Below are 57,671 nucleotides of genomic sequence, written 5' to 3' on the forward strand. Positions count from 1 at the left end.
GAGCAGTTAAAAGTGCGATTGGAGGCACTGACGGATGAAGTCGTGGCATCGATTACGGGACGGCAATCTATCTTGGATGCTCTATCTGTCGCCAGAATTTAGAGAATTGGTATAACCTTACTGGATGAGCTAGCCGCAGGAAGGCGATAGTTTTTTCCCTCAGTAAGCTAGAAGAAAGGTCAAGATTGATCTTCCAAGCAACTAAAAGTCCCTGCGATCGCTTTTTTCAAGGGCTGAGAAAAAGCGATCGTTTTCTTATAAAGAACTATTCTGCAATCACTTCTAAACTAACTTTGACTTGATGCTGGCAAGTTTTATTAAAAGCTTCTTCAATCTTGGGTAACCAGCGTTGATTTACCCGAAATAAGGCACTAGAGCTAATACCAATTCTGGCTTGATGACCATCAAAAGATAAGAGGCGGCTCTGCTGACGTAGCAAAGATTGAGTACTAGGAGGCCGTAACTGGCCTAGAACTTTTTGCCAGAGTTGATTTAAATCTAAAGGTAGTTCTGCTGATGAGTGGGGAGGTAACACAGGAATCTGAGGCTCCTGTTGTTGGGCTTTTAGCTCTTGAATCGCTGTTTCTAAACTGGTTAGTTGTTCCCAAGATAGAGGACATTGCCACGAACCAATTTGGATGGAGAGTGAAGAATTAGCGGATTCCGAGGTGTAATCCAATTGAGCTTTGGAAGAGTTGAACTGTAAAGATTGGGCTTGAATAAACTCGATAAAACTGCGTAGTCCCCCACTATACAGCAGGTCTTCTAAACCCAAAACTGCTTGTCCATCTTGTAATTGGATCATTCCAGTTGGCAGGAAACCCGCTAAAAACAAATGGTATTCGGGTTGGGCTTCGTTCACTTCTTCCCGAATCCAAATGCAAACCACCACAGAGTTTTTTTCAACTTCGGCTTTACTAACCACCCACTGAATTTTGTTGGCTTTGGTGTGGCAAGCTTTGACCTGAATACTAATTGCTGGATTGGCGGCTAAACGCAAATATCCAATGGGGAATAAATCCCCCGTCAAATAACGGCTGAGATATTGATAACTGCGAATATAGGTAATAAATAGCTTCCATTGCCGAGCATCAAAAGCCTCACTCGTATCATTACCTGTGATATCGCGATAGCTACCTTTCGCAACTAAATTACTCAACTGTCTTTTAATGACAGATTCACCCAGCTTTCCTGTTAAATGCTTAATAAAAACATCATGTACCGGAGCTGTATTTTTATAACGCTCAGCCAACAGCCAGGAGGCATCTCGGAGTTGCTTAAGCTTTTGACTACTGACAAACGCTAATTCACTAAACTGATTTTCGACCTCGCAAAATAGCAGATTTTCTGTCCCAGACTTGAACCGCTTAATAAAGTCAGCCTGTTGGGATCTCAGCAATGTTTTCCAATCCATGCTCAGGGGTCTCAGCGATCGCAAATCTAGACTGAAAACTAGAGAGTAGCTAGCGCATATCGTAACCGAACAAGTTCGGATTCACCTCTCCCAATTGCAAATTTGCGAGACCATATTCTGCCCAACGGCGATCGACCATGGCTGCGGTATCTGGGTCAGACTCCAAAGCTGCACCCCATTCATGGTTGGTTTCGGGTGGGATCTTGGTTGTGGCATCAATGCCCATACGGCCCCCAAGCCCAATCTTTTCGCTAGCAAAATCGAGCGTATCGAAAGGCGTTTCCGGCAGAATAAACACATCCCGCACCGGATCAACTTTAGAAGTAATCGCCCACACTACTTGGCGCGGATCACGAATATTGATGCTCTTATCCACCACAATCACAAATTTGGTGTAGGTGAACTGAGGCAGCGCACTCCAAAATGCCAACGCTGCCCGCCGCGCCTGACCTGGATAAGCTTTGTCAATGGAAATGATGGCCGCTTTGTAGCTCAGAGCTTCCATCGGCAAAAAGAAATCGACAATCTCGGAAACTTGTTGCCGCAGAATTGGGGTGTAAATGCGGTTAAGTGCGATCGCCATCATCGCTTCTTCTTTGGGGGGGCGACCGCTAAACGTGGTTAGGTAGATCGGGTCTTTGCGCTGGGTGACGCAGTGGAAGCGAACTAGTGGCGAATCTTCTACTCCGCCGTAATACCCCATGTGATCCCCAAACGGCCCATCGGGTAGCATTTCTCCGGGGGTGATCGTGCCTTCTAAGACAAATTCGGAATCGGCTGGAACTTCAAGATCAACGGTTTTACACTTCGCCAAATTCACCCCAGAACCGCCATACAGCCCTGCAAACAGCCATTCTGACAGGTCTACTGGGATTGGCGTAGCTGCTGCCATGATGATCAGTGGATCGACACCTAGGGCGATCGCCACTTCTAGCTTTTTGCCTCGCTCTGCCGCTTTGCGTAAGTGCCGCGCCCCACCCCGCACAGAAAGCCAATGCACCGTCATCGTTTTGTTCGATTGCAATTGCAGCCGATAGACGCCGACATTGGGAGTCCCTGTTTCGCAGTCTTTGGTAATCACCAAGCCCAGCGTGATGATCTTGCCTGCATCCCCACAATAGGGGCGAATCATCGGGATTTGGTTGAGGTCTAGTTCATCTTCGTGGAGCACCACTTGCTGACAAGGCGGAAACAAGTCTCGCCCTGGTTTGGCCCGCAACACATCAAACAGAACTTTGCCAAACTCCACCGCTTGAGCAATCTTCTTAGGTGGCTTGGGTTGTTGCAACATACTGAGCTTTTTACCCAAAGCCTCTAGTTCTTCGGGTTGCTCCATGTTCATGGCCCAGCAGATGCGCTCCACCGTCCCCATTGTGTTGACAGCGACCGAATAAGGAGAACCTTTGACGTTCTCAAACAGTAGGGCTGGCCCGCCTTGCTGCAACATTCGGTTAGAAATTTCAGCAATTTCTAGGTCTGGGTCAACCAGGGCAGAAATGCGTTTGAGTTGCCCTCGCTGCTCTAACTGTTTTAAGAATCCCCGCAGGTCTCGCGCCATGATTAAGATGTGTAAACCGTCCTCTCTCATTATGCGGTGAAACCTGGCTACTATTCAGCAGGGATTAGGATTCAAGCTCTTCAGTAGCCAAAGTTAAGGTCAGACTGTTACGAAAGTCAGAACTTGAGGAATTCTGAGTCGTAAGATCCGCACTGCTAGATCAGCGTATTGGACGAGCAGGCCAGTGTAGCAGTATTGATAAACCAGTATTTCGTGGAGGACGAAATTGACTCACGCCAAGTTGACTTCTGGAGAAAGAGTGATTCCGGTAGCTGAGATTAGTGGCTTGGTCTATCAATATCTCGCTCGGATTCACCAACAACAGCCTGAGTTATTTCTAGAAAAATACCGTTCTCTACCTTGGCGTAGCGATCGCCATCAAGTAGCACTAGTTCCGCGATTAGAAGCAGAACTAGCCAAAGTTAATCAGATAGCTGAGGTTTGGCCAAAAATTCAACAGATCTTGCAGTTTTTCTTGGGTGCGAATCTCTTAGAAAGCTCTAGCTTTATCCAACTAAAGTTAGAGATTTCACAACTTTTACCTCTAGTAGAGCTACCTCAGGAATTTGAGTGGCAAAGCAGTAATGGGACTAAATCTCAATCTGCAAATGCCGCAAAAGTTGATTCAGGCTCAAATACATCACCTGCGATCGCCATTTTGTTGCTAGATGCTGAAAATCTACAAATTGATGTTAAAACCGAACAATTCCTAGCCCAAAACTGCGCTTATCCCATCCAGATTAAAATTGCTTTTGCCAACTGGCGAAATATGGGAAAACAGGATGTGGAATTGCATAAGCGGGGTTATGAATTAATTCACGTTCCAGCGGGCAAAGATAGTGCTGATGTCAAAATGGCAACAGTGGGCTCATCCATTTTTGTACACTATCCAACTGCCAAGGAAGTCCTAGTTTGTTCTTCCGACAGAGTAATGACGCATCTCTGTACCACCTTAAAAACACACGGACTGACAGTATATTTAGTCCACAAGCAGGAGAAACTCATTCAGGTTTGGAATCCCAGAACAGGCAAAACCGAAATCTTCAATCCTGAGAAATCTGTAGAGATCCACTCTCTAAACGATTGTATTGGTCATCTGAAGCGAATCATGCAGGATGAGCAACAAAACACTGGAAACCAGTGGGTTGAACTAGTAAAGGTTTCTAAGAAATTTCAGCAGGAAAATGGTTTTACTATTAGCCAAGTAACGTCAAAACATCTTCCTGGAAAGAAGGCAAGAGAACTATTTTCTAGCCATCCAGAACACTTCGTCATCCACCAACTACCTAATCAAACTGGTCTATATGTAGCTTTATTCCAGTCTGAAGAGCTAGGTAGAGGAAAGCAGGAAAGCTTAAATTCAAGAGAAGTCGAGACTACTCATCAACAAACAACTTTTAAGGTCAGCTCCTCTTCTGATTTAGAAAAAGCTTTACTTAATCTGTTTCATGAAATGGCAGCTCAATCTAAACAGCCTTCTATCCCTTTAACCCTGCTTGGTGATGGATTCAGAAAACAACATGGCCAAGCTGTAAACACAGTTCTTAAAGAGAAATTGAAGTTAACTGGTAACTTGACTAAGTTCTTACAAAATTCAGATGCTTTCAAACTAGAGCTGAGTGACAAAGGATGGCAGGTGGCGATCGCTGCAAAAACTCAAAAGTAGCTATTTCTAGTTTCCAGCGCTTAAATGATAAATTATGTCTCTCTAATGCCGTGCCAGACTGCGTGATGGGTAGCATAGTGCCAGATTCGTGCGCCTGATTGAGCGCTTTAGGTTCCCCTCTGGCAAGTGCGACGTTCGTTATGACCATTCAAAAACTTCCGCTCGAAGCCGTACAGAAAGTCAGGCAGTACATCAAAAGTAACCTGGCACTTCCAGAATCAGAGAACTACCCCAAGCCTCAAACTTTGTTTGATACCAGCGAGGAACCGCCAGAGCCAGAGTCTCTAGACGCGCTGGGCGATTTGTTTAAGTTTGCCAGTCTTCCCGAAGAAGAAACTCCTTCACCCAATACAGAAGGGCATTGGTTTGTGAGCGCTGTCAATCCAGGCTCAACCTTGCTAAAGCTGCCAGGATTAAAGCTAAAACCAAACTTTCGCTTAGCTGGCTATCTGTATCGAGTCCCAGAAGGGGGAGCCGGATCGATTTGGGCTTTACCAGAAGAATTTAGTACGACCGCCCAACTAGAACAAGCTTTGGCCGCTAGTGGCGATCGCGCTCAGCCACCTCAACCTAGCGGTGCTCTAGTTGATTTTATGGAGGCCGTGGAGGGCGATCGCTCGCCTTCGTCCTATTTAGTAGCTTCCATCCTCAGACGAGAACTCCAAGAGTTTGGCGTCCTGGGAAAATACTGTGAATGGAGCCATCACCATCTGATCAATACGATTCCGCCTCAGATCAAATGGCAGTGGCGTAAGGCAGCTCCCAAAGATCTAATACCTAAAGTGGCAAGCTTCTCAGATGGTCGGGTCGCCGTTGAGTTCTTTACCTGTCGAGTTGTGCCTCCGGTGGCTATCTTCCGACATCTTGATCAATACGTAGCGGGTACCTACAAAGCTACCTGTGCCAATCAAGCCTTAGCGATCAAGGTTTGAGCTCACCTTAAAGCCGTGTCGGTTCAGCTAGAGAACTGGGCGTAACCGTTACCTGCTTGACTTCACCCACTTTGCCCAATGGCTGAGCGGGGCCGCGATTCATTGTCAGGACCACTCCCCCAGCATTTCCCGCTAGCAAGGTGAATTGTTTTTGAGCAGTCCAAGTTTTCTGAGTTCCTTGGGGTAAAGTGCCCTCGAAGGCTATTTTGCCATCCACAGTCACTTCCACCCAAGATTCTTGGGTTAGGTTCACAGCCGCTTCAATGGGTGCAGCAGTGCGAGGAGTTGTGGGTGACTTAGCCGCTGTTGCAGGCTGAATTGCTTTTTTGGCTGACTGTGATGCTGCTGGCTTTTGCTCCGGTTTTTGCCCTAGCTTTTGACTTTGGACTTGTCCTGGTTTCTGCGCTGGCAGATTGGGTGTCGCGGGTTTGGGTCGGTTCAACAGCGAGATTGCACCCAGGATTAGCACTGCGATCGCTAACCCCGCACTTCCTGCCAAAACTGTGGAGCGGGGCAGCTTCTCCAGCCTAGAGAGCACAGACTGTCCAGATAGTTTTGTCTGAGGCTCTGGTTCTGAAACTTCTGGTGGCGGTGGGGGAGCGGCTTCTAAAGGGAAAGTCTGAGCTAAAGCGGTACCATCTAAACCGACTAGATCGCCATAACGACGAATAAATCCTTGAATGAACACAGGTTCGGGCAACAGATCCGTCTCACCTGCATCTAATGCCCGTAGCAGCCGCAAAGGGATATAAGTTTTAGCCGCCACTTGTTCTAGGGTAATGCCCTGAGCTTCACGCGCTTGGCACAACTGGGTGCTAATGGCTTGCAGCTTTTCAACCTGATTTGGATCTAAAGGATTCACCGGATTTTCCTACCCAGGACTACACACAGCTGGTAATCGAGAACTCTAGCGACTCATCACTGACCTTATCTCCAGCAGGATACCAGTCTGAGGGATTAAAGGAAACACAACTGCTAAGGCCTCACTGGATTTGACTGTATTTGGCCCAAACCAGTATTTAGCCGAAACAACAAACAGAATTATTTCTTGAGAGAGAACGCTGATTTCTGTAAACAAAGGGAGAATTTACAGGCAAGCTTGGGCACTGGGATTTCAGGTTTATGAAAATCGATCATGTCCATTTTTATGTGGAAGATGCTACAGCCTCACGGGATTGGTTTGAACAAACTTTAGGATTTCAATCTGTAGCTGCGATCGCTCAGTCAGACACCCTTACAGAAGTGGTACAGCACGGTTCGATCTACTTTGTGCTGTCTTCTCCCCTGAGTGACACTAGCCCTGTAGCTCAATTTTTACAGCAGCATCCTCCTGGTGTCGTGGATGTCGCCTTTCTGGTTCAGGACTTGGCGGAGGTCATGTCACGGGCGATCGCCCAGGGTGCTCAAGTGCTAGAACCTATGCAACAGCAGCAACAAACACAAGGTTGTCTTCAGTGGAGTCAAATTGCGGCTTGGGGCAGTCTGAAACACACCTTGTTGCAGCGATCCGGTTTAACATCGCTGTTGCCGCTAGGAAATGAATCGGGAAACTGTGAGTCAGTCGCTTTAACTTTCACCCAAATTGATCACGCTGTTTTGAACGTTGGCATGGGTGAGCTAGAACCCGCGATCGCCTGGTATGAAAGAGTTTTAGGATTCCAGCCCCAACAGCAATTTGCTATCCAAACCGAGTATTCCGGGTTACGCAGCCAAGTATTGGTGCATCCAGAGGGGGGAGCCCAACTGCCGATTAACGAACCCACGGCTGCCAGTTCACAAATTCAAGAGTTTCTCGACCTGAATCGTGGCCCTGGCATCCAACACATTGCCTTGCAAACGGATGATATTGTGGCCGCGATCGCCCAACTGCGACAAAGGGAGCTATCCCTGCTGTCAGTGCCCAAAACTTACTATACCCAGCTTCAGCAGCGTCCCGGATTTGATCTAGCTGCCACGGATTGGCAAGCGATTACTAAGCAGCAAATTCTGGTGGATTGGCAATCGGAAGTCTCTCCGGCTCTACTGCTACAAACTTTTACCCAACCGATTTTTAGGCAACCCACTTTCTTTTTTGAGCTAATTGAGCGACAAATTTACAGCCGCAACGGCCAAGTACAACAAGCTCAGGGTTTTGGCGAAGGCAATTTTCGTGCCTTATTTGAAGCGGTAGAGCGAGAACAGCTGAAACGCCTCTCTTAGCCTTAAATCGTTCCTTGGGGAGACATCCTTAGGCAGCCGTAGGCAGGTGATTAGGTTTGCAGTACTGTATACAAAAAGTTAATAGAATCTTTTCGCGCTGCCAATGCTAAGGCTCATTACCGACTTCGACGGTCCGATCATGGATGTTTCCGATCGGTACTACCTCGTTTATCAATATTGCTTAAATCAGGCAAAACGCTCTCGGCAAAGAGTTCAGACACTTTCCAAAGCAGAATTTTGGCGGCTCAAGCGATCGCGCGTCCCCGAACCACAAATTGGTTTACGCTCCGGGTTAGACGCAGCCCAATCCGTCGAGTTTGCTAGGTTGCGTCGTACCACCATTCACACCTTGCCCTACTTAGCTTATGACAGCTTGATCCCCGGTTCTGTCGCCGCCTTGGAGCGCATCCAACAAGCAGGCGCTGACCTTGCCATCATGACCATGCGCCGCACTTGGGAGCTGAAGTATGTCTTTCAGCGCTATGACTTAGAGCGATTCTTTCCTGCTGATCGCTGCTACTGCCTCAGCGACAACTACATCAAGAACAGCGATGTCAAAGAAAAGCCACTACTCATGGCCCAAGCGATCCAGGAGTTACCCCCCGCTAGCGAAACCTGGATGGTCGGCGATACTGAAGCAGATATTGTGGCGGCTCAGACCTATGGAGTCAAGGTAATTGCTGTCCTGAGTGGCATCCGCGATCGCGCCCAGCTTGAGCTATATCAGCCCACCTTGATTGTCAACAACCTGAGTGAAGCTGTAGAAGTGATGCTTGATCAGTTTTGGCAACAAACGGGGCAAATGAACATTGCCTAACGCAAAAAGCTACTAATCAGCCAGAGCAGCAACAAAGTAACCCAAGACGCAAAAGCATTGCTATCAATGCTGAGTGCAGCCAGTGGCGCTGCCAGGAAAGGAAATAGCTGTAGACCTATAACAATCCCTAGAGTAGAACCAACCAACGTCAGCAAGAAGACCCGAAAAAACTTGTGCTCCTTGCGGTTCAGAAAGTACAAACTTACCCCAACACCTAGAGCTAAGGCCAAACCAGAAGCGTACAAACTTAAAGCGCCTAAACCCGCAAACAAAGTGGCAGGCCAGAGCACATCCGAGCGGCTAGGAGTATCTAAAACTAGAAGATTCTGTAACCAAGCTGGCGCTTTGGAAGCAGGTGCAGGCGCTACCGCTGGGGGAGCAGGCGTAATCTTCTCAGGAAACCGAATCCGATCGGGTACCTTGATCCGACCCTCTTGGCGCATCCGTAGGCGATCCATCAAAATCGCATCATAGGATGCCTCAATCATTTCTACTCGCTTGCGATCGCTAGCATGCTCTTCTACCAAGCGATTACGAGCATCTTGGATTTCATCAAACGAAGCGCTCTCATTCAACCCAAGCGTTTCGTAGGGATTGTGATCACTCATCTCAAACCTCCGAGACCCCCACTATACTCAATTATGATCGGCAACAGGAAAAATAAAATTAGCGAGCAGCCAGTGCAAGCCTCGATCGCCCCCGTCGGAACTTCTAGAAACAAGTGTAACCGCCAATCCCTATTCTCTGGCTAGAGTCTCGCAGCGGCCACTGACAATTCATCACTTTAACTTCATTAATCGGGCATTAATCGGGCCAAAGTAACGCGCAGACTTAATCAATTAGCAGAAAAATCTCCAAAAAATGTCACAAATTAAAACATGAACCCCAGAAGGCAAAAAGATCAGTTAATTTGAGGTGTCCCACGACTGCTGATTTCGCCCAAACGATTGGCAGTCAGCCATTCCCTGTAGATAATTGTCTAAAATGCTAGTTGCATCATCCTAGTGCGACTTTATTGTCAATCTAAAGTCCCGAGTAGTGCCCCACTTCCTATCCTAATTGTTCCAGTAATTTGTTCTCTGTAGATCTACAGTTTTAGTGCAAAGTTATGGCCATGGCCCCCGCCAATAAAATTCTGGTTGTTGATGATGATCCTGCGGTTCGTAATTTGATTCACCGCTTCTTAGCCAAACAGAACTACCAAATGGAGTCGGCAGAAGATGGTAAGACTGCCCTCACTCTCTTTGAACAGTTCGACCCTGACTTAGTGATTCTGGATGTCAATCTGCCCGATGCAAACGGCTACAACCTTTGCCAGGAAATGCAGGGCCGCACGAATGTGTTTGTCTTGATGCTGACAAGTCGCACAGATGAGGCCGATAAAATTAGAGGCTTTTCTCAAGGGGCCGATGACTATATCACCAAGCCTTTTAGCTTGGGTGAGCTAGGTGTACGAGTCGAGGCACTTTTACGACGAATTCGAGAGCGCACCCCCGCAGAGCAACAATGTCTAGTATTCGACAAACTGGTGATTGACCCCGTACGGCGCGAAGTCACCCTCAACAGCGATATTGTGCCGCTCACGGCTCTGGAATTTGACTTGCTACATTTTCTAGCCGCTCATCCCGGTCGGGTTTGGCGACGGGCAGAACTGATTCAAGAAGTTTGGGACTACGAATATGTGGGAGATCAGCGAGTCGTTGATGTCCATATTGGTCAGATCCGCAAAAAAATCGAGGTAGATACCAGCCAACCTAATTTGATTCAGACAGTGCGGGGCGTGGGCTACAAGTTTGAAGCACCGCTGGCCGAGAAGCAAGCTGGAAGTGCTTAAGCGCCACCCACTATCAGCCGAGTATCAGAGGAGCACGCATCACCAACTTGCGACTCACCTAACTTTTGAGCCTTGGCTCATTGCACTTTAAAGGGCGGGGATCAGGGTGTACTCCTCCTAACTCCTATTGCTAACTCTTATTGCCTGACTCCATCTCTGGCCCCGAAGCTAGCGCTTGAGGCAATTTTTCTGGTAGGCAAAGCGTGAAGCAGCTGCCCTTGCCGACTTCGGATTGTAGCGTCAAATCTCCATCGTGTAATTGCGCCAATTTTCTGGATAGGGCCAGACCGAGACCTGTGCCTTCGTATTTACGATCTAACCCTGCGTCTAATTGTTGGAAGGGTTGAAAGAGTAAAGCTTGGTCTGCGGCGGAAATACCGATTCCGGTATCGATCACAGAAAACTGGAGCATAGCGCGATCGCCTGCTTCCGTTTTCATTAGTTGCTTCTGGACCTGCAAGGTAATGGAGCCAGTTTCAGTAAACTTGACGGCATTGGAGAGCAGATTAAATAAGATTTGCTTTAGGCGACGATGGTCAGCCACACAAGTGCTGACATCTGGAGCGATCGCCAAAATTAGTTGGAGTTGACGATTGTGCGCTCGTTCTTGAATCAGAGACAGACAAGCTTGACAAACATCCTCAACCACCATGGTTTCTAAGGCTAATTCTTCTTTGCCCGCTTCAATTTTGGAGAGATCCAGCAAATCGTTAATCAGCTCTAACAAATGTTCGCCGCAGGAGGCAATCCCCACAACGTACTGTTGTTGCTTCTCGTTTAAAGGGCCAAAAATTTGTTTGATTAAGAGATTGGAGAATCCTAAAATTCCGGTTAAAGGCGTGCGAAGTTCGTGGCTCATGGTCGCGAGGAACTCACTTTTCGCGTGGTTAGCTACCTCCGAAATTATTTTTTCTTCCTTTAGCTCTCGGGTCCGTACTTGCACCAGTTGCTCCAAGTTTTCATAGCTCTGGGCGTTATAGAGGGCGATCGCGGCTTGATCCGCAATTCGTTCAACCAAGCGGATTTCGTCGTCTGTAAAGGTGCGGTAGCAGGTCGTGGTTTGTAGGACTAAGCCTCCAAATAACTGGTCGCGAATAAAGATTGGCACTCGCAAAACCGAAAGCGTTTGGCTTGGCTCCACTTGATCTCGATAAGTAGACGGTTTAACGGTATCGGCAAAGCGAGGCGCATGTAAAACTCTGCCCCAGAACACATCCGAGTTTGGATCTAAGCGATCGGCCCAAGTAGATAGAGGAGCCTTGAAATCTAGCATAGAAACGATTTGTTCATGCGCTCGCCATTCATTCAGCACATAAACATAGTCTGGATCTAAGGCAAAAATGGTGACGCGATCAACCCCAAAGCACTCCCCGGTGCATTCCACAATCTCCTGCAAAATGTAGTTTGGATCGAGGCTGGAGTTGAGGTCACGGCTGATTTGATTCAACAACTGTTCGCGCTGGGCTTGCTGCTGAATTTGTTGGAAGAGTTGCGCTTGATGAATGGCGATCGCACATTGATCTGCAACCGCTCGCACCAAAGACACTTCATTGACAGTCCAAGATCGTTCGCGATCGCACTGGTGTAGAGAAATAGCGCCCAAGCATTCCTCTTGGTAAAGCAGTGGCATCATCAACAGCGATTGGATGCCAAACTGTTGCGCTAAAGTGCGAGGCTCAGGCCGTGAGATTTGACCTATACAATCGACTTGCAGCGTTTGTCCCTGGTCGATAGACTCCCGATAAGACGTGGAGATAGGACAGGTATAGCCTAGGATTTCTTCTCGATGAACCGTAGCAGCGCTGACATATTGGGCGGTCATGGCACCGTCAGCCTTGGGTTGCACAATTACGCAACGATCGGCCTTGAGAGCGGTGTGCAATTGATCTGCTGTCGTTTGCAGCACCTCTTCTAGTACGAGCGTCCCCCGCATCGCCTGCACAATGCGATTAATCATGGCTTCCTGCTGAGCTTGCTGCTGGATCTGGGCCATTGCAGCTTGCTGCTGTCGCCGGAGGGCAAATTCTTGCAGCGATCGCATCAGCACAGTTGGCAAGCGAAACAAACGCTCCTTCAACACATAATCCGTCATGCCTGACTTAATGCAGGCCACCGCAGCTTCTTCACCCAAGCTACCTGTGACCAAAATAAACGGGATTTCTGGCTGAACTTGTTGCCATATCGGCAGCACCTGATAAGCCGTGAAACCGGGCATGCGATAGTCGGAGAGCAGGGCGTCAAAGGGTTGAGTATTCAGCAGCTGCTGACAAACCTCAAGAGTGTCAGCGGCCTCGTAAGTAAAGATAATTCCTGCCGATTTCAAAGTACGGACGATCAGCTGCAGATCTGCCCTCTCATCCTCCATAATTAACAAACACAGGGGAGAGGGCTGAGGTGAATCGGGCTGAGGTGAATCGGTTTGAGGCATCGCTTGAGCACAGTCGAGCATACAGCCGCAGAAACGTAAAATCGCAACGAAGTTAAACTGCCATCAGTTTAGTCAAGGCGCTGGACTCACTGAGGCATTCAAGCACTCTCCCAAATCGTAGCAAGCATTGTCTACGGTTGGAGGTGCGCCCAGCAAGTAGCCACAACTTGAGTTAGGATACTTGTACTATTGATGCTTAGTTGTTTTTCTATGTCCAGTTCTAACTAAGGCCCATCAGCGCTTCATTGAAACTGTTGCAGTTAGCAATAAAAATTTAGTTTAAGTAGAAAGGCACAGGTGCATGTGCCTCCTACGTCATAGTGAGTTGCCATAGCGACTGGCGGCGGCAGAAATGAGTTTCGGAACTCATGCAGCAAATAATTGAGATTTGAGTCATATCTTGCAAGCCTTAGTTTGGGCGACCTATCGCGATCGCGGCTTAAGCTTGGCCCTCTGGATTGCGATTCCGCATCTGCCATGCTAGCTCTAGCATTTGGTACCAGCGCTTTTGCACTTGCTTGAGCGTACACTTGAGCGATTGGGCGATCGCTTGATCATTGGCTTGGTTGCGCTTAAGTTGCAGAATTTGCTGTTGCTCAGCTGAGAGTTGCGCCGTAAACGCTTCCCACTGTTGCGAGGACAAACCCAAGTTGGCATCCAGGTCAGCACCTAACCACTGATGCACCAGTTGCCAGTTGTTGGAGCGAGAGAACTTTTCCAGATGATACTTGAAGCGCTGTTGCAGATAATCACGTTGACGCGGAGTCAGGCCTAGCACCTCATCAATTTCGGGCACTGACATATCTTGCAGTTTCAGTACTAGGTAATCCACACAATCCGATTGACCTTGAGCATCCAAATACTCCACCAGCTCAGCAATCACGCGATCGCGCAATACCGCTTCTGAGGGGTCTACGGTATCTGCCACCATTTGCTCGCGCACCTGCTGCATCGCTGCCGAACGGCTGTAGGCTTCTGCTTCTTCACCCTTGGCTGACTCCACCGCCATCTCAATGTCCAGAGCCGTTTCAGGGGGTTGCCGCTTCGCAAAGCCTTGAGCCCGCAACACAATCAATTGCTGATTCCGCCGTCCGGGAAGCGTGATCCGCCGCTTGGCATACTGCTCACTAAACGCCATATATTCAGCTAGTTCTAGCTGGGTGCGGGGAGTGTAGTCTGCTGGCAACTCGTTTTCCCGCCGAAACGCTTTGAGCGATTCGATATAAAACTGTTGGAGAAAATCTTCAATCAAGTTGTAGCGGGCTTGAAAGCCTAGCTGAGTTCTAGCTGCCGCCACATGGCGATATACCATCGCGCTCAGCGTTCCATGTAACTCCACCCGACCCTGCCGAGAGCCTAAACGATAGTAAGAAAGGCACTTACGCAGACGATGTTGAGCCAGTGCCACTTGCCAAGACTGCACTCGACCGGATGTTTGGATGCGATCGCTCTTTTGGCAAATGCGTTCTGCCTCGCGCACAATCCGATCCACTACCGCTTGGGCTGTAGTACTAGCCGTCTTGATTTCAGGCCGCAGTTCTTTCAGCAGCAAGTGAGACAAGCTTTGAGTATCCATCTCACCCAAAGCATCAGACTCGGCCTGTAAGCCGTTAGAGTCGGCATGGAGATGAGAGTTAGTAAATTTCTCTGAAGCGTAATAAGTTCTGGAGGCAGGTTGGCTGAAGGGGCTGAAGGAATTTGTAGATTCGGCGTTCATGGATTTGACCCTGGTGATGCACAGCAGCGAAATGTAGCCCAACTCTAAGAGCAACTGGGGATAGCTTCTAGGTAGCTTGTGTCCCAATCGCGTCTCAACGTTGTCTACACCTTGACTTTAAGAAGTCACAGTGAGCCGTAGATAGATGAATGTGTCACTCTTTCAAGTAACTGCTTGCTGTCTTGCACCCTGATATAGCAGCGGTCGTTTAGTCCATGCGTGCGAGCCCTTATTCCATCAGCAATAGAGGGATTTTGAGCTGTGGCGATCGCCTTGGATGCTGGAGAGTGTCATCTACTGCATCCGGTGGACAATTCGTTAACTGGTTCGCCGAAGCTGAAGGAAAACTCTAACTAACTTCCGCTGCCCAAGCAGTTACCGCTTCCCATCCCAGACCTTTACGCACTAGGATTGGTTCCTCTGATGTCAAATCCAAAATGCTGGAAACCTGGTACCCTGGTTCCGACCCATCATCGACAATGACATCGACCAACTTGTCGAGTTGATCAAATAGCTCAAACCGCGAAATCCCTGGGTTAGTCTTGGTTTTAGGCTGACCGTCCGTTTCCTCATCAACCAAGTGAGCAGAGGTAGAAATAATCGGGTTGCCCAACGCCTTGAGCATCGCAGAACAAACCGGATGGTCGGGCACTCGAATTCCTGTAGTCTTGCGCTTAGGATTCATGACTAGTCGGGGCACCAACTTGGTCGCCGGAAGCAAGAAGGTGTAAGGCCCAGGAATCAAATGCCGCATGATGCGGTAAGCCGGATCACTCACATACGCATAGTCAGCAATATTGGAGAGAGAAGAACACAAAAAGGTCAAAGGCTTATCGTTGGATAACTGCTTGATGCGTCTTACTCGTTCCACTGCCGATTTTGCGTTCAAATCACAGCCAATTGCATAGACTGTGTCGGTAGGGTACAGCACTACTGCCCCTCGTTGTAACGCCTCCCTAATTTCTTCTATTCGCCTCACTTGAGGTGTATCCGGATGGACGTTGTAGATTGTGGCCATAAAAATTTTTCTCCCTCAAACCCCACACTCAACACAGCTTGATGCTGAATCAAGACTGAGTTTTAATAATTTTGCTAATTTGGCTGGACTTAACCGATGAAACTTGGATTGGTGTATGAGTAAGCTGGCTTACCTGGAATGCCCGACCGGAATTGCGGGGGATATGTGCTTAGGAGCGCTGATCCACGCAGGCGTGCCCTTGGAGTACTTGATCGAGCAACTTAACCGTTTAGGAATTTCAGATGAATATCGGTTGCGGGCAGAGTCAGTGCAACGAAATGGACAGCAAGCAACCAAAGTTCATGTCGATTTGAAGCCCAACTCCAGTTCAGAGTTTGTTTCTGAACCAGTTGACCAACCGTACACTACGTTCGTCCATTCCCATTCTGCTACAGAACCTGCTCAAGCTGCCACGCATCATCACGCTGATTCTGGCTATGCTCACGCTGACCAAGTTCACACTCATCATGGTCACTCTGAGCATCCTCATCCTCACCCCAACTCGCAACCCAGCCAGCCTGACGGTGACGAACCTCAAACAAAAAACCACCACAGGCATGCTCGCCATTTACCAGAGATCGAACACCTAATTAAAGCCGCTCAGTTGCCTACGAGGGCCGAAGCTTGGAGTTTAGCCGTGTTTCAGTGCTTGGCCGCAGCGGAGGGGGCGGTACATGGAATTGCTCCCGAGCAAGTGCATTTTCACGAAGTGGGCGCGACTGATGCCATTGTGGACATTGTTGGCACTTGTCTGGGCCTAGATTGGCTCAACATTGACCACCTTTACTGCTCACCCATGCCGACGGGTGGGGGCATTATTCGCGCGGCTCATGGTCGCTTGCCTGTGCCCACTCCAGCCGTACTGAAGTTGTGGGAAATGCGCCAAGTGCCCATTTACAGTAATGGCATCGATCGCGAACTGGTCACTCCCACGGGAGCCGCGATCGCCGTGACTCTGGCTACAAAGTTTGGACCACCGCCGACGATGACACTTCAAAAAGTGGGCTTAGGCGCTGGTTCTCGTGATTTATCCATTCCTAATATGGTGCGTCTGTGGCTAGGAGAAGGAGAAGCAAGTTCTACAGAAGCACAGCAGCACTGGCATTCTGGCGATCGCCCCAACCATCCACAGCAGGAACCCAAACTCCATGCAACCCAAACCTCACCCCGCTTACGGCACCCCTCTCCCACGGGAGAGGGGCTGGGGGAGAGGTCAGGGCCTCCGCTAGAAACTGTGGAAGTGCTAGAAACTCAGATTGATGACCTGAATCCCCAGGCGATCGGTTATGTCTTTAATGCTTTATTGGCAGCAGGTGCCTTGGATGTGTTTACTCAGGCGATCGCGATGAAGAAATCACGGCCCGGAGTGCTACTAACCGCAATTTGCCACCCAGAGCAAGTGGCTGATTGTGAAGCAATAATGTTTCGAGAAACCAGCACCTTGGGCATTCGCCGCTCCACCCAGCAACGCCGGATTTTGGCTCGCGAAATTCAGCAAATTGAAACGGATTATGGATCAGTTCGAGTCAAAGTTGCGTGGGCAGGACCAGGGAAGGAAGGGGCGATCGCCAATGTCCAACCTGAATACGAAGACTGTGCCCAGATTGCTCAACAGCAGAACCTGCCCTGGCGAGAAGTTCACCGAGTCGCGCTGCAAGCTTGGTATCTCCAACAAAAGAAGGCCGCATCAGGTGGCACAATCCATACCTCACCTGACCGACCTTATCGCTGAATTGAAGAATGAAAAGTAGCTAGAGGAAATTAAACCCTATTGTGACTACTATCAGCACTAGCTAGCCTTATCGATCGCCCGCTGAGTATTACGAGCTGCTTCGCTAGCTTTGTCTTGAACGTAGCTAGAAGTCTTGTTTACTGCTTGCTTCGCGTTACCAACTAGATCCTGATCTGCGACTTTGCTCAGGCCTTTGCTAGCACTCTTGGCATCATCACGGATATTATCTGCTTGGTCTTTCACATTGCTGGTGACCCGGTCAGCTTTCTTGTCAAAAGATTTGCTGTCTCGCTTGAGGTTGTCACCTAGCTGTTCTAAGTTCTCGCCTTTTTTGTCAAGAATCCGCTTGCTATTGGTGCCAATATCATCCGTTTGGTCAATCACATTGCGCTCAGCATTATCTACCAAACCTTTGGCTTGAGTAGAAGTTCTGGATTGCACACCCTTGTTGTAGCGAGCATCCGTATCACTGTAGCCGTTCATGCCACCTTGGTAGTTTTGCTGGCGATGTCCAGGGATGCCTTGAGCAGGGCTGTTGCTGTCTCGGCCTTGAGTACCGCTGCTCTCTCTAGCTTGGGCACCACCTGAGCAAGCGGCAGTAGAAATCATTAGAACCCCTGCCAGAAACACAGCTAAAATTTGGCTCAGGCGAATCTTTTTAAGTGCAGAAACCAATCTTTTCATATGAAGTACTCCGTTGTATTTTCTTGAGTGAATTGACACTAAATTTCAAGGACTCCAACTAGCAACTCAACGATTTTTTAGGTGCACTTAAAGTCACGTTTCAGCACAACTTGGGCAACTTTATTGATACGAAAGCATTGTCTTTTTTTAAGGAAAAATTATGCTTCCTGCAATTAGTTCTGCACTGCTATCGCGTTGAAGTTGAAGTCCTAAAAGAAGAATTAATAGCGTCGCTTGGCAGGGTCAGGGGCCAATTCTGGCTTCTCTAGAGCAGAATCACCCGTTTCTTTCACGAAAGCAGAAGCGTCTTTGAACTGTTCGCCAATTCTTTCCATAATTTTTTCGCCCGGATCACTGCGATCGATCACAGGTTGGCGCTCTTTAGGAAACTGTTTGACTTGCGCTTGCAGTTCTTTTTGTGCTCTAGTTCCGATCGCGGGATTGTTAGTACTGCCAGCATTAGCGCTAGGGTAAAGCACATCGTCCGAATTGCTCTGAATATCACCGATATTGCTAGCAGCGATCAATTGAGGAGCAACGAGTTGTAGATCCGCCCGATCACCGCGAACTGCTTTAGCATCAGTAGAGGCTTTGTAGTTGGTATAGCCGTCTCCACCACTCTTGTGCGGGTTGTTGTTACCACCCATTTGCACAGGAGGATTTTGAGGACGAGCGCCATTCACATCTCCACTGTTACAAGCAGTACTGATTACCAGTAGCACGCCTGCTATAAAGACAGTTAAAATTTGACGTATTCGTACTTTTTCGAGAAAAGCGATTAAATTCTTCACAGAAGACTCCTTATTAGCTCAGTGCATAAGGGCTCATGCTTAATTAAAAGTGGCCCTCTTACAGAGAAATGACAGCTCAAAATTCCTACGGGCTGTTGCTGTAGGATCATCACAGGGGCAGTAGGAGTTGAGCTAGAAACTTTTTCACTGATACCTGTTCAGCTTACGCAGAGGGTTCGATCGCATCCTCTAGCCGAGGTCACATTCTCCACATCCGATCTCAGCTATTTTTCTCTAACCCTAGAGAGAGCGATTAGGAAGCGATCGCAAATCAACGTATTGATTAACACATTCGAGACCTGACTCGCTGGGATGAAGACTCGGCCCCAGAAGGTTTTTATGCTGTTGTGACTGGTCCCAGTCACGAGCTGGTCACAGTAATAAGCATTGTGCAAACGGATCGGAGCAATTCTGGATCATGGCCTTTGACTACGATCTACTCGTCATTGGGGCGGGTTCTGGTGGCTTGGCAGCGGCTGAGCGGGCAACGACTTACGGAGCGCGAGTGGCGATCGCAGAATTAGGAACAGTCGGAGGCACTTGCGTCAATCATGGCTGTGTTCCAGAAAGACTACTGAACTACGCCGCTAGTTTTGCCGACGTTTGCTCGGATGCAGCGGGATATGGCTGGAACACCGCACCCGGTTCATTTAGTTGGGCCAAGTTTGTGCAAGCCAAAAACCAGCAAATTGAAAAGCTGCACCAAGTCCATCAGCGGCATCTCGACTCTGGCAAAATAGCTGTCATTCTAGGTCAAGCGGTCTTTGTAGATGCTCATACCTTGCAGGTGGGAGAGCAATCAGTGACAGCTGCCAAAATTTTGATCTCCGCGGGAGCTGAGTGGGATCAACTGCCCATCCCAGGCGCAGAACATTTGATAACTTCCCGTGAGCTGTTTAATTTGCCTGAGTTGCCTCAACGACTTGCGATCATTGGAGACAATTATATTGGCGTGAAATCGGCTAGCAGCTTAAACAGCTTAGGTTCCCAAGTGTTTCAAGTAATTCCATCCGACTCTATCTTGGCTGACTGTGACCATGAGCTAGCCAGTGCTGTGCAGGCAGGTCTGGCTCGGCGCGGAGTCAGCTTTCGCTGTCACAGCCAGTTATTAAAAGTAGAGCGCGGTTCGGCAGGTTTGGAGCTAACGCTCTCCGATCGCGATGAGACTCTAACCGTTGATGTTGTGGTTGCAGCTACTCAGCGCCACCCCAAAACTCAAGGTTTGCGGCTAGAAAAAGCTGGAGTTCAGCTTACACCTCAAGGCACGATCGCGGTAGATGAATATAGCCGCACGACCCAACCCAACATTTTCGCGATCGGAGATTGTACCTCTCGCACTAGTCTCACACCTGTCGCGATCGCCTCTGGACGAGCCATGGCAGATACGGAATTTGGCCCCCAACCCCACGCAGTCGATTACAACTTAATTCCGGTTTCAGTAGGTTTTCAGCCTGAAGCGGCAACGGTAGGTCTCAGCGAGGCCGAGGCACGTGTGCAATTCGGTGAAGCGGTGCAGTGCTACCGAAGTGAGATTCGGCCTCTCTCGCAAAAGTTGACTCCCCGCCATGAACCAGGGCTACTGAAATTAGTGGTTGAAGCTCAATCGCAACGGGTGGTGGGAGCGCATCTAATTGGTGAACATGCAACCGAAATCATTCAATGCCTAGCGATCGCCATGCGGCTGGGTGTCACGAAACCCCAACTCAATCAAACGATGGGTCTACATCCCTCGATCGCTGAAGAACTGATCAATTTATGATTTATCGGAAATCCCAGAGAAGATGAGGGAAGAAATGCAAGAGATGAAGGTGACTAGGCAGGGGAGCAACGATTAAGATATGGCTGATTGCATTTAGCAATATCTGGCGATCGCCCCTCTCCACCAAAGTCATACATCATGAAGCAAATTGGTGCCCGCCTCAAGCCTTATCTACGATGGGTTGTCCTGGGTGGCACCCTGATTTTTTTAGCAAAAGCGCTAAAAGATCATTGGGAGGACGTGGTTGCTATTCGCCTAGAAGCAACAGGTTGGCTTTATTTGGCGATCGCGCTGGGTGTGACGTTGATTGCCCATGTTTGGTCGGGTTGGGTTTGGGGTTGGATTTTGCAGGAGCTCAACCAACCCGTCAGTGGCTTCTGGGCAGTAGCGGTCTACCTCAGAACCAACATTGCCAAATACCTTCCAGGCAACATCTGGCACTTTTATGGACGCACTCAAGCCGCTACCGCTGTAGGTATTTCGCTGGGTGCAGCCACTTTAAGCGTTTTACTAGAACCTCTATTGATGGCAGCGGCAGCCTTATTGATTGCTCTGGTCGGGAATCGCAGCGCTAGTTGGGGCTGGCAGATTGTCAGCTTATTCGTAGTGCTGGCTAGTGTTCATCCTAGAATTCTCAATCTCGGCATTCAATTGCTCAGCCGCTTGAAGGGTAAGGCGACTGATGCTTCAGGTAACTCCTCCAGCCTTCGCATCGCTCGCTACCCCATCCGACCTTTACTGGGAGAGATGGGCTTTGTGGGCATCCGAGGCGCTGGTTTCCTTCTGACTTTTCTCGCCATTAGTCCTTTGAATGCCAGCCAAATTCCTCCCCTCTTCAGCGCCTTTGCTCTAGCTTGGCTATTAGGGTTGGTCGTGCCCGGAGCCCCTGGAGGAATTGGGGTTTTTGAAGCCACGGCGATCGCTTTATTAGGGCGGCAATTTTCTCCAGGTTTGCTCTTGAGCGTAGTTGCCTTGTATCGCCTCATCAGCATTCTGGCCGAGTCTATTGGCGCTGGGCTTGCTTGGTTGAGCACTCCTCGGAAATAAAAACAATCAATAGTCTGACTAAGCTCAATTCAAGGCTACGCTCTACTTTCCGTCTAGCAAATCGAGTTTATTGCTTTCGATTTCCGATGCTTCGGGCAGGAACTCAAGCTCAGCAGCTAGTTCTAAAGAGTTGTCACTCTTGAGCTGGGAGAAAATTTTGTAAGTGTCTAAATCGGTGTGAGATATTTCATAGGTATCTTGCTTTTTATGGTTCATTTTAATCAGGTTATACTCAACATTCTCGGCATAAATAGCAAAAGTGATATTAAATACTTCCATGAAAGTGATCACCCACTGACACTCTTCTTCCGAGAAACCTTCGTAGTAACGCACCAACTCAGCAATACAAGCTTCTAGGTGAGTTCGAGCATGACTACAAATCAAAATCAACTTTAGTAAAACAATAACTAATGTGAGAGGATTTCCCTGAGATAGTAATAAGGCAAATAGGGGAGAGGGTTCTCCTTTTTGTTCAATTGTTAAATACTCAATGACTCGATTACAGGTTCTGAGTAAGAGCGCGCTGCTTAAAACTTCATCGTGGTAGTTTTCATAAAGAGAATCAAACTTCTCAGATAGCCTTTTTCGTAGCGTATCCACAAAGTCTTGATTCTCAACTGCAAAGGCTAAATACTCTTGTAAGCTAGCCTTAAATTCTTTATAAGTTGATTGTTGAGTTTGCTTGAGAAAGATGTTAGCCACATTGGCATAATTAAAAGGCCCTCGTCTGGCAACAATCGCTTTCGTCAAGCGGATTACTTCATCCCCTAAAGCGGTGGGATTTTTGGGAGCTTTACTGCCTAAAGTAGATGACTGCGATCTAGCAATATACATCGCCAAGTCAAACTTGAAGCGGTCCTTTAACTGCCTAGAAAGCGCTCTGGCTGCTTCTCGTTGCTCAATAGGATTTTTTAGGTCAACAAATTGAGGCACTAGAAGAAACGCAGTATATCTTTGTGTCCAGTGACCGTCCTGATCATCATACCGAGAGACAAATAACTTAAGCTCTTCAAAATCTTGGCTATTAACAAAGTTTAAAGTCCAGGTTCTCAACCGCTTTAAAGTTGGAGAAACTGTGTGTCGAGTAATGGATGGATCAGAAAAAACTTGAATTAAATCTTGAATTGCTTTGTGCTGCCGCTTCGTACCCCAGTTGTTAACCAGAATGTAGCAAGAGCGCTTTAGAGTATTTCTAAACTCTTCTTCGTTATTGGCAAAAACAATTTCGTATAAAGCAGGAACAACCGCAGAACTACTAGAATCGGCGTGATGAATGAAGAGACGCTGAAATTCTAAAAGAACATCTTCCGGGGGGCGCGCATTGACGATTTCCAACAAAAAGTTGAACAAAACTTCCTGAGCTTGTTGCGTGCTGCGCTTGGATTTATGAAGCTTGCCAGAAGAGTCATTGTGGCGATCGCTTGTCAAAACGTCCCCAGTCATTATTACAGAACTCAAATACGATTCGAGGTGAAGGAATAGTTGCTAAGAGTGCACTATTGGCACCTTGTATAAGAAGATATCAGCTTACTCTAAAGTCTTTTGTTTGCCCATTATTTCCGCCAAAGTAGTGCAACCTGTAAGTTTGAGCCTAAAAAAGTGGCTCTTGAGTTGTCAGCAGTGAAGCCCCTATCAATCCAGTCTACCCGCTTCACTCTGAATGATGTGTTTTTTAGAACAGCCAGTTATCAGTAGAGGTAAAGTTATTTAATTCATTAGCCATGATAAAGGAGAGCCTGCTGAAAGTAGTTCACCCCTTCGGACTAAGTGCAGTACGTTCAGCCTGACTAACTTTAGGTGTAGCTTCTAGGGCTTAAAGGATACCAACGAATGCCTGTAAGCCGCCAGAATTACGGGCAGTTCAGCCCATTCTTCCAGGGCGATCGCAACCTTACAATCCACCTGCAAAAAAGTGGAACACTTAAATTCGTAGTTCGGTGAAACTGCTGGGTTCGCTCTAGCAGTCGTAACTACTTGGCCACGAATGACAACTTTTTTTGATGGGGTTTGTTTTGATGGGGGTGGAGGGACTTGAACCCTCACGACCTTGCGGTCAACGGATTTTCATTCTCCTGTAGTTTTCACTACTACCCTCTATAAAAACTAAGTTTCTACAGAGATGGGCTTTGAGAATTGGACCCTCCCTTTACCCTCGACTTAACGTTAGGGTAGCTCCCGTCGGGCCTCTGCACCTTCCGATCAGATTTGACAGATGAGAACAAGGTTAAGTTGCCACTCATTGCAATTTAATCGGCTTGGCTCAGGATTGCCATGTCTACCGTTATCACGGCTAGATTTAGGTTTCCCTGAGTTTGAGAGCATCCACTTATCAAATTTCTCTGATAAGGCTCAATTTTTTAAGTCCGTAGCGTCTGCCATTCCGCCACACCCCCGTTTGATGCGCCTTGAGCTCACTGAAAGTCAGTAAAGCACTGCTAAGTGTCGTGGATAGCATGTTCCACCTCAGCAGACCTGCAATTGTTTTTGCAGGGCACCTTGTTTATTGGACATCAAATGGGGAATTTATGCAAGATTTACGAGCAAAATTGCAGAAGTTTCTCCAATTACGGGTGGTTAGAGCGATCGCACCGCCAATAACTCGTCGGACTAACTCGGACTAACACTGAGGCGATCGCCGAACCAGTCCAATAGGCAGAAGTCAGATCAGCCATGAGATCGACAGCAAACGTCAAATCCACGTAGGATAATGAAAAAGATTGCAAGCAGCTTTCATTGAGCTGACACCGCTCAGTCAGGTAACTAGCTGAGACGACTAGCGAGACCCCTATTGTTTAGTAGCTTCCAACCTCTATGTTGAGTGCACTTTCTTCGGACTCCATCCTGACTTTGTCTTTGTACGCAGCTTTAGGCGGCGCTTACTTGGTTGTTGCCCCGTTAGCTTTGTTCTTTTACCTACAAAAACGCTGGCATGTCGCAAGCTCTTTTGAGCGAGCTTTTATGTACTTTCTAGTTTTCTTTTTCTTTCCTGGCCTTTTGGTTTTAGCGCCGTTCCTCAACTTTCGGCCCCAGAAACGGCAGATTGAAGCATAAATGGGTTTTTATTGGCAGGCATAGATGCGGCGCATTGACGTTCTTGGGATTGGTCTAGCCATTTTTGTGGCGGGTGGCTTGGTGTACTTGCTACTACAGTTCATTGGGCTAGATAGTGTAGAGGCAGGCATTTGGAGCCAAGCAGTTCTGGTGGCTGGACTGGTGGGTTGGTTGCTGACTTATCTGTTAAGAGCACTGACGCACAAGATGACGTTCAACCAGCAGGTCAAGGACTATCGAGAAGCAGTCTTGCAGAAGCGCTTGGAAGAACTGACGCCAGAAGAATTGGCGCAAATCCAGGCAGAGATTGAGCAAGAACAGCAATCCTCAGCTCAGGATTCAGCCCAAACGCAGATCTAAACCCTCACAGGCGCTGGGAAACTTACTGGCTGATCAAATTAGGTAACTTACCTAAAATCAGCTAGCTTTGATAGTTGGTTAACCTGTAAGCAAATTTATTCGGATGATTTCGGTTTCTCAGTGTTTTGAATCCCTCCGCGATCGCGGTCAATGTGCTCTGATCCCCTTCATCACAGCCGGAGACCCTGATTTAGCCACAACGGCGGAAGCGCTCCGGGTCTTGGACCGTAGCGGTGCCGACTTAATTGAGTTGGGCGTGCCCTATTCTGATCCTCTGGCGGATGGGCCTGTCATCCAAGCGGCTGCGACTCGCGCCTTACAGCGGGGCACTCGGTTAGAGGCAGTCTTGGAAATGGTGCGGCAAGTCAGCCCAGAACTGCGATCGCCAATCGTTTTGTTCACTTATTACAACCCGATCCTGAACCAAGGTATCGAGAACTTCCTCAAGCAGATTGCGGATGCTGGGGTCAAAGGCTTGGTGGTGCCAGATTTACCGTTAGAAGAATCGGAGACACTGATTCAAACAGCGGCCAATCTAGGAGTTGAGGTGGTGTTGTTGGTGGCTCCCACTAGCCCTAGAGAGCGAATTGAGGCGATCGCGCGACAAGCTCAAGGCTTTATTTATCTGGTGAGCGTCACAGGTGTGACCGGAATTCGCACCGAACTGGAGTCTCGCGCCCAAGACATCTTGATGGATTTGCGCACCATTACCGACAAACCGATTGGCGTGGGGTTTGGGATTTCCCAGCCAGAACATGCGCGGCAAGTCATGGATTGGGGCGCAGATGCAGTAATTGTCGGCAGCGCCTTCGTCAAGCGTTTAGCCGATGGCACTCCCGCTCAAGGTTTGCGAGCCATTGAGGAATTTTGTCGAAGCTTAAAGATAGTCATTAGTTCTGATTAGAGAAGTAATAACTTCAGAACCCTTAATTTGGCGAGCGATCGGAGGTAAGTGTGACCTCAGAGAAGCGCTAGCTTGCACCTACTGTAATCTTGCGGTAGGTTGAGGAGATTTGTAGCGATCGCCTTCCCGCCATCAAGGGCTCTGCTAGGGAAATCACTTCAACATCTACGAGTTAGAACAAATCGAATGAAAGGGTTGATACCGCTGTGGCAACACAGGCATTGGCTTTTGACCATGCTTCTACCCGGAGTAGCGCTACTTCAGGTTCTACCAGGCGTAACTCAGGAAACGCTACAAATTTCTAACACAGGTTCTGTCATCTTCAGAGCGCCCAATAGCGACACGCCTAGAACGGTGCCTTCCAATCCCACGACGTTTACCGCTGTAACGGATGTCGCAGATCTAGAAGTGGTGAAAACAGGCGATCGCTCTGCCGCCGAACCCGGAGATACTGTCACCTACCGTTTGCTAGTTCGCAATACAGGTACAGCCGCTGTTAACAATTTAGTTGTACAGGACGTGTTGCCACTAGGTATGCAATTCGTGGGTAAGTCTCTGCAAGGCACAGTGGGCAGTGGCACAACTTCAACCCCAGTCGCTCTGCCAGAACCAACCACTAACAATCGCACCATCGCGATCGCCGTTCCCAATGGTCTCGCGCCCCAGCAAACTCTTAACCTCACCTACTCAGTGGTTTTAACTCCTGACGCGATTCGAGGCAGTGGTCGCAACCTAGCTTCCGCGATCGGCAACACGGGTACCCGTGAGATCCGGAGCAACACTGCCAGTTTCCTGGTCAGGATTCGCCCTGGTATCCTGTCCGATTGTGGCACGATTCTGGGACGAGTCTTTGTGGATAAAAACTTTGACGGCGAACAGCAACCAGGAGAACCGGGAGTTCCCAATGCGGTCGTCTTTATGGATGATGGCAATCGTATTGTCACCGACCCAAATGGCTTGTTTTCAGTGGCTAATGTGATCGCTGGCAACCGCACCGGAGCCATTGACTTGAGCAGCTTACCGGGCTATACGCTCGCGCCCAATCTTTACCGAATTGAGGCCAATAGCCAATCTCGGCTAGTTCGCTTGTCACCCGGTGGCCTAGCTCGCATGAATTTTGCAGTCACTCCAGCCTTTGGCGAACAATCCACTCGGTAGCCAAGTTTTGCCTAAATCTTTCGCAGCCCAGTTGCGGAGCAAACCCTTACAAGGTTTGACAGCAGTACACAGAGACTGATAGTCTATTGCCCTTGCTGCATCTCTCAGTGGATGTACTGGAACAGGAGCGCTGTCTTAGCTAGACTGCTTAACTGTTTTTGCTGATTGCCATCGGGTGTTCCTTCATTTCATGCTCGGCTCTGGGTTTTAGGAGCAGCATTTTTAGCGATTCGCTCTACTATTGGCGGACCAAATATATGAGAGGGACAGCTCTTTCGAGCAAGGCGATCATTCGTCTAAGTTTATTGACCACTGCTGTAGGAGCGCTGGGCATTACGGCTCCTGTGCACGGCACTGAGGTGCTTCAGCCCTCAATACAATCTCAATCCTTACAGCTACCAGAGCCTCCAGGGCAGCCTGCTGCAGTTTCATTTATCTCTACAGACTCGATCCAGTTTGATCCGGACAAAACTGGTTTTGCGATCGCGAATTCTTCTGAATTAGCAGAGTTTCAAAGCGAACCTAGCTCAAACATCGGTGACGCTAAGCCCTCAGGTTTGATTGCTCCTGTACCTAGCGTAGAGTTACCGCCACTCACCGCGCAGACGACTGAAAATTCCCCAGAATCCCAAAGTCCTGAGGCATCAGAAAACCCAGCTAGTAACGGCCCAACGAGTCCAGCCAGCAGCTCCCCTGACGCTACAGTCCCCACTCTGCCAGCAGTTAGCTCTGACAAAACCAGCGCGATTCGCCTAGAAATCGCTTCGGTTGATGATCCTCGTGTGATTGCTGATGGTCGTTCTACCGTGACGCTGCAAGGTCGCCTCTTAAATGAGCAAGGTGAATTAATTTCGATCAACGCGATCGCCACGCTCACGGCTAGCGCGGGTCAGTTTGTCGGAGCCGATCAAGACCGCGATCGCCCTGGTTTTCAGGTTGTGGTGCAACAAGGGCAGTTTACGGCCCAACTACAGTCCAGCTTAGAAGCTCAAAAAGTTAGAGTCCGAGCAGCTGTAGACCTAGAAGACGAGTCGGAGCGATCGCCAGAAACCGAAGCTTTACTGCAACCGACTGGAGGACTTGTCACTTCTACTTGGCAACCAGAAGAAGTTGAAGCCTATACCCAAGTTGAGTTCATTACGAACCTACGTCCCTCCTTGGTCACGGGTTCGGTCAATCTGCGAATTGGGCCAGGGGGCACCGACTTCTACGACAGTTTCCGCGACTTTTTAGACCCAGAACTGCTCGATGACGACACCCGCGTTGATGTGAATGTGGCGGTGTTTGGCATTGGTGCAGTCGGGGAGTGGTTGTTTACCGGAGCCTATAATAGCCAGCGATCGCTGAACGAAACTTGCGATGGCACTAATCGACTGTTCCGAGATATCCAGTTTTGTGAGCAGAACTACCCAGTTTACGGCGACAGTTCTACCTCGACTTATCTCACGCCTTCTACCGATAGTGTGTATCTCCGCTTTGAGCGCACGTCTCCCGTGGCAGGGGCAGAGCCAGACTACGGCATGTGGGGCGATTACAACACCCTAGAGTTTGCTCGAACTTCGCAGTTGTTCACCGCGACGAACCGGCAGTTGCATGGCTTTAAGGGCAACTACAACCTGGGCAATTTGCAAGCTACGCTGTTGTATGGCAACAACATTCAAGGGTTTCAGCGAGATACTTTGGTGCCAGATGGGACCAGTGGTTACTACTTCTTGTCTCGTCGCTTAGTCATCCCTGGTAGCGAAAACGTTTTTCTCGAAACCGAAGAAATTAATCGTCCGGGCACCGTCCTAGAGCGCAAATCTCTAAATCGCGGCCCTGACTACGAAATTGACTACGATCGCGGCTCTTTGATATTCCGTCGTCCGATTCTGGCGGTAGAACTCAACCCGCTAGGCCAGAGCTTAGTCCGTCGCATTGTCGTCACTTACCAGCACGAAACCGCTGGTGACGGCGATACCAATCTCTACGCCGGACGGCTCCAGTACAACTTCTCACGAGAGTTCGATCGCGAAAGTTGGACAGGGTTTAGCTATCTACGCGAAGACCAAGGGGCACAAGACTTTGAACTGTACGGCCTGGATTTCTTCTTTCCCCTCGGCACTGATGGGCAACTGGTGGGTGAGGTGGCGCGCTCTAATTATGACTCGCTATTTCGCGGCAACCTCACAGGATCGGCCTATCGCCTAGAACTTTCCGGCAAGATCACCTCCGCGATCGCAGGTCAAGCTTACTATCGCTCGGTGGATGAAGGCTTCAATAACAATGCCACCGTTAGCTTTACTCCTGGACAAACTCGCTACGGTGCGGCATTAGCCACAGCCTTGAGTGAGACCACAAAACTCAGCTTCTTGTTCGATCGCGAGACTAACTACGGGATTGCGCCGCTGGTACGCACGACCATTCCAGATTTGTTTAACCCTGCGCCTGAGCCAATTCCAGGGAGCGCCGTCAACAATACCTTAACCACTTTCAGTGCAGGTATTCAGCAAAAGCTCGGCTCAGCAGATTTAAGTCTGGAGTGGTTGAACCGCGATCGTGAAGACCGCGCTACCCCCGAACTCTTTGAGGGTGACGCTAGCCAACTGGTCTCTCGCTTCGGTCTGCCCTTAACGGAAAGCTTAACTTTCAAAGCCCAAAATGAACTGAATCTAGGCGACATTGACCCCCTTTATCCCGATCGCACCACCTTCGGCTTAGATTGGGCGGCTTATCCGGGTGTGACAGTTCGCTTAGCGCATCAATTCTCTTCCGGTGGCTTGCTAGGAGATACCTCCATTACCAGCCTTGATACGATTCTGGAGCATTACTTCTCAGAAAACACCAGCATCACTGGACGCTACTCCGTCCTGAGTGGGTTCAATGGCTTTACTGGACAAGGGGCAGTTGGCTTAAATCATCGCTGGGCGATCGCTCCTGGCTTGCGCCTGAACTTGAGCTATGAGCATATCTTTAGCAATTTGTTTGGACGTACTGCCGCCGGAGAACGCTTTGCCCAACCCTTTGCTACAGGTCAGGGTGCTGCGGCATTAGGGTTGCTCTCTGGCGATAGTTATGGCGTGGGACTGGAATACACCGACAACCCCAATCTCAAAGCCAGCGCCCGCTTTGAGCATCGCACCTCGTCAGCCGGAAGCAATACAGTGATTTCCGCCGCTGCCGCCGGGAAAGTTTCTCCTGCTCTTACAGCCTTGGCGCGTTACCAGCAAGCCAGCGCTTCCAATCAACTCCTAGCAGTTTTAGGAGATACAGCCAATCTGAAGCTGGGTCTGGCCTACCGCGATCCTCGGAGCGATCGCTTTAATGCTCTGCTGCGCTATGAGTACCGCCTTAACCCTGCTACTTCCCCAGAAACCTTTCTGTTTGGGCGACGCGATGATGACGCCACTGATCACTTATTTGCCGCAGAAGCCATTTACGCTCCCGATTGGCGCTGGGAGTTCTACGGTAAGTACGCGCTACGAAACAGCACCTCCTACCGCGCCCAAGACTTATCCAACACCAACACCATTTCTTTGGCGCAATTACGCACCACTTACCGCTTGGGCTATCGCATGGATGTAGTTGGAGAAGTCCGTTGGCTCACTCAGCCTGCCACCGACTACAGCGAACTGGGTTGGGTGGTGGAAGCGGGCTACTATCTCACCCCAAATCTACGACTGGCCGCCGGATATAGTTTCGGTGATGTAGACGATCGCGACTTCAACGGCGATCGCTCTCGTGGTGGCCTGTACTTGGGCTTAAACCTAAAACTAAATGAACTGTTTGATGGCTTTGGTCTGCAAAAAACTACTCCCCGTCAGCAGCAGGAATCCCAAGTGAACCCGACAGCCTTGGCTCCCGTTGCGCCCATGCCAAACACCAACCCATAGCACTGCCAGCAACCAGTCAGAGGAGTGAATTAATTTAGCTATGTCTGCCGTACCCGCACTGCGTCGCCTAACTCGCGTAGCCCTCATCGTTCCCTTCGTTGTGGCTAGCCTCGAACCTTTTGCAGGAAGCGCTTCAGCTCAAGTCACGCCACTCGGGGCCAAGTGTCCAGTCGGCACAACTCTGGGGGCTGACAACCTAGTGTTTAACGGTAACTACAGCATCTTAGGGGGAGGAGCTGAGCCAAATATTAACCCCGCCGCAGGCTTCAGCAGTGATTTGCCCTATCGAGGCGATGCGGTTTATCCCGATGACCGAGGAGTGAATGGTCCTTTAGGACCGGAGGGGCCACTAGGCGGCATCTCCATTCAAACTGGGCCAGTTACCTATGCCAATGGCGTTGTAGTCAGTAGACAGGAAATCCCAGTTTTTCCAGGTGATCCAGCTAACGGAGCACCTGCATCCAATACGTTTCTTTATTCCAATCCCAACGAAGATTTACAGGGCAGGTCGCTTGGGTCTAGGACTGATGCCAACACATTCTCCAATCCCACCATTTGGCAGCAAACAGTAACGGTTACTCCCAACACGACCTATAACTTTATTGCCTACTTTGACAATCTCCTAAGCGCTACCGCTGATCCCAGAGCAGTCAACCCAGAAATTCAATTACAAATTAAACGAGGCAACACCGCTTTTGACCTCGGTCCTCAAATCTCTGTGCCGCGCAGCGCTCCCAATGGTCTAGGCGGCGAATGGCTACCTGTGCAATTCTCCTTTACGACGCTGCCTACCGATACCAACGTCACTCTAGCGATCGTTGATCGCGCCAATACCGTGAATGGGGATGATTTCGGTCATACCGCGATCGGGCTGCGACAGTGCCTCCCAAATATCGGCATCGCCAAAGCAGCAGGCACAGCGGTTAGTAACAGTGACGGCACCTTTACCGTGCCCTATAGCCTCACCGTCCGTAACTATGGGGCCGATGCCATTAGCAATTTGCAAGTTACAGACGACCTAGCTACAACTTTTGCCAACGCAGCTGGCTTTGTCGTTTCTGGAGCGCAAAGCCCAACGTTAAGCGTCAACCCCAACTTTAATGGCAGTAGCGATCGCAACATCCTCGCTCCTGGCAATACGCTAGCCGCAACCGGGCAACCAGGCGACACTGCCACAATTACATTCAATGTCACCATTACACCCGGAGCGGGTCCCCAAGGATTGGGTCCTTTCAATAACAGCGCGATCGCCACTGGGAATGCAGGCAACACCACTGTGCAAGATACGTCTGATGCAGGCACCAACCCTGACCAGAATGGCAATGGTATCCCGAATGAGCCAGGGGAAAATGACCCCACCTCAGTCACCCTGACTGCAACACCAAAAATTGGCGTGGCTAAACAAGCAGGGGCAGCGGTTGACAATGGTAATGGAGTTTTCACTGTGCCTTACACCGTAACGGTCAGCAACCTCGGCAATGTGTCCGTCAATAATCTGCAATTAGCAGAAAACTTAACGACAACATTTGGACCTCCCACTACCTTCACCATTGCTGCTGCACCGACGAGTTCTACCTTGGCAGTCAACCCTGCTTTTAACGGCAACAGTGACTCCAATCTCTTAGCGGGCACCACTGCTTTAGCGGTGGGACAAACTGCCACCGTTACCTTTAGCGTTCAAGTCACAGCGAATGGTCAGCTAGGTCCTTTCAACAACACAGTTCTAGGCACCGGCACTGGGCCAGGAGGGACACCAGCTCAAGATGAATCGACCAATGGTGCCAACCCTGACCCCAATGGTGATGGCATCCCTGAGGAAAGACAACCAACTGTGGTTAGCTTTGGCGAAACTCCCAAACTCGGTGTTGCGAAACAAGCAGGTGCAGTGGTTAACAGCGGCAATGGCGTGTTCACTGTGCCTTACACCGTCACAGTCAGCAACCTGGGCAATGTCCCCATCAATAATCTGCGACTTGTCGAAAACCTCACCAGCACGTTTGGGCCTCCCACTACCTTCACCATTACTGCGGCTCCCACCAGCCCCACTCTAGCGGTTAACTCTGCTTTTAACGGCAACAGCGACCCCAATCTCTTAGCAGGCACTACTAATTTAGCGGTAGGACAAACAGCCACCGTAACTTTTAGTGTTCAGGTAGCAGCGAATGGACAGCCTGGCCCCTTCAACAATACAGTCACGGGTATTGGTACTAGCCCAGGAGGTACAGACATTCAAGATGAATCCACCAATGGCACCAACCCTGACCCCAATGGTGATGGCATCCCTGAGGAAAGACAACCGACTCCCGTTCAGCCAGAACCACTTCCTGTAGGAGAGCCCCAACTGCGCTTACTCAAACGAATTACAGCCGTGGAACAAGGAGGCAGAACTCAAACGTTCGATCGCTTTGTGGATGATCCTACTGATACCACCGATACGGCTCCTGGCTGGGCTCAACTGTCTCCGGTTGGCGAGGTCAATCTACCAACTTCGCTGTCTTTACGTAGTGGAGATTCAGTTGAATATACGCTTTACTTCCTGTCTGATGGCACAGCTCCTGCAACCGCTGCCAGCCTCTGCGATCCCATTCCTGCCAGAACCACCTTTGCCCGCGATCGCTTTGGTACAGGTAGTGGGTTACAGCTGAACCGAGCCAGCGCCGAGAAATCGCTGACGAATAATGCTGACACCGATGAGGGAAATTTCTTTACCCCTTTAGCGCCTTTACCCAATGGCAATGCTTGCCCGGCTAATGCGCAGGGCAATACCAACGGCTCTGTCATTGTCAACTTAGGAGAAATCTCTAATACCCCTGGCCAGAACTTTGGCTTTGTGCGCTTCCGGGTCAGGATTGATTAAGCATCGGTAGCGATCGCCCAACCAAAATATTCCATCCAAACGCTTGATGTATGTATTTCTTTACAGATTAGGTAAAGAATATAACAGCTTAAATGTAGCCGTACGGTAACGACTGGGCATGATTAAAAGATGGTTAGTCCTCACTTCTGCACTCGCGAAATTGAGCTACACCAGCCTGAGCGTATTACTAACCTAGACAGCCTGTGGGACCATTGCTTGTGTCTACGTCGTCAATCACGTCAATAAGCTGAACACTGAGGAACTGGCTTTGAAACGGACTTGGGTGCAATTACTTCTCCTATTCGTATTAGGAATTAGCCTGCTGACCATTGCTGACTTGGCGATCGCCCAATCCTTAAAGGTGCGGGTGAATCGTTGGTTGGAGGTGCGGCAGATTCAAGGGACAGTCAGCCTCTACCAAGGCCAAAAATCTCAACCCGCTCGCAATGGCAGTCGCATTCAAGCGGTAGGAGAGGGTATTCAAACTGGCGCGAAGTCTAGTGCAGTTTTAGCCGTAGATACTGGCATTGGTTTCATTAAAGTTGCAGAAAATACAAACATCCGCGTACTACAGCTAGAGCGGCTAGCGACTGGCGGACAAGTCACCAAGCTGCAAGTGAGTGGAGGACAAGCCCGCCTCCAAGTGAGAAAGTTTACCAATCCAGCGTCCCGTCTAGAAATCCTTTCCCCCGCTGGTTTAAGCGCAGTCCGTGGCACGGAGTTCGGGGTGAGTGTGCAGCCAGACGGTAAAACTGGGGTTGCCACCTTGGAAGGTAAAGTGGCTGCGATCGCCCAAGGAGCCAGCGTGCCGATCCAAGCTGGGTTTCAAAGTTTAGTCATTCCTGGAGAAGCCCCGTTACCCCCGACTCCCTTACGGGAAGACACGCGGTTGCAACTCCAAGTTCTAGAGGCCGTTGGCAACAACCAAGCTCAAATTGCTGGTCAGGTGGATGTTGTTAATCTGGTATTAGTGAATGATCAACCCCTGAGCCTCGATCGCGAAGGTCAGTTTGATGTCAGAGTTGCACTGCCGCGAGAGCGCCGGATTCGGGCCGTAGTCAGAACTCCCTTGGGGAAACAGCAAATTTATGAATTGGCAGTTCCGTGAATGGGGGTTGCGACTGTTACCTGGTGGCATCACTGCTCTCATTGTGGTTGGTCTACTAGAAGTAGGAGCTTGGCAGCCTTTAGAGCAATTATCCTATCGGTTGTTATTTCGCTTGCGGGGGGACCAAGCCTGGGATGAGCGTGTCGTCATCGTCGCGATCGATGAACCTAGTATCAAAAAATTTGGTCTCTTTCCTTGGCCTCGCCAGTACCACACGCAGTTATTGCAGCGATTAACCAAAGCCGAACCCAGCGCGATCGCCTTTGACGTAGTTTTGTCAGAACCCAGCCCACAAGATGCCCAATTAGCAGCTGCAATGCAGGATCAAGGCCAAGTTCTGTTAGCCCAAGGTTGGGACTATCTTGGCGCTCTCTTGCACATTAGTCCCCCTTTAAAGACTGCTGCACTTGATGTCGGCCATGTACTCAAACAAGAAGATGCCGACGGTGTCACTCGCAGTATTAAACCCCAAGTCAGAGGAGTGCTAGCTCTGGGTCTAGCGACGGTGCAAGTATATTCCTTAGTTCAGGAACCTGTCCGCCTCCCACCTTTAGACCAACCACTTTGGGTCAATTGGCCTGGTTCAGTGCGTGGCCTCAAGCACTACTCGTATGCAGCCGTCTTAGAGGGACAAGTGCCTGACACGGCTTTCCAAGGCAAAATTGTCTTAGTCGGCATGACTGCGATCGGCTTTGATCCCCTGCCGACTCCCTTCAATCGCAATCCCTCTGCTAGTGGTGTCCATCTCCACGCTGCTGTGATCAGTAATCTTTTGCAGCAAAATTGGCTACACCGTCCAACTCAAGATTGGAGTTGGTTGTTACTAATTGCTGGACCTGGCCTCAGTTGGATCCTGAGTCGTGGGAATACCAGTCAGCAAATTGGCATCTGGATCGGTGCTTGTTTGAGCTGGGGTATGGTCAGCTTGCTCCTGTTTGAAGCAGGTTACTGGGTGCCAGTAGCGGCTCCTTTGGTCCTGGCTACGGTAACCACAGGAGCTGTCGTTCTACACGATCGCCTCAGGGTCAACTCCTTGCTAAAAGCAAGAAGTGAGTTTTTGGCAACGATGAGCCACGAAATTCGGACACCAATGAATGCCGTGATTGGGATGACAGGGTTGTTGCTGGATACACCATTGACCGAGCAACAGCGGGACTTTGTGGAAACGATCCGTAGCAGTGGCGACGCCCTCCTGACCATTATTAACGACATTCTGGACTTCTCTAAGATTGAGTCAGGCAAGTTAGAGCTAGAGGAGCAACCATTCCAACTACGCACCTGCATTGAAGAGTGCCTGGATCTGCTTGCTGCCAGAGCTTCGGAGAAAAATTTAGAGCTAGCGTACTGGATTGATCCAGAAGTGCCTCAGTACTTGGTCGGCGACATCACCCGTATTCGGCAGATCTTGGTTAATTTGCTGAGTAACGCAGTCAAGTTTACTCACGCTGGAGAAGTCGTGGTTTCAGTTAAGGCGGGGGTAGCCACCCATCCACGATTGCAGCGGATTGATCGGCGACAGACACCAAAAGACAGCAGCAAAAAATATGAGATCTGCTTTGCGGTCAAAGATACAGGCATTGGTATTCCACCCGATCGCCTCGATCGCTTGTTTAAATCCTTCAGCCAAGCAGACTCTTCTACTACGCGACAGTATGGGGGTACTGGGCTAGGTCTCGTGATCAGTCAACGACTCACCCAGATGATGGGGGGGCGCATGTGGGTGGAAACTCAGTTAAATCAAGGTTCAACATTCTATTTCACCTTTTTAGCCCAAGCCGTACCAGAGCTAGTTCCCAGCCAAGTGGCATCCGCTCCAGATCAGTTGGCTGGCAAGCGATTGCTGATTGTGGATGACAACGCGACCAATCGCCAGATTTTGTCCTTGCAAGCGCAGTCTTGGGAGATGTTGCCTGAGACAGTTGATTCTGGAGCAGCCACGCTCGATCGCCTACGGCAAGAAGTATTTGATCTGGTCATTTTAGATATGCAGATGCCAGAGATGGATGGTGTCACGTTGGCAGGAGAAATCCGCAAGCTACCCGGATGCCAACACCTACCGTTGGTGATGCTTACGTCTTTGGGCCGTCCAGAAGGTAATGCTCAGACGATCGCCGCCAAGTTTGCTGCCTTTTTAACAAAACCAGTAAAACAAACGCAGCTTTACAATGCGCTTTTGCAAGTGATGGGAGCCCAACCGATTCCGCTTAGCGGTACTCAGCCGACTCCTACTTTTGATCGAGGCTTAAGCGATCGCCATCCCCTCCGCCTCCTACTGGCTGAGGACAATGTAGTGAATCAGAAAGTAGCCTTACGTCTGCTCGAAAAAATGGGTTACCGCGCCGATGTCGCTGGCAATGGCTTGGAAGTGCTAGACGCGCTGCATCGTCAAACCTATGATGTCGTGCTGATGGATGTGCAAATGCCTGAAATGGATGGTTTGACGGCGACTCGGCATATCTGTCGATTATGGTCGCCGGGCCAGCGACCGCGACTAGTCGCCATGACCGCTAATGCCATGCAGGGCGATCGCGAAGCCTGTCTCCGGGCAGGAATGGACGACTATATCACTAAACCGATTCGGACCGAAGAACTAATTCAGGCGTTACTCCGTTGTCCACCTCAAGCAGGCTTAAAAACACATCATTCAACCGTAGAATCTACGGTCGTGATCGATCCAAAAGCCCTAGAGGAACTCCGCGAATTAGGCGGAGAAGAAGCAGAAGCCTTGTTGCAAGAGGTGATCGACACCTACTTGGAAGACACTCCTAAACTCTTACAAGCGATCGCCGCCGCTTGGACCATCCAAGACACCACAGCCTTGAAGCATGCCCTCCACACCCTCAGAATCACCAGCACTACTTTAGGTGCCATCACGCTCTGTCAGATCTGCCAAACTATAGAATCTCTGAATCCAGAGGTGGCGATCGCGATTCAGAATGAATGGTTGGCGCAGTTGGAGGCAGAATACCAGAAAGTAGAAGTAGCTTTGCAAGCAGAACGGCAACAAGTGCGAGCCTGAGCAGGCAAATGATTGGGCACATAATCGGGCACATGATCAGGCACAATAGTTGGTCTGGGTTTTGGGCTTAATTTTCGTGCCTTATCGCTACCTTCTGTTCTACAAGCCGTACGACGTATTAACGCAATTTACAGACAATAGCTCTGTAGCGCCTCGGTCAACGCTAAAAGATTACATTCCAGTGCCAGAGATTTATCCGGTAGGCCGATTGGATCGAGACAGCGAGGGCTTGTTGTTACTCACCAACCACGGTCAACTCCAGCACCGCTTAAGCGATCCCCAGTTTCAGCACCCCCGGACTTACTGGGTACAGGTAGAGCGAGTTCCCGATGCAGCGGCTCTGGCCCAGTTGCGCCAGGGTGTCGTGATTCAAGGCTATCGTACCCGTTCGGCTCAGGTGCAATTGCTACCTACAGAACCTACCTTGCCGCCTCGCGAGCCACCCATTCGGTTTCGTAAAAATGTGCCAACCGCTTGGTTGGAGATCACTTTAACCGAGGGGAAAAATCGCCAAGTGCGGCGCATGACCGCTGCTGTCGGATTCCCAACTTTACGCTTGGTACGAGTCGCGATCGCCCATCTCCAATTAGTAGGGTTAGAGCCAGGTCAATGGCGGGATCTGACTCCACCAGAGCAAGCGAGCTTACAACAGCTTTGCTTTCCTCGATCAAAACTTAATTAACTGCAAACCAAGGTCGGCAGTTGAATAGATACAATAGGGTATCCGTGAAAATATCGTTAAACTGTTTTATAAAAACTCAGGTCTTGGACTTGCTATTCCGGGATTTCGGCATACTGATATGACTGACAACCACAACTTGTGAACCTGATTAGCCGACTGAGTGGCTGGTGTGAGCTCTGTCGCCCTAATCTTGCATCCTCATTCAGTCTGCACCTCATCTGTTAGTTGACCTAATGACTTCTAATCAACAACCGCGTTGGTACCAGTTTTTGGCTAAATCCGCCGCTTCAGATGAGTTGCCACCGCCGAACTTAGGTGATAAGTATCAGGTATTTTCAACCAGTTCACACCTGACTCGCGGGGAAGTGCAGCCATATCGTTCGTTCTACCAACAAAGCAGCTCGATTCAGCTTGATTTAGATGCCACAGGCACAATTGCAACGGTGAACCTGCTGGGAGCAGCATGTCTAGGTTACAGCGTGCAGGAGCTAATCGGCAACTCAGTTTTTACTTTGTTCCATCCGGATGACCGAGATTTCCTCCGAATAAAGTTAAATGAGTACTTACAAAATGTCATACCTCCGCAAGCAGGGACGAAGACAGAAATGACTCAGTGTCAATACTGGGAATTGCGCCAGGTTTGTAAGGATGGAAGGGTGATATGGGTGAAAGCTTTTGTGCAACCAGATGCTTTTGGGCAACCAAACCTTGAACCAACCACTAACCTCAACGATAGCCGCTCTAGCAATTCACCCGTAACGGCAGTGCGGCTACTGTGTGAAGACATTACTGAGTGGAAGCAAGTAGAGGCAGGACTCCAGCAAGAACGCAACTTTGTGGCGGCTGTGCTTGATACCGTCGTTAACTTAATTGTGGTTTTAGATCGTCAGGGACGCATCGTTCGCTTCAATCGTGCCTGTGAGCAAATGACTGGATACACGTTTGCAGAGGTCAAAGGCATTCCTTTCTGGGATGTTCTGCTTTTGCCAGAGGAGATTGCAGGTGTCAAAGCTGCATTTAGCCAATTACGGTCAGGATTATTTCCCAACGAGTATGAAAACTATTGGATCACAAAAGCAGGCTCCGCTCGCTTGATTGCTTGGTCTAACACAGCTATTGTAGGTAAAGAAGGCAAAGTCGAATACGTCGTTGGTACTGGCCTGGATATTACAGAGCGGCGACAGACAGAATTGGCATTGCAGCGATCGCAGCAGCAGCAATACCAACACCTCGTAGACTCAGTCGAAGGGATTGTCTGGGAAGGCGAGGCCGAGAGCCTTCAGTTCTCCTTTGTCAGCCCTAAAGCTGAGCGAATTTTGGGCTATCCGCTGGCCGACTGGCTGAGCGATTCGCAATTTTGGCTCCATCACATCCATCCAGACGATCGCGCCTGGGTAATGACGACTTGCCAACGAGAAACCCAAGCTCGACGCAACCACACGCTGGAATACCGCATGATCGCTCAGGATGGCCGAGTCATCTGGTTTCGAGACATGATCACAGTCGTACCTGATGCTCAGCCTGTGCAACTACGGGGCGTCATGCTCGATATTACTGAGCGCCGCCAAGCAGAAATTGCGCTGCAAATGAGTGAAGCCCGCTATCGAGCCGTAGTTGAGCAAGCAGCAGAAGGAATTTTCTTAGTCGATGTAGAAACCAAACGGTTGCTAGAAACCAACGCTGCCTGCCAAAGCTTATTGGGTTATAGCGCTGAGGAGCTATCAACCTTGACACTCTACGATGTGGTGGCTCACGATCGGGCGGACATTGAGCGAAATATTCAACACATTCTGACTCAGAAGCGGTATTTCATCGGGGAGCGTCAATATCGTCGCAAGGATGGCTCGTTGATTGAAGTGGAAGTGAGCGCCCATGTCGTTAGCAACCACTACTGGTCATTTTTGTGTGTGGTGGTTCATGATGTTACAGCTTATAAGCAAGCAGGGGCAGCCTTAGAGCAATCCTTGGCGTTGCTCCGTGCCACCTTGGAGTCTACTGCCGACGGGATCATGGCCATTGGCGCAGATTGTCAAGTGCTGTGTGCCAACCGCAAACTGGTGGAAATGTGGGGAATTTCAGATGAATTGATGGCTGCTTCGCGGGGTGAGGAGCGCTTGCAATTCTTGGCCGCTCAAATGAAAGACCCAAATGTCTTCTTAAAAAAGATCCAAGCCTTGCAAACGCAACCCGAAGCGGAAGTGAACGACCTGATTGAATTTCAGGATGGCAGAGTGGTTGAGCGCTACTCTAAACCACAGCGCTTAGGCAACCAGATTGTCGGTCGAGTTTGGAGCTTCCGGGACATTACTCAGCGCCAACAAGCAGAAGCGGCGTTAGCTCAGAGTGAGGCTAAGTGGCGATCGCTGATTCAAAACAGTTCTGACATCATTGCCATTCTGGAAGCTGATGGCACGGTGCGCTACCAGAGCCCAGCGGTGGAGCGAATTATGGGGCACTCGCCTCAGGAACTAGTCGGCAGGAATGCTCTAGAACTGATTCATCCCGAAGATGTGGAACATGTAGCGCAAGCCTTTCAAGATTTAGTTGCAGGCATATTACCTTCGCTTTCGATTGAGTTTCGTTTTCAGCACAAAGATGAAACTTGGCGCTTTATCCAATCCACAGGGATAAATTTGCTCGCTGATCCCTCAGTTTTGGGAATTGTTACCAACTCACGGGACATCACTGAGCGGAAACGAGCTGAGCGGGCTTTGCAGAAGCAAACAGAGCGAGAACGGCTCATGCGCTTCATTGCTCAACGCATTCATCAGTCACTGGATCTAGCAGAAATTCTCGATACAACCGTGGCAGAAGTGCGGCAATTTCTCCAGACTGACCGAGCCATTATTTTTCGGTTTAACCCGGATGGTAGTGGATGCGTGAGTGTGGAATTCGTAACAGAGGGTTGCCAACCTATCCTCGGTCGGGTGATTCACGATCGCTGTTTTACTCCGCCTAGTGGCCCTGCCCCCTATCCTCGAATCAGAGCCATTGCCGATCTAGATGCTGCCGAGGTTGACCCTTGCTATGTGCAGATGTTGGCGGCTTTGCAAGTAAAAGCCAGCTTGGTCGTGCCCATCATGCAGGGAGAGCAGTTGTGGGGCTTGTTAGTTGCTCATCACTGTATTGCGCCTCGGCAGTGGTTGCCTCAAGAAGTAAATTTCCTAGAGGAGTTAGCAACTCAGGTGGCGATCGCCATCCAGCAATCGGAACTCTATCAGCAAGTGCAACGGCTCAACTCGGCTCTAGAGTCTCAAGTGATGGAGCGTACCGCCCAATTGCAGCAAGCGCTCAACTTTGAGGCCATGCTGAAGCGGATTACAGATAAGGTGCGCGATAGCTTGGACGAAGGTCAGATCTTGCAAACTGCAGTGCAAGAACTAGCGCTAGTGTTGCAAGTCGCCTGCTGCGATACCGCCCTCTACGACGCTAACTATACAACCTCCACGATCTGCTATGAGTACACCACCTCGCTCCCTGCATCTTGGGGACGAGTGTTAAAAATGGCAGATTTTCCCGAACTATACAGCCAACTCCTGCAAGGACAGCATTTTCAATTTTGCGAAATCGTCCCGAATCCTTGCCGGGATCGGGTATCGATGTTGGCCTGCCCCATTTTTGATGACCAAGGCGCGATCGGGGATCTGTGGCTGTTCCGAGATAGAGAGGAAGCCTTTAGCGAGTTAGAGATTCGCTTGGTGCAGCAAGTGACGAATCAATGCGCGATCGCCATCCGCCAAGCCCGTCTCTATCAAGAAGCTCAGGCGCAAGTGCGAGAGCTAGAAAAGCTCAATCGGCTTAAAGATGACTTTCTCAGCACTGTTTCTCATGAGTTGAGAACTCCCGTTTGCAACATCAAAATGGCAATTCAGATGTTGGAACTGAGCCTGAATCGTGAAAACTGTCTGAACTCAGCCTCTAGTAAAACTGCTCGTTACTTGCAGGTCTTGCAGGATGAGTGCAATCGAGAGATTAGCTTAATTAATGACCTGCTGGATTTGCAGCGCTTGGAGGTGGGCAGTCAACCCTTAACTTTAGAAATTGTGCAGCTTCAAGAGTGGATTCAGGGAGTCGCCCAACCCTTTTATGACCGAGCTAGAGGGCGAGAGCAACGCTTACGGCTAGAATTACCCACTCGTCTACCTCCCATTCTTTCTCACTCCTCGAGCCTCACCCGGATTCTGGCAGAACTGTTGAACAATGCCTGTAAGTACACCCCACCCGGTGAAGAAATTGTCGTTTCTGCTCATCCAGCGTCGGGGCGGATACAGCTCAAGGTGACTAACTTTGGGGTCGAAATTCCTGCGGCGGAGTTACCTCACATTTTTGAGAAGTTCTACCGAGTGCCCAGCACAGATCCCTGGAAACAAGGTGGAACAGGCTTAGGGCTGGCTTTAGTGCAAAAACTTACCGAATATTTGGGAGGCAGCATTGAGGTAGAGAGTGCGGCAAGGCAAACCTGCTTCACTGTAGAACTGCCTCTCACTCCTAACGACATCAATTCAAGATAAGACCCAACAAAAATTTTGCTGTGGTTCATAATCGAGGGAGAAGCAGAGGTGACTTGAACCAGAGTCACTGCAATTGACGCAACAGGAGGTCAGCATGGGTCTGGGTATGTTGGTGAAAGGCCAATGGATGACAGAGCGGGAACAAGAAGACACTCAAGGCCGTTTCTTAAGACCCTCTACTACCTTCCGCCATCAAATTACTGCCGATGGTTCGAGTGGATTTAAGGCTGAACCCGATCGCTATCATCTCTATATTTGTTGGGCTTGTCCTTGGGCGCACCGCACCGCTATCATGCGCCAACTGAAAGGCTTGGAGTCTGTGATCACCCTCTCCGCTGTTGATCCTGTGATGGGAGAAGAAGGTTGGTTTTTTTCAGATTATCCAGGCTCTATCCCTGACACGGTGAATCAGACAAAATATTTGCGCGAGATTTATCTCAAGGTAGAACCCGATTACACCGGACGAGTTACAGTGCCTGTGTTGTGGGATAAGCAGACCAACGCTATCGTCAATAACGAGTCTCGCGAAATCATTCGCATGTTGGATACAGAGTTTGGCGCGATCGCTCAAAAGGAGACCAGCTTCTATCCAGAAGATCTGCGATCGCAAATTGACCAAACCATTGATGCCATTTACCAACCGATTAACAACGGGGTGTATCGAGCGGGGTTTGCCACTCAACAGTCAGCCTACGAGGAAGCCGTCACCGAATTGTTTGACGCACTCGATCATTGGGAGCAAGTATTGAGCCAGCAACGATATCTCTGCGGCGATCGCCTGACCGAAGCGGATATTTGTATGTTCACCACGCTGCTGCGGTTTGATGCTGTTTACTATAGCCATTTCAAATGCAACCTGCGTCGAATCGTAGACTATCCCAATCTGTGGAACTACCTCAAAGATATTTATCAGCATCCAGAAGTCAAACCCACTTGCTACCTAGACCACATCAAGTTGCACTACTATAAAAGCCATCCCAAAGTGAATCCTACAGGCATCGTTCCGAAAGGCCCCATTATTGATTTTGATGCCCCCCACGATCGCACTCGTTTTTCCTAGGGAGAAGGTCCAGAGGTCCGTAGGGGTTTAGCATTGGAGCATAAATGGAGATGCTAAAAACATAAGAGTTTGCTCCAAATGCTAAACCCTTCAAGGTAGAGCGTGGCTAGTTGGTGGCATGAACATTGCACTGGGCATAGCATTCAGATCAAAATTTAGGACTAATGTTGTACTTTGATAGCTGAATGCTATGCCTCTACGGGTTGTTAGAAGCGAGGAACCTAGCCTCTAGACTTGCTGCTACTTCTGAGCGATGTCAATGGGTTCGAGGGCAGAGAACTGCACTAAGGGTTCGCGAGCCACGCGATTGAGACCCGCAGATCCCAATAAATTAGCCCAGTCAGCAGCTAAAGCCGCATCCCGAGGATAGGAGCGACGCAACTGAGCCAAGGTGCTCAACGCTTCGTACCAAAACCCCGATTGTTTATACAGAGCAACGCGATCGCGTGGACTAGCTTGCCGCAACTGCTGCACCAGAGCAGGACTAGGATTCACATGTTTAATCCATCCCATCACAAAGGGATTGCCCGATTTATCAGGTGCCGCTTCATTACAAACTACTGAGAAAAACCAACGATAGTTTTTACCTGCGGTTAGCCCAGATGTGACAACCGCTGGCAGCTTAAAGCTAGCAATGCCTGGTTGTGCAGCCAATCGTAATTTAGTTCTGTACACCTGTTGCTTATTCTCGTTCTGCAAAACAAATTCAGCCGTTTTAGCAGTCGTCGGCGGAACGTGGAAGAAGAGCGTGGGATATCGATCGGCGGTGAGACTTTTAGTCTGGGCAGCTGGAATCAAAGCCGTAATAGAGTTGCGTCCCAAGCAATCTCCAGGGCGAGAACCGCCGGAAGTGCGACCTCCTGGCCCATCTTTGACCGGAGGTCTAACTGAATTGGCGATCGCTGACATTGGCAGAGCCAACGGTGCGAAGGATGAGATTAGAGCTACACAGAGGGCTGTGTAGGCTGCGTACGATTTTGTCCGATACATAGTGCTCTCCCGGATGACTACATGACAGCAGCGATCTAAATGACGGACAACCTAAAAAATCTCTTCCACTTCTCCAAAGCTTCACAAAATCTTTACAAGAGAGAATTGAAGAATCCGGATTTTTTACCAAAAAAAGACAAAGTTTTCCGGATGAAGAAATTTGAGCGATCGCTGTTGAGTTCGCTTGGAGCTAGCATTCACTTTTTTGCTGCTTGAATTGACACCCTTTATTAAGGTTGGGCAGCAAATTTGTCAGTGGCTGCTAATAATGCCGTACGAATTCCGGGTTCCATCATCGAGTGTCCCGCGTCCGACACGACAATAAACTCCGCTTCTGGCCAAGCTTGATGCAATTCCCAAGCTGAGATCATCGGGCAAACCACATCATAACGACCTTGCACAATCACCGCCGGGATATGACGAATCCGATCAACATTTTGTAGGAGTTGGTCTTCCGGCTCAAAAAATCCACGATTCACAAAGTAATGGCATTCAATCCGGGCAAAGGCATCCGCAAAGTCAGACTCCGCAAATCTCGCTTGCAAATCCGGATCGGGATATAGCTTACTCGTGCTTGCCTCCCACACCGACCAGGCACGAGCTGCCTCTAAACGCACCTGTAGATCTGGGCTAGTTAAGCGCCGATGATAAGCTGCAATTAGGTCATGGCGTTCTTCGGGGGGAATGGGTTGCAGATAAGCTTCCCAAGCATCCGGAAAGATATAACTGGCTCCCTCTTGGTAAAACCATTGCAACTCTTTTTGGCGCAGCATAAAGATACCGCGCAAAATTAGACCCAGACAGCGTTCTGGATAGGTTTGACTATAAGCTAAGGAGAGCGTACTGCCCCAACTGCCGCCGAAGACAACCCATTGCTCGATGCCTAAATGCGATCGCAGTTTTTCGATATCCTCCACCAGATCCCAGGTGGTATTCTCTCTCAGGTCTGCATGAGGTGTGCTGCGACCACATCCGCGTTGATCAAAGACAACAATTCGCCACTGGGTGGCATCAAAATATTGCCGATAACGGGCAATACTGCCACCCCCTGGCCCGCCATGCAGAAACACCACGGGCTTGCCTTCTGGGTTGCCAGATTCCTCAAAATAAAGGGTATGGAGATCAGAAACTTGTAGAGTTCCGGTGCGATAGGGGGCGATCGCGGGATAAAGTTCACGAATTTGAACAGGCATGAAAATATGCTCTTGCAGGACGTTCCTTAGCGTACGAGCGATCGCCCTCTGACAACAAGCCACCTCAACTGGAGCATCCGCTTAAGTGGCTAAATTGCTGTCGCCCCCTTCCAAAATCGTGCCTTCTAGATTCGTGTCTGCCAGATTTGCACCACTGAGGTTGGCTTCTTCTAAAGCAGCCTGATGCAAGTTGGCCTGGTGAAGATCGGCGATCGCTAAGTCTGCACCACTCAAGTCGGCTCCCTCTAAATTCGCACCACTTAAATTGGCCTGACTGAGCCGCGCATGGCTGAGGTCGGCTTGGACAATGTTGGCAACTTTTAGATCAGCCTGACTTAAATTCGCGCCATCTAGAATGGCTCCTTCTAAGGTAGCTCCGTCAAGAATGGCATCTCTCAAATCTGCACCGCTCAGGTCTGCTTGGGTCAAATCTGCGCCGTTGAGGTCTGCGCCACTGAGATCGGCATGGCTGAGGTTAACTCGGCGTAAATTCGCTCCATCCAAAGATGCTCCAGATAGCAACACACCGCTCAGGTCTGCACCTTCTAGTATTGCCTCACTGAGCGCGATCGCACTAAAGTCTCTTTCTCCCGCTGCATATCTCTGCATCAGTTCTTCAGCACTCATGTCTCCCTCCTTTCGCTACATTAGCAAAGGCAACAGCATCCTAGAAAAGATATCCACACTACCGCAAGTGGTTAATCCACAGGATGTCACACTGCTTGAGCCATTGCTTCCACGCTATGACAAGCGAACAACAGAAAAATCAGACCCAAGACACAGCCTTGTCTATATGACCTTGATCGTGTTTAGGTCTGGGCGAGCGTAGCGCTCAACACTTAAATAGGCCATTATGTGAAGCGATTAGCTACATCTCTAGGAAGATGCTAAAAAATTAACCCTTTATCTAGAAGGTAACTGCACTGAAAAATCAGCTTTATTGAGCTAGCACGTTGAGTCCAAAAGTGTGCGATCGCGACTGGATTCAGAAGCGATCGTCACTTCTGTTTTCAGCAGACTCGCAGGACTCTCCATTCTGATCTGGTCTCCTGAAAGTTCAAGGACTCAGTTGATTTAGTAGGTCTTTAAAGACCCTTATCCCTAGACTAAAGAATACTCAACGAAAGAGATGAGAACTTTAAAGAGCGATCGCCTAGAGTGTGTGTTGAGTGAGATTGAATAGCAGCGATCGCATTATAAAAAATTTGGCATAGAGGTTGCGATCGTGAATCGTTTTTTGATTTGTGTACTGAGCCTAAATTTATATAAAAAAACTCTGCCTATTCATTTAATTCCGATTATTGTGCGACCATGCTAAGTGCAAATTCCCAGCCTGAAATTCAGAATGTAAATTAATAATGAATAGATTTTTAGTTTTTTGGGGCTTAGCCAGCCCTGCATGCTTGGGCCTAGTAGCAAGTGTACTCCGATTTTATCAATTGGACTGGTATCCAGCCTATTTTGATATTTGGCGATCGCTTGCAGTTTATCTGGCTTATTGGCTTTTACTGGGAGCTCTACAAGGAGCAATCTTATTCTGGAAGTTCCAAGGGCGACGATTTGCGTATCGATGGTTCTTTATAACTAGTGCAGTTGGCTGCTTCATAATGCTATTGCACGATCTATTCCTGCTCCTGCTTGGTGTTGACACGCGCGGCCAAGGAGCACTTATTCTAATATTTAGCCTACCGTTGTTGGCATTTTTAGGTGGGCTACCATTGGGGTTAGCTCAATTCTTTTTAATCCGAAATCACTATAGAGCCAGTCTCAACCCCAAGCACTTGAACCTTAGATGGTTTGCCATTAGTTTTTTATCGTGGATAATTGGTTTTGCAGGCGTTTTATTCACCTTCTCTGGTACTCGTCTTATGCCTGCGTTGTTTCTGCTCGTTTCTGCTGGAACTGCAATGAAGGGTTGGTTTATTCAGAAGTATTTAAGAGCATAAATGTAGAGTGATCGCCAAAAGATAGATGATGGATGAGTTGAATTGCGATCGCCCAGAGCAGATGATGGGTGAGGTTAGATAGCGATCGCCTAAAGTATGTGTTGAGTGAGGTTGGATTGCGATCGCATTACGGTAATTGCTGGCTCAGAAGTTGCGATCGTGAAATATTTATGCGCCATCCCTAAGCCTGAACATAAGTTTCTTCACAACGATAATGATTGAGCTGAATGACAATTCCATACGTACCAAGCTATTTTTTTGAGCACTGTCGCATAGTGAGTTTAGAGGAATAGCATATGGCGTATTTAACAGTACGTCTGCTCACCTGCGTAAGAAATCTGAAAATATGCGGAATGATTCTCGCTATTTAGCTTGAGCGGCGTATTATACGGAAACAATCTGTATAAGTATTAAATTTGGGGCGTTATGCCGAATCATTCTGCCTATCCACCCCATTTGGGATTTTAGACAGAAACTTTCAGTCTATTAATAGTTAGGCTCACATTTTTCACTCATGGAGAAGTAGTATGAAGTTTTTGAAATCAGCAATGATTGCTGTTTTGATTGCTGTTTTATTTGCTTTCACGCCTGTATGGGCGGCAAGTCTGACTGGGCCTCAGAAAAATGCCGTTAGATCTGCAAAGCAGTACCTTAGTATCCAGGGCTTCTCGCGGAGTAGGCTTATTCAGCAACTCTCATCAGATTATGGAGATGGTTATGACGTTGCCGATGCTACCGTAGCAGTGGATAGTTTGAACATTGATTGGAACAAGCAAGCGGCAAGATCTGCGAAGCAGTACCTAAGCATACAGAGTTTCTCGTGCAAAGGTCTCACTAATCAACTTTCATCGAGTGCTGGAGACGGGTACACCGAGAGCCAAGCGAACTACGGGGCACAGCAGACGAATACTTGCCAATAGGCCAAGGGTGCGCCCTAACAATACCCATGCACACCGCCGCCGAAAGTGAATCGGCATGATGCAGAGGCTATCTGCGGCGGGTGATGGGCAACCTTAGGCAGAAAGTAAATTAGCGATCGCCCCTCTAGCTCCACCGATTTCAAATTGTGAGCCATGAAAAAGTCCCCTCCCCAGCTTTGAGAAATGACTGCGGGAGGGGACTGTGTGAGTTAGATAGCGATCGCCTTACCTAGCGCCCAACTAGAACCTTAGCTAGAAGACTGAGCGGCTAGTAACTCGGCGGGTAAGCGTTTGAAGGCTAGGCGTTCGTTTTCAACATCGACGAAGATGGTGTCGCCAGTTGTGAACTCGCTGCGGAGGATGGCCTTGGCAATTTGGGTTTCCAGTTCGCGTTGGATGGCACGCTTGAGGGGACGTGCGCCGTAGACTGGGTCGTACCCCACCTCTGCTAGGAAGTCGAGGGCAGAGTCGGATAGCTTGAGAACCATCTTGCGATCGCTCAACCGTTGTTCTAAGCGGTGAACTTGGAGCTTGACGATCTCGCGGAGTTCGCTGCGGTCTAGTGGATGGAAGATGATGATCTCATCGATTCGGTTGAGGAACTCTGGACGGAAGTTGCTTCGCATCGCATCCAAAACTCGGCTCCGCATCTCTTCGTACTGAGAATTATCTCCCGCCACGTCGAGGATGAACTGAGAGCCAATATTGCTGGTCATGATGATGATGGTGTTTTTGAAGTCTACCTTGCGACCTTGAGAGTCAGTGACACGCCCATCATCTAGGATCTGCAACATCACGTTGAACACATCCGGGTGCGCTTTCTCGATCTCATCAAACAGAATCACCGAATAAGGGCGACGGCGAATCGCTTCCGTGAGTTGACCGCCTTCTTCATAGCCCACATATCCCGGAGGCGCACCGATCAGGCGAGACACAGAGTGCTTCTCCATATACTCCGACATATCGATTCGCACCATGGCGTCTTCGGTGTCAAACAGGTAAGAAGCTAGTGCTTTGCCGAGTTCGGTCTTGCCAACACCTGTGGGGCCGAGGAAGATAAAGCTGGCCGTGGGACGGTTGGGGTCTGCTAAGCCTGCACGAGAGCGCTGAATCGCATCCGCTACGGCTGTCACCGCTTCCTGCTGACCTACCACCCGCTTGTGCAGTTCTTCTTCTAATTGGAGGAGCTTCTGCATCTCGGACTCAACCAGCTTATTCAGGGGGATACCTGTCCACTTAGAAATGATTTCCGCAATATCCGCTTCAGTCACTTCCTCACGCAACAGCGATCGCCCACTGGTTTGAGTATCTGCCAGTTTCGCCTCGATCTCATCCAGTTGTCGTTGCAGTTCGGTCAGCTTGCCGTACTTCAGCTCCGCCGCTCGGTTGAGGTCGTACTCACGCTCGGCTTGCTGGACTTCCACATTTACCTGATCGATCTCTTCTTTCAGGGCTTTGCGGCGATCGAGGATCTCCTTTTCTCCTTGCCATTGTGCGTTGAGGCGGCTTTGGTTCTCCTTGAGGTCGCCCAGTTCTCTTTCCAGGCGATCTAGGCGATCGCGAGAAGCCATATCACTCTCTTTTTGCAGCGATAACCGCTCCATCTCCAATTGCAGAATCTTGCGATCGATTTCGTCTAGTTCTTCTGGCTTAGAGGTGCTTTCCATCTTCAGCTTGGCAGCGGCTTCGTCTACCAGGTCAATCGCCTTGTCGGGCAAGAAGCGATCGCTGATGTAACGAGTCGAAAGTGTTGCCGCAGCTACGAGAGAACTATCAGAGATTTTGACGTTGTGGTGGGTTTCGTAGCGGTCTTTTAAGCCCCGCAAAATGGAGATGGTATCTTCCACGGTGGGCTGATCAATATAAACCTGTTGGAAACGCCGCTCTAGCGCTGCATCCTTTTCGATGTACTTGCGGTACTCATCCAGGGTGGTAGCACCAATACAACGCAGTTCACCCCGAGCCAACATCGGCTTCAGCAAGTTACCCGCATCCATCGCGCCTTGCGTGGCACCTGCACCCACAACGGTATGAATCTCGTCAATAAACAGGATGATGGTGCCGTTGGAGTCAGTGACTTCCTTCAAAACGGCTTTGAGACGTTCTTCAAACTCACCCCGGTACTTGGCACCCGCAATCAGAGCACCCATATCCAGAGCAATCAGCTTGCGATCGCGTAACGATTCAGGTACGTCACCTTTCACAATCCGTTGGGCTAAACCTTCTGCGATCGCGGTTTTACCCACCCCTGGTTCCCCAATCAGGACGGGGTTGTTTTTGGTGCGGCGAGACAAAATCTGAATCGTCCGGCGAATTTCGTCGTCCCGACCAATCACAGGGTCGAGTTTGCCTTGACGCGCAAATTCCGTCAGGTCACGGCCATATTTAGTTAACGAGTCGTATTTCCCTTCTGGGTTTTGGTCGGTCACTTTCTGGCTTCCTCGAATCTGCTCAATCGTGCTGCGTAGCTTGGCTGTGTCTAGTTTAAATTCCTGAAATAATGCTTTACCAAAGCGATCGTCTTGGGTGTAGGCTAGTAGCAGGTGTTCGATCGAAATAAAGTCGTCTCCAAACTCTTTGCGATAGCCTTCCGAGCGATCGAGCAAGGTATCGGCACTACGACCCCAATACACAGAGCCGCTATTGGAAACTTTGGGTTGGCGCTTAATAAATTCTTCGGTGCGATCGCGCAACTTCTGCACGCTGATGCCCAGCTTACTGAAGACGCTACTGGCGAGTCCTTCTTGTTCTACCAGTGACTTGAACAAGTGCTCCGTCTCGATTTGCTGCTGCTGGGCTTGCTTGACGACCTCAGGTGTCTGAGCGATCGCTTCCCACGCTTTTTCGGTAAATTGATTGGGATTGGTTGGTTGCATACTGCACGATCCCCCTCTAATCAGTAAATATATACACTCAGCTAGTTACAGTCATTGTAAGCAACCCAGCGAATCCAGCAGGATCGGTGTTTACGTCTTTATATAGGGGTATTACCGTTCCAAATTTGTGGCGAAAGTTAAGCTGAATCACAACATGACGCTGGCGATCGCGTCTTTAATTAACATTCTGTCCAATCCTATTTTTGGCCTAACAGGTAGAAAATTAACTCCAAGCAACACTGAACAATTCCGTGTAATCAGCTCAATAAGAGCCTTGTGTAGAAAAAGCATCGGCATATTCATCTGATTGGGAAGTAGCCCGATTGTTTTCGGCATATCCGCTCTATAAAGAAATTAACCCGAAGTAGGTCAATCTAATTAATAGTTGGATAGCAATGCATAAGTCTGTTTTGAGTAGCGAACAATCTTCAAGTATTCATTTGGAGTGAGCAATGACTGGTAATCAGGAGCCTAAGCTTGTCAAAATTGTATACATTCTTCCGGAGGATGACGAAAGTGCGGCAGTAGGAGAAGGATTATGGGCGTATGCTCTGGGAGATCAGCTCTATGAGTTACAAAATATTCCTGTCTGTGCTAGACATCTGAATGTAGAAGACATTGTTCGATGTGAGGAATTACCGGGCGAGCGTCCGCTGATTAAGGAGTTAGTGAGACGAAGTGGCAATCAAACTCTTCGTGTCATTTTTAATGATGAAGCACCAGAGGATGACTGTGTTGATATCATTATTGAATTGAAACAACGGGGTATCCAGTACGAGAAACCTGCCTTCAAATGCTATATGTTCAATATACCCCCCGATAGTGACTACGAATGGGCGAGAGACTTCTTGCGAGCTAAAGAAGAAGAAGGCTTACTCTGTTTCGACGAGTAGGCGGAAGACCTATCTGCCGACGAGTAGCTGGCGGTCGTTTGGTAATAATAGATGTTGGTGCTTTCCTCTGCGTTGTATCCCGCAGTCCATGATGGAAACACATGTTTGTACCAAGCAACCGCTGTGCATTTGGAGGAGTAGAAGAGGTTGTGGCAGTTAATAACGGACTAGTTATTACACTTTCTGTCCTGGCTATAACTAGCTTAGCGATCGCCTATGGCTTTGGTGTTAAAGCTCAACGTCTTCCCTTCTCAGCAGAAATTGGATTTAGTGAACAGCAAGTGTCATTTCTGAGGTGGTGGGTCAAGTTAGCCTTAGTGGTTGGGATTTTATTGCCGATCGCCTTATGTGTTCAGTCCTGGGGACAACCCGCCTCCCTGATGTTCTGGGGGAGTTATTTACTGGTCGTTGCGGTGCAGCTAATCTCTGAGCGCGTGTTTAGCCAGTGTTTAGTTCCGAGTGTTTTGGTGCCTATTGGCTTTTGTTACACCGCTTTTCGGTTGTGGCAATTATTAGATGGATTCACCCAGCTATCCTTATCTCGTTTGGCCTGGGTTGGCTTCGGTAGCATTGCCCTGTTTTGGACTGCCAACCTGGTGATGTTGATGGCGATCGCCATTCCAACAATTTACAAAAGACAAAGCTTTCAAGAATAGAATGGTTAGCTCAGGAAATGAGGTCTACGTTTTGGATTAGTCCAGTCTGGGTTGCGATCGTGCGATCACGATCAGGTTGTCAACCAGTTTGAGCGACTTAAGACTCCGTGGGAGCATGTTGGCAGTTTTGGATAGCTGATGAGATTAGTGAAAAATTAAGCTGAGACGACGTTGTGCTTCCGTCAAGGCTGCGGTTGGAGTGCTTTTTCCTAACAAAACAGCTTCGATCGCCCGCCCCAACTGTTCAGAGACGCGATTGTACCCGAAAAAAATTGGTCGCGATCGCCCGTAGGGAGCTTGCTCTAAGAATACGCTGACCGCAGGCTGTTGCGAGATAAACTGCTGATAGGTAGGATTCTGACGAGCCTTGAGATTGGTGGGTAAATAGCCTGTTCCTAAAGCCCATTGCGTTTGAAATTCCTCGCTCAACACATATTCCGCAAACGTCAACGCAGCTTGTTCTCGCTCTGGGGTGCTTTTGAAGAAAAACAGATTCTCCCCACCACTCGCCGTAGCCCGTCTAGCCTCTGTGGGAATGGGAATTACGCCAAAATCAACTCCAGTGGCTTGCAGTTGTCCTAGTGTCCAAGGGCCAGAGAGTTGCATCGCGACTTTGCCTGCGAGAAAACCATCAAGTTCATAACCGCGTTCGGGTAGGGATAGAACCGCAGAACCATCATCTAGCAAGTCTCTCCAGAGTTGCAGAGCCGCGATCGCGCCTGAGTTTGCCAGATTCACCGCAGCAGGATTGGCTTCACCCGCATCCGTAAGTTCTCCACCGCCACTCCACATAAACGGCAACCAGTTAAACACCGTCCACTCGCCTTTGCCCAGAGGGAGCAGCATCCCATGTTGGTCAATCCGGCGATCGCCATCGGTATCACGGGTTAAAGTCTGCGCTACCTGCCGCAACTCTTCCCATGTTTGAGGCAGTTGGGTAATACCAGCGGCTTGAAATAAACTCGGTCGATAGAAAATACCGACATTGTTGGTGCCAAAGGGAATCGACCAGAGATGGTTTTCCAGCTCCATTGTTTCAAATAAAGTAGGCGCAATTTGCTCGCGCAGAGGAGACTGATCCAACCACTGCTCTAGAGGCCGAATTGCATCCAACTCCACCAACTGCCCCGTAATCATCGGTGCAAACCAGAGCATGTCAGGCGCTGAATTCCCTACCACAGCCGCAAGGATTTTGGGCATCTGCTCATCCGGTTGCCCGACATAAATTGAGTCAACCTGGATATCTGTGTGAGTTTGATTAAATCGATCGACTAATTTCTGCAACACATCACGATTTGGCGGTGGATTCACGCCTTGCCACAGCGTCAGATGTGTCACCTGAGGAGAGGTAGGAGCGGCGAGCGCAGATGTGGGTTTCCAGTCAAAACACCCCAATACACTCAGCAGTAGGAGCACAATCACGACGGCATTTCTCGTCCATGCCAATTGCCAGCATCCTTGTAAACACTGCCTCCACGCTCTACTCATAGCTTTTTGATGTTGCGATCGCTCAACCTAACTAATGTAGTGGATGCAAAGCCTCTGCTAACATCGATGCTAGTCAATTCAATTGCAGTTTTAACGGTTTCAGTCTGACCTCACCTTTATGGCAGGACATAGTAAGTGGGCCAATATCAAGCGCCAAAAAGCCAGAGTCGATGCGGTGAAGGGCAAAGTCTTCACTAAAATCTCGCGAGAGATTATTGTAGCAGCCCGGAGTGGCGTGCCTGACCCCAACGGCAACTTCCAGCTCCGTACTGCGATCGAGAAGGCCAAAGCCGCCGGAATTCCCAACGACAACATTGACCGGGCGATCGCCAAAGGAGCAGGCAAACTCGGCCCCGACAACGCCGCCTTAGAAGCCATTCGCTACGAAGGTTATGGCCCTGGAGGTGTGGCAGTGCTGATCGAAGCCCTAACCGATAACCGCAACCGCACCGCTGCTGATATGCGCGAAGCCTTCAGTAAAAACGGCGGCAACCTAGGTGAAACCGGCTGTGTCAGTTGGATGTTTGACCAAAAAGGGGTAGTCACCATTACTGCTGCCCCCGCTGAGGAAGGACGGAAACGTAATCGCAACGCCACCAGTAGCCAAATTGATGAAGATGCCTTGCTAGAAGCCTCCCTAGAAGGTGGAGCCGAATTCTACGAGCTGACCCAGGTGGATGAAGCAGAAGGTGCAGAAGTATTCACTGAAGTCGCCAACTTGGAAAACCTCAGTCAAGTCCTTAAAGAAAAGGGCTACCACGTTCAACAAGCCGAACTGCGCTGGATACCCAATAACACAATGGAAGTCACCGACCCCGACCAAGCGCGATCGCTCCTGAAACTCATGGATGCCCTGGAAGACTCCGACGATGTCCAAAACGTCACCGCCAACTTCGAGATGGCCGAGGATTTGATGTCAGTAACGATGGCTTGAGAAACCTCTCACCCGGCCCCTCTCCCCGTGGGAGAGGGGAGATAAGACAATCTCGAACCTCCAACCATCCAACTCGTCTGGAGGGGGTCTGGGGGACGCAGTCGTCCCTCAGCGGGAGTTTGAGGGCAGGTGCCCTCAAGTCTTGGTTTTCAATAAACTAAAACTTAGAAGTCCAAGCTGCCGCTGCCACACAACCCCAACCAATCAAAAACGCCACACCACCAAGGGGAGTAATCGCGCCCAGCCACTTCACCCCAGAAAGACTCAACGCATACAAACTGCCCGAAAACAGCACAATCCCTGCCAGAAACGCATAGCCTGCTGTATTTAACAAAGCGGAGGGTATCGCCACCTGAGTCAGCAACACCGCCACCAACAACAAAGCTAAGGCGTGATACATCTGATAACGCGAAGCCGTTTCAAAAATCTCTAAAGCCCGATCGCTCAGTTTGTCTCGCAAAGCGTGAGAAGCAAATGCCCCAGCCGCCACTGCTAAACCTGCCAAAATCGCCGCGATCGCCAAAAAAATGCGAACCATGCCAACCCTCTCAAACACATCTACGCTTCATGCTAGCGAGCCTAGCTCACTGAAGCGATCGCTAGTTCTCGGAGTTAAGTGGAGCTGAGGCAGGCTCGAACAAATTCACGGCTTTCAGGTCAAACTCATAAGCAATACTGCCGCGATCGGTGACATCAAACGTAGCGCCAAATTCTCTCGCTTTGGCATCTAAATACTGTTTCGCATCCGCTCCAGAGAGTTTGGCTTCCATTGCTAACTCTAGAACGGTGACAGCGCCATTGCCTTGCTTGAGCAGATGATAAAAGATGGCTTGCAAGCGATCGCGCTGTTCTTTTTCCCGTTGGCGATAAAGACCCCAAGCCAACCAAACGCCCCAGGCAGTGACGGGAATGCCACCTACCAAACAACCGATCGCCTGATCTCTGTCTTCCTGAGAAGCGTTTTGGTCAGGCAGCACCGAGACAGGGACGATCAGAAACAAAAATCCCCAAGTGAGCAGAAACCCTGAAGCTAGTTTCCTGAGCAGTTTCATGTCAATGCGCTGCCCTCATCCCATGTATCAAAACTATAGGTGATCGGCTAAAACGTGAAGCGATAGGTAATGTCTCCCTGTTCGTTGACATCATAACTGGCGTTAAATTCTTTAGCTTTTTCTTCCAAATATTGCTTGGCTTCAGCACCCGATAAATCTGCTTCTTTGGCAAATCGCAGAACTGTAATTTTGCCACCATTGGCTTCTACGAGCTGATAGAAAGCATCTTGCAAGCGATCGCGCTTTTCGGCTCGACTCTTTTGAGTTAGATCCCAGACAAACCAACTGCCTAAACCCAAGCTAGGGAGGCCAAAGAGAACTAGGATAGCAGCTGAGCCTTCCTTACTATCGGCAGTGGCATTTTTGTTGAGGAGGTCGGCGGTTGCCAGAATAACGATTGCTAAACCAAAGGGCAGCAAAATACCAGCAGCAATTTTTTTAACCAGCTTCATAGTTGTGATTGGGCGATCGAGCTAGCCGAGATTCTAGCCTGTCGCGATCGCCCTTGCCTGTGACTTTATCGAATTTTGAAGCTTATTTTTTCA

At 49.4% G+C, this 57,671-nt stretch carries 45 protein-coding genes and 1 tRNA gene (1 of these 46 running past the window's edge); 24 read left to right on the forward strand and 22 right to left on the reverse strand.

The annotated features are described in order from the left end of the window. Positions 1-265: 265 nt before the first annotated feature. Positions 266-1,414, reverse strand: a complete 1,149-nt coding sequence (locus tag H6F68_RS20515; protein WP_190561874.1) for a hypothetical protein — start codon at positions 1,412-1,414, stop codon at positions 266-268. Positions 1,415-1,463: 49 nt separating this feature from the next. Next, positions 1,464-2,972, reverse strand: a complete 1,509-nt coding sequence (locus H6F68_RS20520) for a UbiD family decarboxylase (protein ID WP_190553364.1) — start codon at positions 2,970-2,972, stop codon at positions 1,464-1,466. Positions 2,973-3,447: 475 nt separating this feature from the next. Here H6F68_RS20520 and H6F68_RS20525 point away from each other — a divergent pair, with 475 nt between their 5' ends. Together H6F68_RS20525 and H6F68_RS20530 are read left to right on the forward strand one after the other, a co-directional pair. Next, positions 3,448-4,638, forward strand: a complete 1,191-nt coding sequence (locus tag H6F68_RS20525) for an NYN domain-containing protein (protein ID WP_190561876.1) — start codon at positions 3,448-3,450, stop codon at positions 4,636-4,638. 140 nt (positions 4,639-4,778) lie between these two features. Continuing rightward, on the forward strand, positions 4,779-5,570 hold the full coding sequence (locus tag H6F68_RS20530; RefSeq protein ID WP_190561877.1) for a hypothetical protein: 792 nt from the start codon (positions 4,779-4,781) through the stop codon (positions 5,568-5,570). A gap of 7 nt (positions 5,571-5,577) precedes the next feature. Here the strand turns inward: H6F68_RS20530 and H6F68_RS20535 are convergent, their stop codons facing one another. Beyond that, on the reverse strand, positions 5,578-6,432 hold the full coding sequence (locus H6F68_RS20535; protein WP_190561879.1) for a helix-turn-helix domain-containing protein: 855 nt from the start codon (positions 6,430-6,432) through the stop codon (positions 5,578-5,580). A gap of 260 nt (positions 6,433-6,692) precedes the next feature. On the opposite strand from H6F68_RS20535, the gene hppD reads away from it, so the two are divergent. Both hppD and H6F68_RS20545 read left to right on the forward strand, forming a co-directional pair. After that, positions 6,693-7,769, forward strand: coding sequence for a 4-hydroxyphenylpyruvate dioxygenase (gene hppD / locus H6F68_RS20540; RefSeq protein WP_190561881.1), 1,077 nt, complete (start codon positions 6,693-6,695; stop codon positions 7,767-7,769). Between the two features lie 103 nt (positions 7,770-7,872). Then, entirely contained in the window at positions 7,873-8,586 is a 714-nt protein-coding gene (locus H6F68_RS20545) for an HAD family hydrolase (protein WP_190561883.1), read from the forward strand. On the opposite strand, the gene H6F68_RS20550 is transcribed toward H6F68_RS20545, so the two are convergent. Then, on the reverse strand, positions 8,583-9,194 hold the full coding sequence (locus tag H6F68_RS20550) for a CPP1-like family protein (protein ID WP_190561885.1): 612 nt from the start codon (positions 9,192-9,194) through the stop codon (positions 8,583-8,585). The genes H6F68_RS20545 and H6F68_RS20550 overlap by 4 nt on opposite strands. A gap of 500 nt (positions 9,195-9,694) precedes the next feature. On the opposite strand from H6F68_RS20550, the gene H6F68_RS20555 reads away from it, so the two are divergent. Continuing rightward, positions 9,695-10,420, forward strand: coding sequence for a response regulator transcription factor (locus tag H6F68_RS20555; protein WP_242017072.1), 726 nt, complete (start codon positions 9,695-9,697; stop codon positions 10,418-10,420). Between the two features lie 130 nt (positions 10,421-10,550). Here the strand turns inward: H6F68_RS20555 and H6F68_RS20560 are convergent, their stop codons facing one another. The 3 genes from H6F68_RS20560 to H6F68_RS20570 form a co-directional block, all read right to left on the reverse strand. Next, the gene (locus H6F68_RS20560; RefSeq protein WP_242065591.1) at positions 10,551-12,869 is read right to left on the reverse strand and encodes a GAF domain-containing protein; all 2,319 of its coding nucleotides are present in this window, start codon (positions 12,867-12,869) and stop codon (positions 10,551-10,553) included. A gap of 418 nt (positions 12,870-13,287) precedes the next feature. Further along, positions 13,288-14,565: a HetZ-related protein gene (locus tag H6F68_RS20565; protein ID WP_190553358.1), complete on the reverse strand. Its 1,278-nt coding sequence runs from the start codon at positions 14,563-14,565 to the stop codon at positions 13,288-13,290. Positions 14,566-14,914: 349 nt separating this feature from the next. Next, positions 14,915-15,583, reverse strand: a complete 669-nt coding sequence (locus H6F68_RS20570; RefSeq protein WP_190440998.1) for an L-threonylcarbamoyladenylate synthase — start codon at positions 15,581-15,583, stop codon at positions 14,915-14,917. Between the two features lie 115 nt (positions 15,584-15,698). Between H6F68_RS20570 and larC the strand changes: the two genes are divergently transcribed. Next, a complete protein-coding gene (gene larC, locus H6F68_RS20575) occupies positions 15,699-17,315 on the forward strand; it encodes a nickel pincer cofactor biosynthesis protein LarC (RefSeq protein ID WP_190561887.1) in 1,617 nt (538 codons plus the stop codon). Positions 17,316-17,372: 57 nt separating this feature from the next. Here the strand turns inward: larC and H6F68_RS20580 are convergent, their stop codons facing one another. Further along, positions 17,373-17,999 carry a DUF6658 family protein gene (locus H6F68_RS20580; protein ID WP_190561889.1) on the reverse strand — a complete coding sequence of 209 codons (627 nt, stop codon included), beginning with the start codon at positions 17,997-17,999 and terminating at the stop codon, positions 17,373-17,375. 221 nt (positions 18,000-18,220) lie between these two features. Beyond that, a complete protein-coding gene (locus H6F68_RS20585) occupies positions 18,221-18,790 on the reverse strand; it encodes a DUF6658 family protein (RefSeq protein ID WP_190561891.1) in 570 nt (189 codons plus the stop codon). 418 nt (positions 18,791-19,208) lie between these two features. On the opposite strand from H6F68_RS20585, the gene gorA reads away from it, so the two are divergent. Together gorA and H6F68_RS20595 are read left to right on the forward strand one after the other, a co-directional pair. After that, the gene (gorA, locus tag H6F68_RS20590) at positions 19,209-20,549 is read left to right on the forward strand and encodes a glutathione-disulfide reductase (protein ID WP_190561893.1); all 1,341 of its coding nucleotides are present in this window, start codon (positions 19,209-19,211) and stop codon (positions 20,547-20,549) included. A gap of 87 nt (positions 20,550-20,636) precedes the next feature. Beyond that, positions 20,637-21,596, forward strand: a complete 960-nt coding sequence (locus H6F68_RS20595) for a YbhN family protein (RefSeq protein ID WP_242065592.1) — start codon at positions 20,637-20,639, stop codon at positions 21,594-21,596. Positions 21,597-21,638: 42 nt separating this feature from the next. Here H6F68_RS20595 and H6F68_RS20600 read toward each other — a convergent pair whose 3' ends face one another. The 3 genes from H6F68_RS20600 to H6F68_RS28730 form a co-directional block, all read right to left on the reverse strand. After that, complete coding sequence (locus H6F68_RS20600; RefSeq protein ID WP_190561895.1) at positions 21,639-23,039, reverse strand: hypothetical protein; 1,401 nt, start codon at positions 23,037-23,039, stop codon at positions 21,639-21,641. A gap of 573 nt (positions 23,040-23,612) precedes the next feature. Beyond that, positions 23,613-23,691: transfer RNA gene (locus H6F68_RS20605), tRNA-Phe, on the reverse strand. Between the two features lie 469 nt (positions 23,692-24,160). Then, positions 24,161-24,319 (reverse strand): hypothetical protein, encoded by a 159-nt coding sequence (locus H6F68_RS28730; protein ID WP_206755545.1) that lies wholly within the window; start codon positions 24,317-24,319, stop codon positions 24,161-24,163. Between the two features lie 88 nt (positions 24,320-24,407). Here H6F68_RS28730 and ndhL point away from each other — a divergent pair, with 88 nt between their 5' ends. The 11 genes from ndhL to H6F68_RS20660 all read left to right on the forward strand — a co-directional run bounded on the left by ndhL (position 24,408) and on the right by H6F68_RS20660 (position 44,178). Then, positions 24,408-24,647, forward strand: coding sequence for an NAD(P)H-quinone oxidoreductase subunit L (gene ndhL / locus H6F68_RS20610; RefSeq protein ID WP_190441027.1), 240 nt, complete (start codon positions 24,408-24,410; stop codon positions 24,645-24,647). 24 nt (positions 24,648-24,671) lie between these two features. Next, positions 24,672-25,007 (forward strand): DUF3007 family protein, encoded by a 336-nt coding sequence (locus tag H6F68_RS20615; RefSeq protein ID WP_190561897.1) that lies wholly within the window; start codon positions 24,672-24,674, stop codon positions 25,005-25,007. Between the two features lie 103 nt (positions 25,008-25,110). Continuing rightward, a complete protein-coding gene (trpA, locus tag H6F68_RS20620; protein ID WP_190561899.1) occupies positions 25,111-25,911 on the forward strand; it encodes a tryptophan synthase subunit alpha in 801 nt (266 codons plus the stop codon). Between the two features lie 186 nt (positions 25,912-26,097). Continuing rightward, positions 26,098-27,069 carry a DUF11 domain-containing protein gene (locus tag H6F68_RS20625; RefSeq protein WP_190441038.1) on the forward strand — a complete coding sequence of 324 codons (972 nt, stop codon included), beginning with the start codon at positions 26,098-26,100 and terminating at the stop codon, positions 27,067-27,069. A gap of 257 nt (positions 27,070-27,326) precedes the next feature. Next, complete coding sequence (locus H6F68_RS20630; RefSeq protein ID WP_190553349.1) at positions 27,327-30,941, forward strand: hypothetical protein; 3,615 nt, start codon at positions 27,327-27,329, stop codon at positions 30,939-30,941. 40 nt (positions 30,942-30,981) lie between these two features. Then, positions 30,982-33,798 (forward strand): hypothetical protein, encoded by a 2,817-nt coding sequence (locus H6F68_RS20635; protein ID WP_190561901.1) that lies wholly within the window; start codon positions 30,982-30,984, stop codon positions 33,796-33,798. A gap of 268 nt (positions 33,799-34,066) precedes the next feature. Then, positions 34,067-34,906 carry a FecR domain-containing protein gene (locus H6F68_RS20640; protein WP_190561903.1) on the forward strand — a complete coding sequence of 280 codons (840 nt, stop codon included), beginning with the start codon at positions 34,067-34,069 and terminating at the stop codon, positions 34,904-34,906. Then, the gene (locus H6F68_RS20645; RefSeq protein WP_190561905.1) at positions 34,887-37,925 is read left to right on the forward strand and encodes a CHASE2 domain-containing protein; all 3,039 of its coding nucleotides are present in this window, start codon (positions 34,887-34,889) and stop codon (positions 37,923-37,925) included. The genes H6F68_RS20640 and H6F68_RS20645 overlap by 20 nt, the downstream gene beginning before the upstream one ends. 76 nt (positions 37,926-38,001) lie before the next feature. Then, positions 38,002-38,607, forward strand: coding sequence for a pseudouridine synthase (locus H6F68_RS20650; RefSeq protein ID WP_190561906.1), 606 nt, complete (start codon positions 38,002-38,004; stop codon positions 38,605-38,607). A gap of 233 nt (positions 38,608-38,840) precedes the next feature. Then, positions 38,841-43,118, forward strand: coding sequence for a PAS domain S-box protein (locus H6F68_RS20655; RefSeq protein ID WP_190561908.1), 4,278 nt, complete (start codon positions 38,841-38,843; stop codon positions 43,116-43,118). Positions 43,119-43,212: 94 nt separating this feature from the next. Next, the gene (locus tag H6F68_RS20660; protein WP_277876119.1) at positions 43,213-44,178 is read left to right on the forward strand and encodes a glutathione S-transferase family protein; all 966 of its coding nucleotides are present in this window, start codon (positions 43,213-43,215) and stop codon (positions 44,176-44,178) included. Between the two features lie 240 nt (positions 44,179-44,418). Here H6F68_RS20660 and H6F68_RS20665 read toward each other — a convergent pair whose 3' ends face one another. The 3 genes from H6F68_RS20665 to H6F68_RS20675 all read right to left on the reverse strand — a co-directional run bounded on the left by H6F68_RS20665 (position 44,419) and on the right by H6F68_RS20675 (position 46,988). Next, positions 44,419-45,168: a DUF928 domain-containing protein gene (locus H6F68_RS20665; RefSeq protein WP_190561910.1), complete on the reverse strand. Its 750-nt coding sequence runs from the start codon at positions 45,166-45,168 to the stop codon at positions 44,419-44,421. Positions 45,169-45,398: 230 nt separating this feature from the next. Next, positions 45,399-46,361, reverse strand: coding sequence for a prolyl aminopeptidase (pip, locus tag H6F68_RS20670; RefSeq protein WP_199300213.1), 963 nt, complete (start codon positions 46,359-46,361; stop codon positions 45,399-45,401). Positions 46,362-46,442: 81 nt separating this feature from the next. Continuing rightward, positions 46,443-46,988 carry a pentapeptide repeat-containing protein gene (locus H6F68_RS20675; RefSeq protein ID WP_190441062.1) on the reverse strand — a complete coding sequence of 182 codons (546 nt, stop codon included), beginning with the start codon at positions 46,986-46,988 and terminating at the stop codon, positions 46,443-46,445. 731 nt (positions 46,989-47,719) lie between these two features. On the opposite strand from H6F68_RS20675, the gene H6F68_RS20680 reads away from it, so the two are divergent. Continuing rightward, positions 47,720-48,307 carry a hypothetical protein gene (locus H6F68_RS20680; protein WP_190561912.1) on the forward strand — a complete coding sequence of 196 codons (588 nt, stop codon included), beginning with the start codon at positions 47,720-47,722 and terminating at the stop codon, positions 48,305-48,307. Positions 48,308-48,834: 527 nt separating this feature from the next. After that, positions 48,835-49,227 carry an Ltp family lipoprotein gene (locus H6F68_RS20685; protein WP_190561914.1) on the forward strand — a complete coding sequence of 131 codons (393 nt, stop codon included), beginning with the start codon at positions 48,835-48,837 and terminating at the stop codon, positions 49,225-49,227. A 14-nt stretch (positions 49,228-49,241) separates the two neighbouring features. Here the strand turns inward: H6F68_RS20685 and H6F68_RS20690 are convergent, their stop codons facing one another. Continuing rightward, a complete protein-coding gene (locus tag H6F68_RS20690) occupies positions 49,242-49,382 on the reverse strand; it encodes a hypothetical protein (protein ID WP_190561916.1) in 141 nt (46 codons plus the stop codon). A gap of 93 nt (positions 49,383-49,475) precedes the next feature. Continuing rightward, the gene (gene clpB / locus H6F68_RS20695) at positions 49,476-52,103 is read right to left on the reverse strand and encodes an ATP-dependent chaperone ClpB (protein ID WP_190561918.1); all 2,628 of its coding nucleotides are present in this window, start codon (positions 52,101-52,103) and stop codon (positions 49,476-49,478) included. Between the two features lie 452 nt (positions 52,104-52,555). Between clpB and H6F68_RS20700 the strand changes: the two genes are divergently transcribed. Next, the gene (locus H6F68_RS20700; protein WP_190561920.1) at positions 52,556-52,996 is read left to right on the forward strand and encodes a DUF4265 domain-containing protein; all 441 of its coding nucleotides are present in this window, start codon (positions 52,556-52,558) and stop codon (positions 52,994-52,996) included. Between the two features lie 149 nt (positions 52,997-53,145). Next, complete coding sequence (locus tag H6F68_RS20705; protein ID WP_190561922.1) at positions 53,146-53,652, forward strand: hypothetical protein; 507 nt, start codon at positions 53,146-53,148, stop codon at positions 53,650-53,652. Between the two features lie 144 nt (positions 53,653-53,796). On the opposite strand, the gene H6F68_RS20710 is transcribed toward H6F68_RS20705, so the two are convergent. Further along, complete coding sequence (locus H6F68_RS20710; RefSeq protein ID WP_190561924.1) at positions 53,797-55,140, reverse strand: ABC transporter substrate-binding protein; 1,344 nt, start codon at positions 55,138-55,140, stop codon at positions 53,797-53,799. A 118-nt stretch (positions 55,141-55,258) separates the two neighbouring features. On the opposite strand from H6F68_RS20710, the gene H6F68_RS20715 reads away from it, so the two are divergent. Then, a complete protein-coding gene (locus H6F68_RS20715) occupies positions 55,259-56,074 on the forward strand; it encodes a YebC/PmpR family DNA-binding transcriptional regulator (protein ID WP_190561926.1) in 816 nt (271 codons plus the stop codon). A 157-nt stretch (positions 56,075-56,231) separates the two neighbouring features. On the opposite strand, the gene H6F68_RS20720 is transcribed toward H6F68_RS20715, so the two are convergent. The 4 genes from H6F68_RS20720 to bchM form a co-directional block, all read right to left on the reverse strand. Then, positions 56,232-56,612 (reverse strand): DUF423 domain-containing protein, encoded by a 381-nt coding sequence (locus H6F68_RS20720; protein WP_190561928.1) that lies wholly within the window; start codon positions 56,610-56,612, stop codon positions 56,232-56,234. 61 nt (positions 56,613-56,673) lie between these two features. Continuing rightward, positions 56,674-57,126 carry a hypothetical protein gene (locus tag H6F68_RS20725; protein ID WP_190561930.1) on the reverse strand — a complete coding sequence of 151 codons (453 nt, stop codon included), beginning with the start codon at positions 57,124-57,126 and terminating at the stop codon, positions 56,674-56,676. Positions 57,127-57,173: 47 nt separating this feature from the next. Then, positions 57,174-57,578: a hypothetical protein gene (locus H6F68_RS20730; protein ID WP_190561932.1), complete on the reverse strand. Its 405-nt coding sequence runs from the start codon at positions 57,576-57,578 to the stop codon at positions 57,174-57,176. 82 nt (positions 57,579-57,660) lie between these two features. Further along, on the reverse strand, positions 57,661-57,671 hold the 3' end of the coding sequence (gene bchM, locus H6F68_RS20735; protein ID WP_190561934.1) for a magnesium protoporphyrin IX methyltransferase. The gene runs 676 nt beyond the window's last position; 11 of the gene's 687 nt are visible here — the last part of the coding sequence; its start codon lies beyond the right edge, outside the window — the gene reads right to left on this strand; its stop codon occupies positions 57,661-57,663.

This window comes from Trichocoleus sp. FACHB-262, assembly GCF_014696035.1.
Classification (GTDB): domain Bacteria; phylum Cyanobacteriota; class Cyanobacteriia; order FACHB-46; family FACHB-46; genus Trichocoleus.

Excerpts from the sequence above, each read along its gene's own strand:
- H6F68_RS20515 (WP_190561874.1), bottom strand. The coding sequence starts at position 1,414 with ATGGATTGGAAAACATTGCTGAGATCCCAACAGGCTGACTTTATTAAG.
- H6F68_RS20520 (WP_190553364.1), bottom strand. The coding sequence starts at position 2,972 with ATGGCGCGAGACCTGCGGGGATTCTTAAAACAGTTAGAGCAGCGAGGG.
- H6F68_RS20530 (WP_190561877.1), top strand. The coding sequence starts at position 4,779 with ATGACCATTCAAAAACTTCCGCTCGAAGCCGTACAGAAAGTCAGGCAG.
- hppD (WP_190561881.1), top strand. The coding sequence starts at position 6,693 with ATGAAAATCGATCATGTCCATTTTTATGTGGAAGATGCTACAGCCTCA.
- H6F68_RS20545 (WP_190561883.1), top strand. The coding sequence starts at position 7,873 with ATGCTAAGGCTCATTACCGACTTCGACGGTCCGATCATGGATGTTTCC.
- H6F68_RS20550 (WP_190561885.1), bottom strand. The coding sequence starts at position 9,194 with ATGAGTGATCACAATCCCTACGAAACGCTTGGGTTGAATGAGAGCGCT.
- H6F68_RS20555 (WP_242017072.1), top strand. The coding sequence starts at position 9,695 with ATGGCCATGGCCCCCGCCAATAAAATTCTGGTTGTTGATGATGATCCT.
- H6F68_RS20560 (WP_242065591.1), bottom strand. The coding sequence starts at position 12,869 with ATGCTCGACTGTGCTCAAGCGATGCCTCAAACCGATTCACCTCAGCCC.
- H6F68_RS20565 (WP_190553358.1), bottom strand. The coding sequence starts at position 14,565 with ATGAACGCCGAATCTACAAATTCCTTCAGCCCCTTCAGCCAACCTGCC.
- H6F68_RS20570 (WP_190440998.1), bottom strand. The coding sequence starts at position 15,583 with ATGGCCACAATCTACAACGTCCATCCGGATACACCTCAAGTGAGGCGA.
- larC (WP_190561887.1), top strand. The coding sequence starts at position 15,699 with ATGAGTAAGCTGGCTTACCTGGAATGCCCGACCGGAATTGCGGGGGAT.
- H6F68_RS20580 (WP_190561889.1), bottom strand. The coding sequence starts at position 17,999 with ATGAAAAGATTGGTTTCTGCACTTAAAAAGATTCGCCTGAGCCAAATT.
- gorA (WP_190561893.1), top strand. The coding sequence starts at position 19,209 with ATGGCCTTTGACTACGATCTACTCGTCATTGGGGCGGGTTCTGGTGGC.
- H6F68_RS20600 (WP_190561895.1), bottom strand. The coding sequence starts at position 23,039 with ATGACTGGGGACGTTTTGACAAGCGATCGCCACAATGACTCTTCTGGC.
- ndhL (WP_190441027.1), top strand. The coding sequence starts at position 24,408 with ATGTTGAGTGCACTTTCTTCGGACTCCATCCTGACTTTGTCTTTGTAC.
- H6F68_RS20615 (WP_190561897.1), top strand. The coding sequence starts at position 24,672 with ATGCGGCGCATTGACGTTCTTGGGATTGGTCTAGCCATTTTTGTGGCG.
- trpA (WP_190561899.1), top strand. The coding sequence starts at position 25,111 with ATGATTTCGGTTTCTCAGTGTTTTGAATCCCTCCGCGATCGCGGTCAA.
- H6F68_RS20625 (WP_190441038.1), top strand. The coding sequence starts at position 26,098 with ATGAAAGGGTTGATACCGCTGTGGCAACACAGGCATTGGCTTTTGACC.
- H6F68_RS20630 (WP_190553349.1), top strand. The coding sequence starts at position 27,327 with ATGAGAGGGACAGCTCTTTCGAGCAAGGCGATCATTCGTCTAAGTTTA.
- H6F68_RS20635 (WP_190561901.1), top strand. The coding sequence starts at position 30,982 with ATGTCTGCCGTACCCGCACTGCGTCGCCTAACTCGCGTAGCCCTCATC.
- H6F68_RS20645 (WP_190561905.1), top strand. The coding sequence starts at position 34,887 with ATGAATTGGCAGTTCCGTGAATGGGGGTTGCGACTGTTACCTGGTGGC.
- H6F68_RS20655 (WP_190561908.1), top strand. The coding sequence starts at position 38,841 with ATGACTTCTAATCAACAACCGCGTTGGTACCAGTTTTTGGCTAAATCC.
- H6F68_RS20660 (WP_277876119.1), top strand. The coding sequence starts at position 43,213 with ATGGGTCTGGGTATGTTGGTGAAAGGCCAATGGATGACAGAGCGGGAA.
- H6F68_RS20665 (WP_190561910.1), bottom strand. The coding sequence starts at position 45,168 with ATGTATCGGACAAAATCGTACGCAGCCTACACAGCCCTCTGTGTAGCT.
- pip (WP_199300213.1), bottom strand. The coding sequence starts at position 46,361 with ATGCCTGTTCAAATTCGTGAACTTTATCCCGCGATCGCCCCCTATCGC.
- H6F68_RS20675 (WP_190441062.1), bottom strand. The coding sequence starts at position 46,988 with ATGAGTGCTGAAGAACTGATGCAGAGATATGCAGCGGGAGAAAGAGAC.
- H6F68_RS20680 (WP_190561912.1), top strand. The coding sequence starts at position 47,720 with ATGAATAGATTTTTAGTTTTTTGGGGCTTAGCCAGCCCTGCATGCTTG.
- H6F68_RS20685 (WP_190561914.1), top strand. The coding sequence starts at position 48,835 with ATGAAGTTTTTGAAATCAGCAATGATTGCTGTTTTGATTGCTGTTTTA.
- H6F68_RS20690 (WP_190561916.1), bottom strand. The coding sequence starts at position 49,382 with ATGGCTCACAATTTGAAATCGGTGGAGCTAGAGGGGCGATCGCTAATT.
- clpB (WP_190561918.1), bottom strand. The coding sequence starts at position 52,103 with ATGCAACCAACCAATCCCAATCAATTTACCGAAAAAGCGTGGGAAGCG.
- H6F68_RS20700 (WP_190561920.1), top strand. The coding sequence starts at position 52,556 with ATGACTGGTAATCAGGAGCCTAAGCTTGTCAAAATTGTATACATTCTT.
- H6F68_RS20710 (WP_190561924.1), bottom strand. The coding sequence starts at position 55,140 with ATGAGTAGAGCGTGGAGGCAGTGTTTACAAGGATGCTGGCAATTGGCA.
- H6F68_RS20715 (WP_190561926.1), top strand. The coding sequence starts at position 55,259 with ATGGCAGGACATAGTAAGTGGGCCAATATCAAGCGCCAAAAAGCCAGA.
- H6F68_RS20720 (WP_190561928.1), bottom strand. The coding sequence starts at position 56,612 with ATGGTTCGCATTTTTTTGGCGATCGCGGCGATTTTGGCAGGTTTAGCA.
- H6F68_RS20725 (WP_190561930.1), bottom strand. The coding sequence starts at position 57,126 with ATGAAACTGCTCAGGAAACTAGCTTCAGGGTTTCTGCTCACTTGGGGA.
- H6F68_RS20730 (WP_190561932.1), bottom strand. The coding sequence starts at position 57,578 with ATGAAGCTGGTTAAAAAAATTGCTGCTGGTATTTTGCTGCCCTTTGGT.